The sequence below is a fragment of the Natronorubrum thiooxidans genome (assembly GCF_900156475.1).
Classification (GTDB): domain Archaea; phylum Halobacteriota; class Halobacteria; order Halobacteriales; family Natrialbaceae; genus Natronorubrum; species Natronorubrum thiooxidans.
In genome coordinates this window covers 172,231-225,006 of sequence record NZ_FTNR01000007.1, presented here as the reverse complement: position 1 = coordinate 225,006, position 52,776 = coordinate 172,231, and the positions used below count along the sequence as shown (strand labels likewise).

Sequence of the window (52,776 nt, the reverse complement as noted above, 5' to 3'; positions counted from 1 at the left end):
TGGTCTTCGTGTATTTCACTGTCTGCTTGCTGCTGGTGTTTGGACACATCTTCAGCAAGCAGACGTTCTAACTAACCGGCTTTGTGAAGTACTGAGACTTGTCTGCTCGTACAGAAGGAGTAATCCGACACCCATGAGGATGATCCCACCCTGAACAAGCATCTTCTGAGACACGTACTTGTGCCAATCAGTCGTGAACAGCGACACGAGAAGCGTTGCGACGGAAAACGGGAGCATCGCAACCCCCGCCTCGAAGGCGGTGTAGCCGATTCCTGACTGGAGGTAGACCGGGACGACGAAAATGAAGCCAGCCATGACGATCGAACGGACGCTGAACGTGAGCACACCCGACGTGAAGTGGCTGTTCGTCAGCATGTCACTCGGAACGAGGGGCGATCCGCCGGCGCGTTCAACGCGTGCTTCGTACTGGATGAACGCAGCGAACGCAACCAACCCGAGTCCGATGAACCAGATCGCCGGAGACGTGCCGACCGGATTAAAATGGATGTCGCCGACAAAGAATGGCTGGCGTGCGAGCAACCATCCATACTTCCCGCCAAGCAAGAACCCGGTGACGAGCGTTGTTGCACCGGCGATCGAGAGGAGCGTCCCACCGATATCTAACGTGCCACGCGTTTCCGTCAGCCGGCCCGGTCTCACGTACCGCACGAAAAAGAGGGTGACAACCACGACGAGTGCTTCAAGTCCAAATCCCCACCGCCAACTGGCGTACGTCGTGAGTGCTCCGCCAAGAATCGGTCCGACTGCCGCCCCGGCGGCGTTCACACCGGCCAGCAACCCGAGCGCTTTCGCTCGATCGCGCCCTTCGTAACTGAACATCAACACGGTAAACGTCAAAGGAATCAACACGGCGGCTGCTGCGCCCTCGATGAGCGCCCAGCCGATGTAAAGCATCGCGGCGTTCGTGCTGATCGCCGCCAGCAGCGTCCCGACGGCGTATACGATGAGTGTAACTGTCATCAGGCGTCGGATACCATAGATGGTTGGCAACTTTCCACCCGGGAGAATCAGCGCAGCCATCACCAGCGAGTAGAACGCGATCGCGCCCTGAACAGTGGTGACCGTGGTGTCGAGATCCTCGACGATCGCTGGAATCGCCACGTTCATCAGCGTTGAGTCGATGACCGCAATGAACATCGCCAGACTCACGGCGATTGCCGGCCCCCAGTATTCTATCCTCGTTTGTCGGTCCTCAGATGCGGGAGTGTTCCCGTTGGAAGCTGGTTCATCTGCGGCCATAGGAGTTCCATGTGTCTGAGCGTCAAATAACCGGTACGTCGCTGAATACATCAGTGTCGCAGAAACCGTTAATCGGTTTCTGTGACGCTTCCAGCGCCTATGAGATTCGTCGGAGTGACACTCTCGCTCACTACTAAAAAGGTATTTTCAGTCCTCGATGGCATTTCGAATGGTGATTATCAGTAAAGAAACTCATTGCACTGGCGTTCGATAACGAGACCGGCGCACTCGAGGTGTGAGACAAACTCTTCGAGATGCAAAAACAGGAGTTGATCACGATGGGCGACGCCACCGTCGTGGTCCGAAACGAGGCGGAAAAAACGGACGTCAAACAGGCCCAGAGTCTCGTCGGATCGGGAGTCCTTGGTGGTGCGTTCTGGGGCCTGCTCATTGGACTCATTTTCCTCGCCCCCGTCTTGGGAATGGCCGTCGGTGCGGTGTCCGGTGCGCTGGGCGGAAAATTCTCCGATATCGGTGTCGACGGTTCGTTTATCAAAGAAGTCGGCGAGACGATTGGACCGGGTGAATCAGCACTGTTCATGCTCGTATCCGACGCCCAACCCGACCGCGTCGTCGAGAAACTCGAACCATACAACCCCGAACTCCTCGAGACGAACCTCTCGCCGGAGGACGAAGCAAAACCCCGCGAGCACTTCGCTGCAGACGAAGTGACCGCGTGAACGGTCACCTCGGGTGAGAAGCCAACCAGTGAAACGCTGGTAGTTCGTTCGACCCTCCAACTCGAGCTATGCCATGCGGTTTCTTTCTGGAGTCGAAATTCCGAAACACAGATTTAGGGTGCTGGGCCAGTACCGTACGAGTAGATGATTCACGGCGTCGATACCGGACCGAACGGCAGGGTGATCGAACCGTGACCGACTCCGAGACGGACGTCGCCGTCGTCGACGCGGTCGACGCCTATCTGCAGCGAAAGGCCGTCGGCGATCCCGACGGCAGTGGGGCGGGAACGTACGCATCCAATGCCGAATCGATTTTGCGACGCTGGGCCGACTGGCTCGAGGCCGAACACGACGTGCGCTCGCTGTTCGCCCTCGACGTCGAGTACATGCGCGCGTACGCTGTTGAGTTACGCGCCCGGGTCGACCGCGGCGAGTACACGGCCTCGACTGCTGGCACGTACTATGCAGTCGTCCGCGCCTTTCTCTCGTGGTGTGTTCGTGGCGGCATTCTCGAGTCGAACCCGGCTGCGACCGACGATGCGACGGTCACGCTGCCACCGACAGACGACCGACCGGACAGCGAGTGCTGGACGGCGAGACAACGCCGACAGCTCGAGGCCTACGTCCGGGAGCGGACACTCGAAGCGTCGACAGCACCCGAGGACCACGACGAGCGGTGTAATCGCCTCCGCGAGTACGCGCTGGTCGCGTTGCTTGCCCACTCGAGCGTTCGGGGCTCCGAACTGTTCAGCGTCCCGGACGACGACCGGCGCAGCGGGGCGACGTGGGAGGACGTCGACTTCTATACGGGGACGATTCGCGTGCTGGGCAAATCCCAGCGTCTCGAGGACGTGCCGCTTCCCGGACCGGCCCGGACACCGCTGCGGCGGTATCGGGTCGTCTTCGACCCGCCGGCCAACGACTGGCCGCTGTTTCCGACTCGCCATGCGCCCTCGATCGCTCGGCGGGTCAAGACCGTGTTGGCAGAGCGAGGCTACGACGACGCCGAAATCGACGCGCTGCGGGCGGATGCAACGGCGAGCGAACTCGCCCGCGAGCACGCGATCGCGCCACCGGCGATCACCACCGAAGGCGCTCGGTCGGTGCTGAAACGGCTCTGTGGGGAAGCGAACATCGATGTCGACGGTAACTACCTGACGCCACGCGGTGTCCGTGGCGATCACGACGGCGACAGCTACCGGCGCGAGGCAACTGCATCGAAACCGGCCTTGCGCGCGTCAGTGCTCGAGCGAACGCTCGCCGTCCCCGAATCGATGCCGGTCATCGACGTCGACTCGAGCGGACACGACGAGCGGTCGGAAAACAGCTGATATTGTCAGACAAGTGCGTGGCGAATCGTCGATCGGCCGTCTCTCGACGAGTATCAGTATCGAACGCCCGATATGGGCGGGAATCGATTTTCGACAGCAACGTCGAGAGAACTGCATTCGGGTGCACTCTCCCCAATCTCGAGAAGGCGTGGAGCTTAGCTTAACCGAGGCGCTAAGCCCCCTTCCTCAACGAGCGCCGAAGGCGCGAGTAGGGAGGGGATACAGCGTCCCCAGAAATCGGAGATTTCTGGTGTGCGAACGAGACGCGGAGCGTCTCGTCAACGCCGCACAGTTCTCAAACGTGTTGGGTAGCCGACTCACAGGCCCACGCAGTCGGTAGCTTTTCGCGTTAGGATGTCGTACTAACTACCGAACCCAATGCAGTACGACCTCGATTCAGGTTCGCATTCGGTCTACTCGCTCCACTATCACCTGATACTCACGACGAAGTATCGGCGAGGAGTGCTAATCGAAGAACGAACCAACTTCATTCGAGGTATCATCGAAGGGTTCGCGGACAACTACGGCGTCGAACTCATCAATCTCGACGGCGAGGACGACCACATACATGTCCTGTTCCGAGCGAAGCAGACCACAGACCTTGTGAAGTTCATCAACACCGTGAAGGGTGCGACCGCTCGTCGTATCCGCAACGAGTACGAGGATAAACTCAAGAACGAACTGTGGGGCGACTCGTTTTGGAACAGTTCCTACTGCCTCCTTTCGACGGGACAGGTGTCGCTCGACGTTCTGAAACAATACGTCGAAGAACAACGAGAGTCTTGATGTACTACTCCTACAAGTATCGCCTCAAGCCGTCCGACGCTCACCGCGAGGAGTTGGACCGCCACCGCGATATTTGTAGGCAAACGTACAACCACTTCCGCTACCGACTCGGCGAGTATCGCGAGGAGAACGGCGAACTGCCGTCCATGACCTCGCTTCGGTCGGAACTACCCGACCTCAAGAAGTGGTGGAACGACCTCACGGACGTGTACTCGAAAGTCCTTCAGACCGTCGTAGAACGGTTATTCGACAATCTCAAAGGCCTCTCCGCTCTCAAGCGGAAGGGGTACGGCGTCGGGATGCTCAAGTGGAAACCGCCACGGGAGTTCCGTAGTTTCACGTACAGTCAATCCGGCTTCAAGCTCGACAAGAAGGGCGGTCGGACGCTACTGCGCCTCTCGAAACTCGGTGACATACCGATACGGCTCCACCGCGAGATACCCGACGACGCGAAGCTCAAGCAAGTCACGCTCAAGAAGGAGCCGACCGGCGAATGGTACGCTACATTCGGCGTCGAACTCGACCGTGAGCCGCCGACGAAACCCGAGAATCCCGAGCAGTGTGTCGGTATTGACGTTGGGATTCTCAAGTACGCTCACGATACAGACGGTTACGCTGTCGGGTCACTCGACCTTTCCAACGAACGCGAGCGGCTTGAACGCGAGCAACGGAAGCTCTCGCGGAAGGAATACGGGTCGAACAACTACGAGCGTCAACGTCGGCGAGTGGCGAAGTGCCACGCCGACCTGAAGCGAAAGCGTCGGGATTTCCTTCACAAGCTCTCGGCGTACTACGCGCGAGAATACGACCTCGTAGCGGTCGAAGACTTGAACGTGAGGGGGATGCTCGAATCCCCGTCGAACAGTCGAAACACGGCGTCCGCCGCGTGGCGAACGTTCCTCTCGCTACTCGAATACAAGTGTGAGCGGAACGGGACGCACTTCGTCGCCGTCGAACCGGCGGGAACGACGAAGGAATGCGCGTCGTGCGGTGTCTCGACTGATAAGCCGTTATGGGTCCGTGAACACTCCTGTCCCGCCTGTGGTTTCACGGCGGACAGGGACGCGAACGCTGCACGGAACATTCTTTCTCGCGGTATCACGAAAGTAGGAGTGGGACGCTCCGAATCAACGTCCTCAGAATCGCCGTGCGATTCTGATGGGCTGCGAAGAACGCCTGTGGAGACTGCGCTCCCTGTGGATACATCCGTATCTGCAAAGCGCGTCGTAGAAGCAGGAAGCCCTACCCTCAAGCGCGAGCCGTCAGGCGAGCGGTAGGGTAGGGTAGTTCACTTGAGCAACAGCCAGAGAACGACTGTCAGCAGGATCGTCAGCAACAGGACGGTCGTGCCGATGCTCGTCCGAAGATGGATGGTCGACGGACGACCGCCGTCTGTTTGCCGGCGTTCTTCAACGTCGACCATCGGGAGCCGGCGAGCGGCGGCGTCAACGGCGAGGACGGGATTATTACCGATCCAGTAACAGCGTGTGACGAAGCCGACAACGGCAGCGTCGACAGCGGCGTACGTCTCGGTAACGGCCAGCATCGTCCAGCGACTGACGGCGTAGGTTGCGGGATAGACGACCATTGCCGGATCACCGAGATCGAGTTTCGAGAGCGGCTTGCGGACGACGACGAACATGACGGCAGCGACCCCAGTCAGAATCCCGGCCGTCTCGAGGTGGCTTAGACTGTAGGGATGGAGGTGACTCTCGCCGCCGGAATATTCGAACTCGAGGCCGTGGATCGTCGGTGCGAGGTCGGCAAGGCCCTGCCACCAGACGCCAAAGAGGAGACAGGCACCGCCGAGGCCGAGCATTGCAATCGTCTGGCCAGGCTTTGCGTCTGCGACGTCGATGTCGCTCTCACCGTGGAAGAACACGTAGTAGCCGAGTTTGATGAACGAGAGCAGCGTTCCGATCGCGCCGAGCCAGAGGAGCCAGTACAGCGCCTGATACTCGGGCTGGCCGTAGTAGCTCGGATTGGCGGCGTCGAAGATCATTCCCTTGCTCACGTAGCCGTTAAAGCCCGGAATTGCCGTGATCGAAAGCGCACCGAGGCCGAACCCAATAGCAGTCAGGGGCATCTCGCGCCAGAGGCCGCCCAATTTATAGAGGTCCTCCTCCCCGGTGCGGTAGATCACGACGCCGACGGCCATGAACAGCAGGCTCTTGAACAGGATGTTGTTGAACAGGTGGCTCATCGCGCCGGCGACCGCGAGGTTGGATCCGATCCCAATCGCGGCGACGATGTAGCCGAGTTGGGCCTGGATGTGATAGGACAGCAGCGCCCGCATATCGTGTTGCAGGAGAGCGAACGTCGCGCCGTAGACGGCCATTAGGCCACCCATGTACGCGACGTAGATCGAGAGTTCGTGGGTACCCTCGACCGGGAACGCCCGATAGAGGACGAACGCACTCGTCTTGGTCGTATAAACCGAGAGGAACACCGAGGCCGCAAAGTGCGGTCGCGGGTAGGTATCCGGCAGCCAGGTATGGAAGCCGATGAAGGCAACGTTGACACCCATCCCCAGCACCGCGAGTAGCGCCGGGATTCCGCTGGCAATTCCGGTATCACTGTAGATGAACGTGCCGACTTCGACGTAGTGGACGGCGACCGCCATCATCACGAGCACCCCGCCGGTACCGTGGAAGATCGCATATCGGAAGCCAGCTCGAACCGCCTCGCCGCCGTAGTGCCAGACCACGAGCGTGCTCGTCACCGCCATCAGCTCCCACATAAACAGGAGCACGAGCCAGTCGCCGGCGAAGGCCGCTCCGATCGAGGAGGCGACGTAGACGAGCGCGAACGCGACCAACGTTTGGCTCGCCTCGCTCGAGTAGGCGTAAATAACGCTACAGACTCCGAGGAATCCAAGTCCGAGACCGACCATTCGGGAGAAATCATCGACGTAGTACGGAACGACGTCGAACCCGAGGAATGTCCCGGCTAGGTGCTGGCCCTCCGGTGCAACCAGCGAAATCGCCAGCACCGCCGCGAGACTGAGTGCGCCGACAGCGAAGCCGGCGAGTCGCGGGAGGACGAGTACGAGCAGTGCCGCTGTAAAGACGATCAGCGGCGGATACGCCATTGCCAGTATATCGAGTTCCATTATTCTGTCACCTCCGTCATGAGTTCGTCGAACGGAACGGTACTCAACTCCTCGAACGGCATTCCGAAGACGTCCTCCACAATCTGGATCGCCAGCTCGAGGAAGACCGCGTAGTCGGGACCGATCCCGAGGACGACTGCACCGGTCGCGATTACGGCGATTGGGGCGAGCATCAGCCACGTACTTTCGGTGAACGGCGAGTGGCGTTGCCAACCGGCGGCCGGTGGACCACCGGTAAGGTGGTCGTCGTGATCGCCGTGGTGGTTGACACTGCTAACGCGGTCGCCTTGGTCGTCGGTTGCGACATCGTCGGGTCCCGTGTGGTCGCTTGGATACTTGTCGACGGCGTACTCGAATTCTTCGTCCACCACCGTGTCTTCCGTCTCTGTCGTGTCGGTTGGCTCGGTCCCGTTTGCTCGCTCTCCGCCATCCGTGGCGACGTGGTCATCGTCCGACCCGTCACCGTAAGATTGCACCACTCCCCCACGCGGGAACTCGAGCAACGGTTTGGCGTCGTGTCGGTCCTCGCTTTCGAAGAAGGCGGTGTAGACGACCGGCCAGAGGTAGCCGATGTTGAGCACGGCGGAGAGCAACAATGCGGCGGCGAACAGCCAGTAGCTGCCGCCGACGTCGCCGGCACCGATCAACATATAGAATTTGCTGACGAAACCGGCAATCGGTGGCAGGCCGGCCATCCCGGCTGCACCGATAGTAAAGGCGGTCATCGTCAGTGGCATCCGCTTACCGATGCCAGCCATCTCGCTGATATAGTCGGTGTGGGTCTCGACGTGAATCGCGCCAGCACAGAAGAACAGCGTGAGCTTCGCGAACGCGTGTGCGGGAATGTGGAATAACGCCCCGACGATCGCGTAGGGGTGGAGCATCGAAAGCCCGAGCACGATGTAAGAAAGCTGTGCCGTCGTCGAGTAGGCGAGCCGGCGCTTGAGGTGATCTTTCCGCATCGCGATGATGCTCGCCGCGGTCAACGTGAACGCGGCGACGATTGCGACCGGGATGTTCAATCCGATCTCACCGATTCCCGGCACGTCTAAGGGGAGGTCGCGGATCAGTCCGGGCCCGTAGACCTCGAGGATGACCCGTGCGACGCCGAAGGCACCGGACTTGACGACTGCCACCGCGTGGAGCAATCCGGACACCGGCGTCGGCGCGACCATCGCGTCGGCGAGCCAGGAGTGAAGCGGCATCAGCGCGGCCTTGACGCCGAAGCCGGCGATCAGCAGGAAGAATGCGGCCTGTGCGTAGACTGGTTCGGCCTGTGCGGCCGCGGCGAGTGCCTCCATGCCGCCCGCTTCGAAGGCCAGCGTCGGCCCGCCCTCGACCAGACTGGTCAGCCAGTAGACCATCGCTGTGCCGGCAAGCAGGAAGACGCCGCCGCCGAAGAACGTGTAGGTGAGGTACTTCCGGCCGGCGATGCGGGCCTCATCGTCCTCGTTGTGCGCGACCAGCGGATAGGTGACCAGCGAGAGCAGTTCGTAGAAGACGAAGATCGTCACCAGATTCGCCGCGAAAGCGATCCCGACGGCGGTCGAGAGGCTGGCTGCGAACGACGCAAAAAAGCGGGTCTGGGCGTGTTCGTCGAGCCCGCGCATGTAACCCGTGGCGTAGAACGACGTGAAGATCCACAGGAAACTCGCGAGCAGGGCGAAGAAGATCCCCAGCGGATCGGCCCGCAAGGCGAAGTCAATGCCCTCGAGGAACTGGATCCCAGTGCTCTCGTAGAGGCTCCACTCGAAGACGGTCCCGCCGATGACCGCGGGGAGCATGCTGACGATGATTCCGAACTTCGCGAGGGCGGCCACGACGGACCAGCCCTCTCGGAGGTTCGGACGGCGATGCGACGCGATGATGAGGACGATGGCGACCGCCGACACCAACACGGCAGCAAGCGGTCGGATATCTGCAACCATTAGTTAATCACCTCGGTGAGAAACGGCTCAAGCAGTTCGGCGATCGCCCCGCCCGCGAAACCGAGCGCGACAGCGCCGAGCGCAACGACGACGACGATGGCTATCATCCCGACCGAGACGGGGTTTCGAGCGGCTCCGCCACGGAGCCCCGCGGCTGCACGCCCGTCGTCGATCTCGACTTCGGAGTCCGGTGTGCTGTCGTCGTCACGATCGGCGTCGCCGCCGTCCGTCGCCACCGGCCCTCGTGCGTGTGGCCGTTCGACCACGGTCGCCGGCGTGAAGTACATTTTCTCGAGCAGGCGAGCCGCGTAGGCCAGCGTGAGCATGGTGCTCAGGAAAATCACGGCGGCGACGGGCCAGAGCTGGGACTCGACGGCACCGAGGGCGATGTACCACTTGCCGACGAAGCCGATGCTCGGCGGGATGCCGACGAGCGAGAACAGGAGGACAGCCATCGAGCCGGCCACGATCGGCCGGTCGGTGGCTAAGCCGGCGTACTCGTCGACAGTTCGAGCCCCGTAGCTGGCTGCGACGAGGGCTGCACCGAGGAAGAGGCCGGTTTTCAACAGCCCGTGGCCGACGAGGTGGATCACGGCGCCGGTGAGCGCCGTCTCGGAGTTGCCGGCGATAACGACTCCGTAAGCCGCTATTACCAGCCCGAACTGCGAAACTGACGAGTACGCGAGCATGCGTTTGACTTCAGTTTGGATCACGGCCAGAACCGTGCCTGCCAGCACGCTCACACAGCCGATGGTGAGGACGATTGCAGCCGCGTTCGGCATGGCGGCGAGATAGTCGACCTCGAAGACGGTGACGATCAGCCGTCCGAACGCGTACGCGGAGGCGGTCGAGACGAGCGCCGCGATCAGCGGTGTCACGCCGTCGGGTGCCTGCTGGTAGGCGCTCGGCTGCCACGTGTGTAGTGGCCACTGTGCGACCTTGACGGCGAAGCCGACGACGATGAACGCGAAGCCGGTCTGGATCAGCACGGGGCGTTCGGCTGCCGGAATCGCCGTCGAGAGTTCGACCATGTTGAGCGTCCCTGTCGCCATGAAGACGAATGCAACGCCGAGCAGGTACATCGACGCGGCGACAGTCCCCAAGATCAGGTACTTCAGCGCGGCGACCGCCGACTCGGGGCCGTCGCCACTTGCAACGAGTGCGTAGGTCGCGATGCTCGTAATCTCGAGGAAGACGAATAGGTTGAACACGTCGCCGGTCAGCGAGATACCGAGCAGACCGCCAACTAACAGCAAGTAGGCGGTGTAGAATGTGTTCCCTCGTGGACCACCACGCCGCGTATACGCGAGGACGCCGGCAGCGACACCGGTTATGAGGAGGACGATCAGCGTCGAGAACTCGTCGGCGACGAGTTGAATCCCGTACGTTCGGGGATACCCACCCAGCGTGTGAATCACCTCACCGCTGGTGTAGACGACGCTTGCGAGGGCGAGTGCGGCGGCGAACAGTCCGGTCGACGTGATCGTGGCGACGGACCAGCCCGTTCGGTCGTACCGCAGTCCGAGCGCGATCGGGAGCGTCGCCGCGAGGATGGGGGCGACGATCAGCAGCGGCGGAATCAGATCGATGTTACTCATCGGCACGCACCTCCCGAAGGGTATCCTCGCGGAGCGTCCCGTACTCCGAGTAGATCCGAATCACGAGTGCGAGTCCGACCGCCGTCAGCGCGATGCCGACGACGATGGCGGTCAGCACGATGACCTGTGGGAGCGGACTCGCAACCAGGAGCTCTCCGGGGTTCGATTCGGGTGGGACGATCGGTGCCGACCCGCCTTCGACATAAGCCATCGAGACGAAAAACAGGAAAATCGACGTCTGAAAGAGGCTCACGCCGATCAGCTTCTTGACGAGGTTCTGACTGGCGATTATCATGTAGAGCCCGATACCCAGCAGTACGAACATCAACACGTACGTGTAGCGGCTCGTCAAGAGTTCAATCATCGTCGTCCACCTCTCGATCTGTTGGGCGCTGACGGCCGCTGTGACCACCGGTCCCGCTCGGGCGTTCCGGCGTAAATCCGGCTGCCATCGCGAAGAAGAGGGTGATGATGACCCCCGACACGATCAGCGCGATGCCGCCGATTTCGACGGCCTCGAGTCCCCACTTCGGTTTGATGTGGAACACTTCTTTGAGCTGATAGAACTCGAGGAAGTCCCCGCCGAGGACGATCATCGCGAGTCCGATTACGCCGAAGATGACGACGCCGCCGGTGACGAGACCGACGAGCAACGAGTTTCGAAGCCACCGTCGGGTCGGTTCGATCCCGAACGCGAAGGCGATCATGAGGACCGTAACGCCGACGATCGTTCCGCCCTGGAACCCGCCGCCCGGGGCGTCGCCCCCGTGGAAGGTCATGAACAGCCCATAGGTGAGCGTAAACGGTGCGATGATCTTTACGGCAGTCATGATCACTTGACTTTCAGTGTACGTATCGTCATAAGAGTCAGACATTTAGGCGAACACCTCGCGTTTCAAGACGAGCAGCGTCGAGATGCCGGCGGCGAAGACGACGACCGCCTCGCCGAAGGTGTCGAAGCCACGATAGGCAGCGAGGACGGCTGTGACCGCGTTTTCGACGCCTGTATCGTTGTACGTCTGCTGGATGTAATGTTGGGTCACCTCTGGGTGCTGCCAGACTGGCGTCTCCGTGATGCCGACTGCATACATCTCGGGAAGGACCGTGGTACACAGCAGTACCACGAACGCACCGACGACGACGACTGCCGGCATGTGAATTCGCTCGCTGAGTTGGTCAGCAGAGGGGCGTGCCGTCCGTGCGATCGTCAACAGCAACAAGAGGGTGGTGACGCCGGCCCCAATTGCGGCTTCGGTCATGGCGACGTCGGGTGCCAGCAGGAACGTATAGAGAATCGCCATCCCGAGACTGTAGGCTCCGAAGACGACGATCACTGACAGGATGTCGCGAAACAGCGCCGTGGCGACTGCTGTCGCGAGGATGAACACCACGAGCGTGAGGGCGAACAGATTCACTGTGAGTCACCGTCCTCGTCGGAGTCGTTGGTCCACGGCTCGATACCGCTTTCTGCGGCAGAGCGGGCGATCGCGTGTGCGGCCGTTGGGTTCGTGATAAACACGAAAAACAGCAGCAGGACAGTGTAGACTGCCGCGTGCTGCCAGCCAAACGCCACTGCAACGCCGGCAAGTGCGAAGCCCGCACCGAGCGTGTCCGTCTGGGAGGCAGTGTGGGCCCGCGCGTAGATGTCCGGAAGACGGATGACGCCGACCGTCGAGACGAACGTGAAGAACACGCCCAGCCCGAGAAGGACGACGATCACCCAAAAGCGGATCGTCTCAATCACAGTACACCACCTCGTTCGACGGTGAACTTCGAGATGGCGATTGCCATCAGGAAGTTCAGCAGGGCGTAGATCAGTGCCACATCGAGGAACCACGACTGATCGAGGCCCGCCGCGAGCAGGGCAAGGATCACGACCGTGTTCGTCCCGAGGACGTTCACCGCGAGCAGGCGGTCCTGCGTCGTCGGCCCGGCGACTGCACGATAAAAGACCATGATCGCGAGGACAACGAACAGTGTACCTGCTCCGAGGAAGACCTCCTCGATGGTTATACCACTCGGAATCACTGGTCGTCACCCCCGATGATCTCTGTGTCACCGCGCTCGCGCGGCGTCGGAATCGCCGCCGACTCACGACCGTAGAAGACGAACCTGATGGCTCGCTCGAGGCCGCCATCGAAGAGATCATCACGTGCAGACGGGATCAGCGTATGAACGATCAGTCGCTGATCGTCGGCCCGGACCGTCAGTGTGCCGGGCGTGAGTGTGATGCTGTTGGCTAATGCGAGCAGCGGGAGCCCACCCCTGACGCGGGTGTTGATCCGTGTCATGGTGGGTTCGATAGGCATCGACGGTCGCAGGATAACGGCTGACACTGCGATATTGGCCTTGACGATCTCCCAGATGAGATAGGGAATATAGAGCCCGAACCGGATCGCTCGGATCGGTGATTGGACACGATCGAGCGGGAACGTGAACGTAACGTGCGCGAGTGACAGCGAGACGATGCCGGCGACTGCCGCACCGGTGACGAGATCGAACCAGTACGTCGGATCTCCGAGGACGAGATAGAATCCGTAGGAGATCCAGAACATCGCGAACAACCGATCGAAGCGTTCGCTCACGTCACCGACCAACCGCTGGTGACGGGCCGGTCTCTCGACCGGTGCCTCGTCGTAGGCCAACCCGACCGCGTCGAGTTCGAGTTCGACGGACTGGAGTATCTGAGCCGTCGACCCGGGTTGGTACTCCGGGTCGAGCACGATCAGGTCGATATCGTGTTCCTGTGCGTAGTCGTTGAACGTCTCGGCGAAGTCACGAGGTCCGAAGAGATACTCGTCTGTTCCGAGCAGCGTGGTTTTGATCGTTACTGACGCGCTGCCAGCATCCTCTTGCACCCAGTTTTCGGCCTTCGAGAGCAACTCTTCGGCTTCCGCTGTGCGTTGTCGACTCTCAGGCAAGCTCGCCTCGTGGGGTAACGCGACAACGAGATGGATGGCGAGTTCGCCGGCGTCCTCAAGGCCAGAGCGGACCGCGTAGCCGACCGTCTGCCGGACGGTCACTGTATCCGACAGCGGCACGAGTAGTCGGTCAGCCGCCACGGCGATCTCCCCTTCTTCGTGACCGTCGGTGGACATTCATGGACTCGTTGATAGTCGACTCAAGCGTGACCCATAGGAAAACAATTTCGTTATCCGGCAGTTGGCTCGGTTACTCGCCATATACCCACTAATACTGTGCTTCTCTATAGATACGCCAACCGAGCCGGAGCACTCGTAACTGGACATCAGATTTCAGCGGGCTATTGCGGGGGGACTGTCTGTGTGATCACGAGACAGTATGCCGTGAACCACAACCTTTACAAATACACTTTCGGTAACAACAATTAAATTTCATGGCGATAAACGATCGCGTTTCGATTTGGTCCGTCTTCCGGCCAGGTAACAGATGAAACGCCGAACCGACCATCAACGGGACCGACTCGAGGCACAGGTGTTCGTCTGCACGACCGACCGCAACGGTGAGTACGCTTGCTGTGCCGACGCCGGCGGAAAGGAAACCGTCGAGGCGATCAAATCGTGGCTCCGCGACCGTAACGCGTTCTGGTCGCCGATTTCGGTGACGGAGACCCAGTGTCTGGGGCTCTGTAGCGAGGGTGGCACTGCGCTTGCGATTCAGCCGCGCAACGAGTGGTACTCCGACGTCCAGCCCGAGGACGTGCCGGACCTCCTCGAGGCCGAGTTCGGTCCGAATGCCGACCGTGTCGGCGACACGTACGAGCAGCGAGCCACTGAGTGAGACACTCGAGGATGTAGGCAGATTCGAGCGGGCTCGTAGCGAGTCCGGCTCGATAATCGAGACACCGTCTGCGACAGAACGTTTTTCTTCTGACCTGACGACACCTACCCGATGGCCCGACTCCTGTGCGATGCGGTTGCACTCACCGAGAGCCAACAGCTCGTCCGCTCGAGTATCGGCGATATCTGTTCGGATTTCGACCACGAGTACTGGCGGCAACGAGCTGCAGACGGAGAATACCCACACGAGTTCGTCGATGCGCTCGCAGACCACGGCTGGATGGGAATTCTCGTTCCCGAAGCGTACGGCGGCGCGGGGATGGGAACCCAGGAAACCGTCGTCATGATGGAAGAAATCGCTGCCAACGGCGGCGGCTTCAGCGCTGCACAGGCCGTCCACGGCGGCGTCTACAACTCCGTGCCGATCGTCGAATACGCGAGCGATGAACTGAAGCAGGACCTGCTTCCCCACGTCGCAAACGGCGAGCGGTCGATTCAGGCGTTTGGGCTGACAGAGCCAAACGCCGGCTCGAACTCGACGGCGATCGAGACGCGAGCGGAGAAAAGCGAGGCGTATCGCGCCGCGGAACGAAGCGACGCGGCCGCGGCAAAAGACGGCGACGAGTACGTCATCAACGGCCAGAAGATCTGGACCTCCCGCGTCGACGTCTCGGATTACGTCGTCGTCGTTGCGCGGACGACACCGCAGGCCGAGGTCGAGAAACGAACCCACGGCATCTCGATGTTTCTCGTCGACCTCGAGGATGCCCACAATCAGGGAGCCCTCGAGATGGAGTCGATCCCCAAATCGGCGAGCGAGTTCGTTCACTCGTTCGAACTCTGGTTCGACGACCTCCGCGTGCCCGCGGAGAATCTCATTGGTGTCGAGGGCGAGGGCTTCTATCAGGTGCTCGACGGGCTGAACGAGGAGCGACTCGTCATCGCCGCCGAGTGTATCGGGTTAGGTCGGCTGGCACTCGAGCGTGCAGTCGAGTACGCCACCGACCGGGAGGTCTTCGACCGCGCCATCGGCTCGAACCAGGCGATTCAGCACCCGCTAGCGGAAGCCTACGCTCGCCTGCAGGCCGCAAAACAGCTAACCTACAACGCTGCGGACCGCGCCGCCTCGGACGAGGACGTCGATCTCGGGGCGTACGCGAACGCGGCGAAGTTCCTCGCTGCGGACGCGGCTTACGAAGCGGCCGACGCGGCGGTCCAGACTCACGGCGGGTTCGGCGTCGCGAGGGAGTACGACGTCGAACGCTACTTCCGGGAAGCACGCCTGACGCGGCTGGTGCCGATCACCCAGCAGCTGGCGCTGAACTATCTCGGCGAGAACGTGCTTGGACTCCCGCGCTCGTACTGACGACTCACCAACTACTGTCACCAGAACCACCCCACGAATCATGTCCGATACAGACGAAACCACCGATACAGACGCTACTGACGACGAACCGACCGAAAAGCGACTCGTCTCCGGCTGGCACGGCCGCTACTACGAGGATTTCGAGGTCGGTGACATTTACAAACATCCGTTCGGGCGCACCGTCACTGAGACGGACAACGTCTGGATGACGAACGTGACGATGAATCTCAATCCGATGCACTTCAACGAGGCCTACGCGGCCGAGACGGAGTTCGGCGAACGCCTCGTCGACGGCACATTCGTCATCGCGCTCGCAGTCGGGATGAGCGTCATCGATATCTCGGTCAACGCCACGGCCAATCTCGGCTACGACGATATCCGCCACCACAATCCCGTCTTCCACGGCGATACGATCTTCGCCGAAAGCGAGGTCCTGCACAAACGCGAACTCGAGTCCCGGGATCACGTCGGCATCGTCGAAACCGAACTCCGGGCGTACAACCAACACGGCGATCTCGTGTTGAGCCTCGAGCGAACGCCGATGGTCCTCAAACGCAGCCACGCCGACCCGTCGGCCGCCGAGCCGCCGGGTTGGCCCGAGGGAATCGGCACACAGCCGGAGGACCTGTAACTGTGCTCGCACTCGAGGATATCACGGTCGTCAGTCTCGAGAGCGGGATCAGCGCGCCGCTGTGTACCCGGCTGCTTGGCGATTTCGGCGCGGAAGTAATCAAGGTCGAACGCCCCGGCGTCGGCGACGTTAATCGCCACTGGGATTCGGTCGTCGACGGCGACTCCTCGGCGCACGTCTGGGTCGACCGCAACAAACTGAGTGTCGAGTTGAACCTCAAGAGCGACGAGGGGACCGCCATCTTTCACGAACTCGTTGACGAGGCCGACGTCGTCGTCCAGAACTACTCGCCGGGCGTCGTCGACCGCCTCGGTGTCGGCTACGATGATGTCGTCGAGACCAGCGAGGATATCATTTATCTGAACATCTCCGGATACGGCCGGGACGGTCCCTACAGCGACCGCAAGGCCTACGATATGGTCATGCAGGGTGAAACCGGACTCATCCTGATGAACGGCTCGCCGGATGCCCCGGCCAAGATCCCGCTGAGCGTCTGTGATATCAACGCCGCGACCTACGGCACGATCTCGACGCTGCTCGCGCTCTTCCATCGCGAACGCACCGGCGAGGGCCAGGAACTCGACGTTACGATGTTCGGTGGGATGCTCTCGTGGCTCGGCTACTTCCCTCAGAAGTTCTGGCACAACGACGAACTTCCCGAGCGGATCGGGATGCGCCACCACCTCCTGACCCCTTACGGCCCCCACGAGACGGCCGACGACCAATATATCAACTTCGCCATCCTCAGCGAGGCCCACTGGGAACTGCTCTGTGAGGCCGTCCTCGAGCGACCCGACCTGCTCGAAGACGAGCGCTTCGCAACTAACGAGGACCGCGTCGAAAACCGCGACGCCCTCGAGCCGACGGTCGAGTCGCTCATCGCTGACCAGCCCCGGGACTACTGGGCCGATCGACTCGACGAGGCCGGCATTCCGTGGGGTGACGTCAACCACCTCGACGACGTCCTCGAGCATCCACAGACTGACCATCTCGACCTGGTCAAAGACCTCGAGACCGAGGACGGTCCAATTCCCTACATCGACACTCCGATTGACTCGGATACGCTCGAGTTCGCGGCCGAACCGATGCCCAACCTCGGTGAGGATACGGACGATGTGTTAGCGGCGCTTGGCTACTCGAGTGGGGAGATCGAGCAGTTACGGGCCGACGACGTGGTCTGAGCGGGGTTGATCATCGTTTGTGAAACTGGAGGGCATTGGTTTCACATAGCAGTGTTCCTGAGTTATCCAGAGAGAGCTGACTCCGCCGTAACGATGCGGCTATTCGATCGACTGAGGTGTTTTCGGTTCGGTATCGAGCTCCGCCCCGGCGTGCTCGTCGCTGATCGTTTCGAGTGGTTTGTTCTCTTCCGTGTCGAGCCAGATTCCCATTCCGAGTGCGATCAGTCCGAGCAACGTGGCCACGAACGAACCGACCGCACCACCGAAGCCACCTTTCCCACGGAGGCTCCGCGCGATCGAGCCACCGAGTCCAGCACACCCACCAACGAGGCCGGCGATGCCGGTGCCATAGAAGACGACGGCTGGATGGAACTCCTGGACCACATAGCGGGTTTTCAGTCGCCAGAGGAAGCTCCGAAGCAACAACAACGACACGAACTGGATGAACGGAACGTAGCGGATACTGCTCTCCTCGTTGCCGTATATTGCCGTCATCGGAACGTCTGCGACACGGCGCTCGTGGACGTTGAGATGCGTGAGGATGTGATTGAGAAAGCCATACCGATCAGTGATCGCCTCGAGATCGAGTTGCTCGATCGTCTCACGGGAAATCGCGGTGTAGCCGTTCTGGGGATCACCGATCGTCCAGTACCCCGACGCGAACTTCGAGAGACCGGTCAGCATCGCGTTGCCGAGAAACCGGAACGAGGACATGCCGTCGCGGTCGTCCGGATTGAGCAGTCGGTTGCCTTTGGCGTAGTCGGCCTCGCCCTCGACAACGGGGTCGATGATTCGATCCAGGATCTCGGGGTCCATCTGGCCATCGCCGTTCAACACGGCGACGACATCCATCTCGTCTGCAACAGCGTGTCTGTAGCCCGTCTTGACCGCAGCGCCGTACCCACGATTTTCCTCGTGACGGATCGGGACGACGCGCCTCGCGTCACCGCCGTCGGTGACGGTGAGTTCGGGTTCGAGATCAGCACGCTCGTTGATCCGTGAGCCAACCCGCTGGATCACGTCCCAACTGTCGTCCGGTGAGGCGTCATCGACGGCGTAGATCCGGTCGACGAAGTCCGGAACGGTCTCGATGACGCGCCCGACGAACGCATCCTCGTTGTAGGCCGTGACGACGACGCCGATTCGCTTTCCTTTATACATCGTCTCCTCCATCGGGGGTGCCGGGACCGGGGCCGGAATCGGTCGGTCGATCAGCCGCGCCACCGTCCGCCGTCAGCGACTGGTCGTCCGTCGAAGCGGTGTCGTCACCGTCGTTCTCGGCCGTCGGCGCTCGACCGCTTGCCGTGCCACCGAGCGTGTACGCTCGATGTGGCGTCTCCGCGAGATCGACCGCGTCTCGACCGTCGACGACAACCATCGGCTCGAGGTTGGCCCACGCGATTCGATCGAACGCCTGGTGTGGGGTCACGATTACGGCCGCATCGAACGCCTCGTCGGCGAGGTCGTCGACGTCGACCGCTCGAGCGCCATACTCGGCCGGATCGACGAGTGGGTCGACACCGGCAACCGAAGCATCGCGGGCGGTCAACACGTCGATAACGTCGATCGCCGGCGAGGCTCGCGTCTCCTCGACACCCGGTCGATACGTCACCCCGAGGACGACGACCGACGCGTCGGCGAGGTCGGTCCCGGTCGCTGCGAGTTCACGCTCGAGGCGATCGACGACGACCGACGGCATCTCGTCGTTGACCTGTCGGGCGGTCCGTATCAGGGCCAGCGGCTCGTTCATCCGGGACAACAGGAAGTGCGGGTAGTAGGGAATACAGTGGCCGCCGACGCCCGGCCCGGGATCGTGAAGCTGACACATCGGCAAGTCGTTGGCGGTCTGGATGGCTTCGCGGACCGAAATCTCGAGTTCGTCGGCGAGCCGACCGAGTTCGTTTGCCAGCGCGATGTTGACGTCGCGGTAGACCCCTTCGAACACTTTGACGGCTTCCGCCGTCGTCGCGTCCGAGACTGGATGGACTTCGTTGTCCGAGAGTTCGTCGTAGACGACCGTCGCGGCCCGCGTGCTCTCCGCGTCGATCCCGCCGACGACCTTCGGGTACTGACCGCGAATGTCCCGCAGCGCCGTCCCCGAGGACGTTCGCTCCGGGCAAAAGGCGAGTCCGAACTCGTCGGCCTCGAGGCCGCTTTTTTCGACCAGATGTGGCTCGAGGACGTCGCGACAGGACCCCGGCGGCAGCGTCGATTCGGCGATGACCAGATCGCCGGGCGAGAGGCCGGCCGCGATGTCGTCGATCACCGACTCGACCGTCGTGAGGGTCGGCTCGCCATCGTCGTCGATCAGCGTCGGGACGATGATTACGTGCACTCGCGCGTCGGCTGCCGCGGCGGAGCCGTCGGTCGTCGCCTCGAGCCGACCGCGCTCGACCTGCTCGGCGACGAGTGCCTCGAGTCCCGGCTCGCCGACGACGTGGCTCGTTCCGCTGTTGATCGTCGCAACGACATCGGGGTCGATGTCGACGCCGGTGACGTTCCCCGTCGTTTCGGCGTAGACGCCCGCGAGGGGGAGCCCCATCTTTCCGAGTCCGTAGACGGCAATCGGGATGTGTCCGGACGTGAGCAGGTGGCGCTGGCGCGCCGGTGACGCCGTCGAACCGTAGAGTCCCGTGGCCGATCCGTCGTCCGTGGTGTCGGGACTCATCGCGCTTTCACCTCGGGCTTTTCTTTCTCCTCGGCGATGATCGAATCGATTAGCTGGACCGTCTCGAGGGCCTTAATTCCGTCTTCGGCAGTCACGACCGGCCCCGAGCCGGTTCGAACGGCCTCGATGAACGCCTCGAGTTCGTGGCGAAGCGGCTCGCCGTTGTCGACCCGAGGTCGTTCGACGACGCTCTCGTGGCGATAGCGACGCGTCCCGTCGTCCGTGAGATACTCCGGGTACGAGTCCCGGTGAATCAGGACGGACTGCTGTAAGTAGTCGACTTCGACAAGACAGTCGCGAGCGGTGACGGTGAGCTTGCGGACTTTCTTCTGCGTGACTCGGCTCGCGGTCAGCGAGGCGACCACGTCGTCGTACTGGATCGTCGCCGTGGCGTACTGGCCGTCGTCGGTCCCCATTGCAGTGACCGAGTCCAGCTGTGCATCGAGCATGGAGTCGACGATGTCGACGTCGTGAACCATCAGATCGAAGACGACGTTTCCCGGTGCTGTTCGATCGATCGGCGGACCCAGTCGTTCGGCCTCGAGGCTGATCACCTCGAGGTCGTCGATCAGTTCAGTGACCGTCCGAACGGCGGGGTTGAACCGCTCGATATGCCCGACTTGCAGGACGAGACCGTTCTTTCGGGCCAGATCTGCCAAGCGGCGGCCCTGGTCGACCGTTTCGGCGATCGGTTTCTCGACGAGGGTGTGGACGCCGGCCTCCAGACAGTTCGAGACGACCTCGTAGTGTGCCCGTGTCGGAACGGCGACGGTGACGACATCACAGCGATCGAGGAGTGTCTCGAACGTGACCGGCTCGGTATCGTACTCGTCGGCAACCTGACGTGCAACGTCGTCGTCGTGGTCAGTGACACCAGCGAGGTCGACAGTTGGTACGTCTCTGTACACGCGCGCGTGGTTCTCACCCATGGATCCGACGCCGATGACGCCGGCCTGGATCGTGCGTGAGGAGGGTGTTCGGTTCATTAGGAGTGGAAGTGGTCTTGCACTGCTTCGACGACGACCCGCCGGTCGTGCTCCGAGAGGTTCGGATGAACGGGAAGGGAGAGAACGGTCTCAGCAGCCCGTTCCGCGTTCGGCAGCGTTGCTGCTGCCGTGCTTACGGTCTCGTACGCCGGCTGGTGGTGGATCGGCGTCTCGTAGTAGATGCCAGTATCGACGTCGTGATCGTCGAGTGTCGCTGCAAGCGCATCTCGCTCAGCAGTGCAGACGGTATACTGGTGATACACGTGTCGATAGCCGGCGGGTTCCGTCGGCGTCTGGAGTGGAAGCGCGTCCAACTGGTCGTCGTAGTACGCCGCGTGCTCTCGACGTGTCCGGTTGAACTCGGGCAGTCGATCGAGTTGGGCGCGGCCGATCGCGGCGGCGAGGCTCGTCAGCCGGTAGTTGTGACCGAGATCAACATGTTCGTAGCTCCCGCCGTCGCCGACGTCGCGACCGTGATTAACGAAACTCGCAGCGCGGTCGGCAACGTCGTCCCGATCGGTCGTGATCATCCCACCCTCGCCGGTGGTCATGTTCTTCGTCGGGTAAAACGAGAAGCACGCGGCATCGCCGAGTGCGCCGACACGGTCCCCGTCGACGACTGCGCCGTGGGCCTGGCACGCGTCCTCGACGACGAACAGCTCGTGGTCGTCGGCGATCGAACGGAGCGCGTTCATGTCGGCTGCCAGCCCGTAGAGATGGACCGGGACCAGCCCAACGATATCGTCACGCTCGCCGAGGACCCGTTCGACGTCAGCCGGGTCGAGGGTGTATGTCTCGGGATCGATGTCCGCAAAGACCGGTGTGCCACCGGCGAGCCTGATCGCGTTCGCACTCGCGACGAACGAAAACGGCGAGGTGATGACCGCATCTCCGTCCTCGAGGCCGACGGCCTCGAGTGCAGCGTGTAGCGCGGTCGTCCCGTTCGACGTCGCGACGGCCCGGTCGGCCCCGCAGTAGGCAGCGAACGATTTTTCGAAGGCTCTCACTTCGGGTCCATCCGCGAGCATCCCGCTCTCGAGGACCGATTGTACTCGCTGCAGGGCGTCTGTACCGAGTTCGGGATCTGCGATCGAGACGCCGGTATCGGCCGGTTCGGTCTCCGTCGTCCCGTGTTCAGTTTCGACGTCCGTTCCGGTATCGATATTCGTATCAGTCATGCGATCTGGTTTGCACCCTCGAGTGGTTCCGGCAGCGTCTGGACTGTCGCTGGCGTTCCAACGGCGAGCGTATCGGGAGGGACGTCTTCGGTTACGACCGAGCCGGCTGCGACGAAGGCGTTCGCGCCGATGGTAACCCCGGGCAACAGCGTCGCGTTCGCGCCGATCGATGCACCGTCCTCGATCGTCGGCCCCTTGAGGCCGTTGTCCGTTCTGATGGGGTACTCGTCGTTCGTCAGGACCGCTCCCGGCCCGACGAAGACGTTGCTCCCGATCGTCGTCTCAGTCGGAACATACACGTTCGTTTGCAGACTGACATCGTCGCCGATCGTCGTTTGGCCGTCAATAACCGCCTTGGTCCCGACGAGGACGTCGTCACCGATCGTCGTCCCTTCTCTGACCAGGACGTCGTGGCCAGTGGTGAACTCGTCGCCGATCGTCACATCGCCGTAGACGATCGAACCCGACCTGATCGTCGCGCCGTCACCGATTCGTGTTGGCTCGTCGAACTCGCCGTGCCCGACTGTCGCCTCGTCGTCGACGAGACAGTCCTCACCGTGGACGAATCGACTCATCGCACCACACCTCCATGGACGTCACTCGAGTCTCTGACAGGTCTTCGAAATCGTATGTATCCTTTAGACATCATTGATGCACGATACCCGTGTGGGCAATCATGCAGACACAACCGGTAACACGGCTTTGTTATCCCTGTCCTGACGGCGCTGTAGTCGCGAACTACGCCGGTGTCGGCACGAGGCGAGTGAAACAGCCGTAAAACCGTGTTTTACCCCTGTGTTCGGATGGTCTCGATAGTTATTCACGGAGAAATATTGGATTGGGCGTCAGTCATGAACGCTAACTGGTACAATCCCCTTTCGATCGGGTAGCCGAGTGATAGTAAAGTGTCACAGTCTGGCATTCGATGACGTGAGCTATCCGACCACACCCAGAACCCGGAAACGGGTGCCAATTCGGGACCGCGAGGACAGCGATGTCTGAACACGAACTGACACAGGCCGAACTGTTCGACGTATTCAGCAACGCTCGGCGACGACGGACGGTTCAGTATCTCAAACGACAGGGGAGAAGTTGTACGCTTTCCCCACTCGTCGAACAGGTCGCCGCCTGGGAGAACGACACCGACCCGGAGGAGGTAACACGCACACAGCGTCGGCGGGTGTATATTTCGCTGTATCAGACCCATCTCCCGATGCTCGAGGAACACGGCATCGTCGACTGGGACCCCGACGATCATACGATCGAACTCCTTCCCGGCGACGAAATCTTCGAACCGTACCTCGATCATCGACTCGAGGACGACCGTCCATGGCACCGACTCTATCTGTCGGTCACGTCAGTTGGCATGATCGCCCTCGTGTTATCGTGGCTTTCGGTCGGACCCTTGACGGCGGCCGTCGCACCAGTGATCGCGCTGGCGCTGTGTCTTCTCGTCCTGGCCGTCTCGGTCGCACAGCACGTTTCACGGCGGCCAAGGTTCGCCGCCAGCATTTCCTTCTGAGTCGCTCATGTCTCGAGCCGTCACTGTTGGTATGACCCGCCAATCGGAAGCAGTACACCCGATCTCGATGTTGTCTCTCAGCCGATCGTTCTCTACCGCGACTCGCTACTGACGACTCGAACCGTTCAAGCGAGGTGGACTGTGAGCAGCGCCAATCGTAACAACTGAATCGAGAGAGATACCCACGCCGAGCCGTCGCGAGCTGTGTGCGCAGTGACAATTAGTAACTACGGAGACGTCGACAGCAGTGTTCGCCTCGAGCCGGCTACGGATGATCGCAGACGAGAACAACGATGTATTCGAATCGGCAGCGTCGATTTTCGATGACAGCTCCCGGTCAAGAGTAGCGAGCGACGCGATAGCCGTGTTACGGAGGCCGAACCGCTATTCTTCGATCGTTACCCAAAAGTAGGTGTCCTCAGCCGCGTTTTCATTCGTCGGCTCGGCTGGTGGCTCACCGTGGAACAGCAACACGCTGATTCGGACGGTCTCTCCCTCCTCGGCCGTCGGTGCGACACTTCTCTCGCTGGTTTCCGTCGTCTCATCGGCGAGTGTCGTCTCGAGTTCCCCGAGTTGGGTTCGTTCAACGACATCACCGTCCTCGAGGAGTTGTTCCTGGATGACGACCGTATACTCGGTCTCCTCACCTTCCTGGTTCTCGACAGAGACGGTTACCGGAACCGATTCACCAGGTTCGATCTCGGATTCGATCTCGCCGGCAACCAGGTCGCCGTCCTCGTTTTCACCGTACAGTGCCAACTCGGAGAACCCACCCGCCGACATCGGGGCGAGAAACCCGATAAGGAGCGCCCCTGTCGCCAGCCCGATCGCAAGGACGAGTACGAGTGACGATGCCGTCATGACGGCGGTATCGTCCCTTCGAAGGCGCGCGATTAGCGCAACCGGGGAGAACATAAACCGATCCGATTTGGGCGTTCTCAGTCGGCGAACAACACCGATTTGGGCCAACGCAACGGTGATGAGGGCGAGTGCTGCGGCGGTCGAGACAGTGTTGAATCCCCACTCGGTAAACGGCAATGCGATCGCGACTATGGGCACGATCGTCAACGAGAGCGCAAACGACAATCCAAGCCGTTCGGGGAGATCAATCCCACGGGGCCGTGTTTCGACCGGCGTCGATGTCGCTTCCTGTGTGCCCCGTTCGGTTGCCGGAAACAGCACGGAGATGAGTGCGTATCCGGGTAAAAAGAGCGCAAGCGGAACAGTTACCAGCAGCCGCAACTCGCTTCCGTCCGGAAAAGACGTAACGATCCCATAGGCCAGCAGTGCCCCGACTGACACGGCTGCGAGATCCGCCGGATACTCCCGGATGGCCCCAAACCGTGTCAGGGTACTCGTTCCATGACTCATCGCTTGGATACCAGGCGCTGCTGGTCAGTCGTCGGCCTCCCGAACGGCGACACGAATATCATTCTCGAATCATTACTTCCGTATGTCGTCTATTGCTTTGTTATGACTGTATTACCACCGTATAGGCTCGAATATGCAGTGATAGTTATCAATATATCTCAAGTATATTTTATTTTGAATGCCGATCGTCTCGCGATCAATGCAATGATGCGACTGCTCCCGTTTCGATCGGAGCACTGCTCACCTGGCTCTCTCCCTAGAAATCGACGTACTGTTGTTCCCATTCTCGGCGCTCGTCGATCCGATTTCGACCAGCATCCGTGATCGCATAGTAGTTCGTTCGCCGATCGAGCTGTCCTTTTTCGACCAGTTCCTTATTGACAAGCGTATCGAGATTCGGATACAGTCGCCCGTGGTTGATTTCCGAACTATAGTACTTTTCGACCTCGTCTTTGACAGTCTGTCCTGACGGTTGATCAGCACCTGCGATCACGTACAGGAGGTCGCGTTGGAAGCCGGTCAGATCGTGCATTGCTCAATCACAGTGACCATTCCAGTGAGTAGATATTTGTTATCCGTACCATACAACACCGTCAGAACTGCTTTCAAAACATATTCCACGAACTAAATCGATTATTCCCACGACCATCTCCAAGCGAGGTACGTTAATAGTCGTGACAATATCTAAATCGTGTACCCGTTGTCTACAGACTGGTCCTCACCGTGCCAGCAGCCCGTTACCGCCGATGAGACCATTGATATCGCTTACTCGTCGCTCCGCGATACCGAGACGTCGATCCCCTCCGAACCGATCCGAACCTGTAGCATCTCGATCGTCGCCTCGTAGGCCGTCGTATGTGATCCATCGTCGTCGAACCGGACACACTCCGCCAACAGATCGCTCTCGAGAAGGTTATTGATTCGTCGGTACACCGTTGCCGACGAACTATCCGTTCGGTTCGTGAGTTCCTTTGCCGTCTTTGGCCCGTCGCTCGTGGCGACGAGAATCGTTCGCGCACATTCGTCCCCGAGCACGTCGAGTTGCGCGGACGGCTCAGGCGTTGATTCCGATCGCGTGTTACTCGCTTGCATGAGAATCGTTGCTCGTTTGCGGTAGTGGATCGCGATTCGCTCTCGGACGAGAGGGACCGGTACGGCTCAACTCGGGAAACGACCTCACCCTATTGCGGGCACCACCAGTATGTTCCAGCACAACGATCGGTAAGCGATAGTGGTATTTTATAACGATGTACCTTATCCAGCGAAATAAGATCGTTCTTCGACGAAACTCCATATTTCTATCGGGAAATGACTGCTTTCGAGAGAGGCCTCCCCGGTCAATATCGTATTTGGAACTCAAATACAGGCCAATACAGCTAAATTCGACACAGTATCAGCAGTGTCGAATCCCACTCAATTGGAGGTTCAGCGCGTCTATCCCGAACTATCGACCGGAAACTACGTATTTCGCGCTTCCCAGCCCCTCTCTCTGAGTAAACAGTCTACGTCCTTTATTCGCGTTTGCCCCCCTCGGTAGGACGATGCACGGATGGCTGTGGCAGTGCTGACGGCGACTGCAACCCGATCTCGGCACGTTCCCAGCGACGACCCACACTACAAGACGTCCGCCACAGCTCGTCCGCGTACCACCCCCACAATCATGAAGTCTACACAACAAGACTGGAAACCCATGGAATCGTCGACAGCAGGTGCCCGCTGTCGAAACTGCGGTACACACGTCACCCAACAGTTCGCCCGCGTCTTCGGCGACAACGGCGATGTCGTCCATGGCTGCCCGGCCTGTACGACCTATCGCGAAATGCAGTCCGGCAATCATCTGCCGGGCAAGCGATAATATCGATAACGCATTATTTCCGGGATCGCTGCGGATGGTTACATTGCTCCGGTGAACAATCGACAGTGTAGAACAGTCAGCGCCAACAGTCCCGCCTGTTGGATAGTATTACAGCCTGCTCGTTCGGCCACAACAGACTCGAGCCGGCCAGCTCGGACAGGTGATCGTATTCCGGCCCTACTCGAATTCCCGCAGTCTCGCTTGCAGTAGCAGCCTCTCAAGCAAGGGTTAGTCTGCAAAAGTTAAAGTTAGTGGTCTACGAAGCGCTATTATGCATGGTAGCTGGTGGTGGACGCCCCGTCAATAACTCTCGTTGTTCCTGATCGATGTCTGTCCAAACCAATCGGACCGAGTCACTTGCTGAAAGTGAAGTGTTTCACATCCTCGGTAACGACAGACGGCGAGCTATCGTTCAGTTGCTTGCAGACGAGGCCGGTCAGGTCGACGTCTCGGATATCGCCTCCGAAATCGCCGCCACCGAATCCGACACTACCCCTGTTCCGAACAACCTCTACAAGAGTGTCTACGTCTCCCTGCAACAGACCCATCTCCCACAGCTGCAAGAAGACGCCGTGATCGAGTATGATTCCGATGCAAAGACGATCCAACCGGGGCCGCACTTCGTCGACGTCTTACAGTATATCGACGGCCACCAGGGGCAACAATCGTCCGTCCTCAAACTCCACCTGGCGCTCTGTGTACTTGGCCTCGCAGTGATCGCCCTCACCGGACTGGGCGTCCCCCTGCTATCGGACATCGATCCCGTCCTCTCGAGTGTACTCGTGTTACTGGCCGTTGCCGCGAGCAGTCTCTATCGACTGCTGGGCTGAACACCGTACGCCACGGGTGCCGTACGAATTCTCAGCCGAGGGAGCTATTATGGCCCACCGGCCGTGTCCCAGTCCGTCTAACCGACGGTCGTTTCACTCGTAACAGACAGTCGTGTACTGCTCGAGTCCTCAAAAAACAGATGTCCAGTGGACTGATTTCGGCGGTCCGAGTCGCTACCGCGTGCCAACAGCGCCAATCACTGGCTCAGCGTCTCCGGAGTCAACGGACTCATCCGTGTCGTCAGTTGCTCCTGTGTCTTCAGTGTCTTCGGACTCCGTATCGACTGGCTGCTCGTCGGAGTCTTCGGACTCCGCGTCGGTCTGGTGGTCATCCATGAACTCCTCGAGGACTTCGTCGAGGTTTTCGACGAACACGTAGATACTGACGTCTTCGATGACGATTTCGCCGTCTTCGCCGACCATATCGGTCAGTTCACCGTTCGACTCCGTTTCAGAGTCTTCCTCGGCGTGTTCGTCGTCAGTGGAGTCTTCCTCGGCGTGTTCGTCGTCAGTGGAGTCTTCCTCGGCGTGTTCGTCGTCAGTGGAGTCATCCACAGCGGGGTCGTCGGCATCTTCATCGAGCTCGTCTTCCATTCCCACTTCATGCGGATCATCGACCGGGACGATCGTTAGCTCGTTAATGACGATATTGAGTTCGACGTTCTCGAGCGTGACGGTATCGTCTTCGGTCACGTCGTCGCTTTCGTCGACGCCGGTATCGTCTTCGGTCACATCGTCGCTGTCGTCGACACCGGTATCATTTTCGGTCACGTCGTCGCTGTCGTCGACACCGGTATCGCTATCGGTGTCGTCTTCAGCACCGTCATCAGTCGTATCGACCCCAGTATCGGCACCCTCATCCACCGGCATATCATCCGAGAGGTCACCGATGTATACGTAGACGGTCATCCGTTCGATGACGACATCGATCACGTCGTCCTCGGCAGCAGTGTCCTCTTCAGCTGGCACGTCCTCGTCAGCCGGCATGTCCTCGTCCTCTTCAGCCGGCATGTCCTCGTCCTCTTCAGCCGGCATGTCCTCTTCAGCCGGCATGTCCTCGTCAGCCGGCATGTCCTCGTCCTCTTCAGCTGGCACGTCCTCGTCAGCCGGCACGTCTTCGTCAGCCGGCACGTCTTCGTCAGCCGGCACGTCTTCGTCAGCCGGCACGTCTTCGTCAGCGTCACCGACAGTGACGACAGCATCGTCAGTCACTGGTTCGTCGTCAGCCGTCAGGTACGGACCGTCAACCTCTCCGTCGGTCTCGACAAAGTCGTTCTCTTCGTTGTTGTTCGTATCGCGATGTGGCATCGCGATTAGCGTCTCGTCCTCCTCGAGCGGCTCATCGAGCGTCACTTCGACGTTCTCGTGTGTGCCTGGCTCGAGATACTCGGAGCTCCCGATGACGCTCTCGATTACGTCCCCGACGAGCAGGCTGCTGTCGTGGATCGCAACGAACCCACCGCTCGCCATGGTGACTTCGTCGACGACGACCGTCTCGCCATCAGTTGTCTGATCGGAGAACGTCACGTGCGCGTCCTGTCCTTCATCAGGAGCTGTTTCAGCGGGTGAGTCCTCGTCTTCATCGGCCGATACGTCGTCCGGTTCGTCATCCGGAGCTGTCGCTTCGTCGGATGCGTCGTACTCACCATCGTCAGCAGTCGTGTCCTCGTCGACGGCCGGAGCCGGTGTCGCACCGGCGACCATCGCCCCGCTCGAGCACACGAGCATTAACGCGGTAAGTACCACAAGTAGCTGATTGCGTGCAGTCATGTCTATGCCCTAAAGGCAATGGCTACTCGCGAGTTTACCAGATAAACAGACACAACGCTTCCGGCGTCTAATCAAATCCTACGTCATCTGGCGCTGTTTTGGGCGATCTTTATGGTTCAGAAAGCAATGATTGCTGATACGTTTGCATCACCATCATTCGCTTTTCGGCTGTTCGGGCGTGCGTGAGGCCGTCGGTTCGTGTCCCGGCAAACAGACCAAGTTTTCTCGTCCGAGACGAAATTTCGTGATCTGCCCCTCGTCCTCGAGTTCAGCAAGTAGCCGGCTGACTTTGGCTTTCGACCAGTCGACCGAGTCGACGATCTTCGACTGTTTCATCCGGCCACCGTTTTCACGAACGAGTTGCTTGACTTTCTCGCGGTCGGTCAGGAACTCCTCGGGTCGTGGTTTCGGATCGGCCACGAGTGCGTTGTGACTGGCGAATCGGTTGCGAGCTATGAGAACACCGCTGAGAAGCGCAAGTGCCAGAATGCCAACGAGGGCGGCGAGATGCGGACCCCATTCGATCTGAAGCGGATAGACGTGACTGGATCTGACGACCATCGCAGCGCTCTCGCCCACGGAACCGATGCCACCGCTCGCTGTACCGGCAGAAACGAGTATCGTAGCGGACGTTCGAATAGCGATATTCATGTGGGCTCGGTGGGACTACGTTCGCTCACACTGCTCTGTATCGTCGACATCACTCGTGAAAATGTTTTTTATCAATCATTTATTCGTATTCTTCTGCATTTCATCGTAATTGATGGGTCACGGAGCTTGATTTTGAGTTCGATTCGTTGGCGTTGTTCAGTGAGGTGCTACAGGGGTGTCGGTACTGCAACACGTGAGATCGGTTGGTGTCGCTCTTGCACACTGGTCGCCATCATGCCGTGGTCGCGGCTGGCCGACTGCCTTGACACCAATGATGGCTCAGTGTGACTTCGAAACGGCGTACTTTAGATGGATGAATAAACTCAGTTGGACGTTCGTGATGGCTAGCGCGGATTCTTTCCGATTTATTCGGTAAACAAACATTTCGATGACTATCTCTGCATCCAACGTCGCCTGCACAGAATCAGTTCAGAGACTTCGTACAGTCACTTCGATGACAACTCACAATCCGATCGCGTGGCGGTCCTAAACGCCTGGAACACCGATGGCATCAAATCCAGTGGCCCCGACGAGTGCAAGGACATAGAGGACGACCAGGACACCAAGCCATGCAACGATCGTAATCGCAGCGGCGTCGACCCAGCCACCAGGATATCGTGCGTTGATTACCGCAAGATAAGCGATGAACACGAGCAGAGGTCCGAGCAGTGGGATCCAGCCGAGGAAGAACCCAACGATACTCCAGACGATCGCCCCCAACAGCGCCGTGACGATCGCGTACGTGTAGTTTTCGGCGTCGACAATGACTTTGGCACCAGTATAAATGCCGACAGCACCGATTAGCAGGCTAACGACGAAGACGATGAGGTTATCGATCATGTACCGCGTTGAGGCCGTGGCTACCGTTAGTTATCTTTCACCTACACTCACAGAAACAACTGTCACTAGTCCTGTCGTAGTGGGTTTCGAGACCGTTGGAGGGCCTCGAACCAACACTATCAGATAGCAGTCAGAGAACCGAACCGAGACACGGTCCTACGTTGATTCGACGGAGTCAGCAGTCCCACGTTTCGGTGCCAGTCGCGTCCCCTCGACGAGCGAGCGGATCCCACACTCGAGACTTACCTGTGGCTCGAACCCAAGGGTTCGCTTCGCTCTGGAGATGTCCGCACCACTGTGTCTGATGTCTCCCGGGCGGGACGCCCGATGAACGATCGATGAAGACGAATCGGTTGCCTCTCGAATGAGTTCGGCTAACTCCCTGATCGACGTTCTGGTTCCCGTCCCGATGTTGTACGCTTTACCGACATTATCAGTTGTCGCAGCCTGCAGGTTCGCCCGAACGATATCACTCACGTGGACGAAATCACGTGTCTGCTCGCCGTCACCCTCGACCGTAATCGGCTCGCCCGCCCGCGCCTGCTCGAGAAACGTCGAGATGACACCACTGTAAGGGCCCTGCTGACGTGGACCGTAAGCGTTGAAATACCGCAAGGCAACTGTCGGCAGATCGTAGAGGTCCTCGTACAGTCGGGTGTACTGATCGAGTGCGAGTTTCTGGATTCCGTAGGGCGACGTTGGATCAGTCTGCGCCGTCTCCGGAACCGGCAGGTCGGACGGATGGCCGTAGATCGCTGCACTCGAGGCGACGACGACCCGTGCATCCTCCTGGCGGGCCTGCTCTAAGACGAGCAGGCTCGCATCGAGATTCGTTTCGTTGCTGCCACGCGGCGCGTCGACGCTTCGGGAAACACTGACGACTGCAGCATGGTGGAAAATAATGTCTACACCTCGGGCGGCCTGTTGGAGTGCGATCGGATCGCGGATGTCTCCCTCGACAATGGTCACGTCGTCGGGGAGGTGTGAACGGTCACCCGACGAGAAGTTATCGAGTACCCGAACCTCGTTGTGTGGCGTCAGGGCGTCCACGAGATGACTGCCGATAAAGCCCGCACCACCAGTCACGAGCACGGTTTCGTCGCGAATCGCTTGCGAGTCCATTTACTCGAGTCACCACCTCAACGCCGTTTAGTATAGCACTCGTACCGCGGGAATACCGCGTTCCTAGCTCGAGTATGAACGGGCTACTGCCGCGAGTCTGGCGATAGAACTGGCGCGATGAGGCCGACTGCCGTGCTATCGGACAACAGAAGGTATTATGCACGACGGTTGGCAACTCCCGGCAATGACCGTCGACCTCGTCGTCCACAACTGCACCGTCGTTACCCCCGCCGGGCGAACCCCCGATTCGGGTATCGCCGTCGAGGATGGAACCATCGTGGCCGTCGGGAAAAGCGACCGACTGCCCGATGCAGACCGTCTCCTCGATGGTGAGGGGAACGTCTTAGTCCCCGGAATTGTCGACTGCCACATCCACAACCGCGAGCCCGGACTCGAGTACAAAGAAGATTGGGAGTCGGCCACGCGTGCGGCCGCCGCCGGCGGCGTGACGACCGTCGTCGGGATGCCGAACACCGACCCGGTAATTGACCGCCCGGAGCACCTCGAGTTGAAGTTCGACCGTGGCGAGGCGTCGGCACACGTCGATTTCCAAAGTTACGTCGTCGTCACGTCCGAAAACCTCGAGCTGATTCCGGATCTTGACGAGGCCGGCGCGCTGGGCTACAAGATCTTCCTCGGCTCGACGGTCGGGGACGTGCCGCCACCGAACGACGGCGAAATCCTCGAGGCGATGGAGCAAATCCGCGAGACGGGCAAACGACTCGGCTTCCACGAGGAAAACGGCGAGATCATCGACCACTACACCGAGCAGTTCAAAACGGCTGGGAAGAACGACCCGATCGATCACTCCCACTCGCGGCCCGTCATCGCCGAGCAAGAAGCCGTCGAGCGGATGCTCACCTTCGCCGAGGAAACCGGCGTCAAGGTTCACATGTTCCACGTCTCCTCGGGCTCGGCCGCCGAAGCCGTCGCCCGCGGGAAAGACCGGGGTATCGACGTCACCGCCGAGACCTGCCCGCACTACCTGTGGTTCACTGAGGAGGTCATGCGCGAAAAAGGCAATCCGGCGCGGATTCAGCCCCCGATCCGGGACGCCGAGGAGCAGGCAAAACTCTGGGACGTCGGCATCGACGAGGGCGCGATCGACAGCATCGCGACCGACCACGCACCCCACACCCCCGAAGAAAAGAAAGTCGACGACCCCTTCGGGAATACCTGGGACGCGATCTCGGGCTTCGTCGGCCTCGAGACCGAAGTCCCAGCGCTGCTGACCTTCGTCGATCAGGGTCGACTCACGCTCGAGGAGTGGGTCCGTCGCCACTCGACCCGGCCCGCCCAAATCTGGGGACTGTACCCCAAGAAGGGATCGCTGCAGGTCGGCACCGACGCCGACGTCGCGATTGTCGATCCCGACCTCGAGTGGACGCTCGAGGACAGCGACGAGCTTCACTCGAAAAACTGCGTGACGCCGTTCGTCGGCGAATCGTTCACCGGAAAGGCGGTGTCCACCGTCGTCCGTGGCGAGGTAGTGTACGAAGATGGTGACGTGGTCGGCGAGTCGGGGTACGGGACTCGGGTCGACGTAGACGACGTATAACTGAGCTGATTGATTTTCAATCACTGTCTTCAGTGGCGATGGCGAGCAGCGACGGCACTCGAGCGGTCGCGTTCGACATCGGTAGCCCGTCATTGACACGCGCGAGGACAGTCAGGAAATCCGTAACGAGTTGACTACCGTTTGTCGAGTTCCTCGAGGCTCCGTCTAGCGGTCTGCATGGCTGTGTATATATACACCCCTCCATCCGGTTGCTTCTGGTATCTCACTCGGAGCGAGCGTCCGGCGGCTCGCTACGCGGCGATCCCGTATCACGGCAGCTCGACTCCGACGTGGGGGATGATAACCATGACAGACGAAACAAGTTCAGTCTCGAGGCGAAACGTGCTCGCAGGACTCGGAACCATCGGTGTCGGTGGGGCACTCGTAGGCGCAGGCACAGGTGCGTTCTTCAGTGATAAGGAGACGTTCAAAGATAACAGGCTCGTTGCAGGCGCACTCGACCTCAAAGTCGACTGGCAAGAACACTACAGCGACTGGAGCAAAGACGAGCTCGAGGGACTCGAATACGATCCGGTGATGGAAGAGCCTGAAAACTCGGAGAAGTACGTCGGCTTCCCCACGCAGGCTGAAGAGTATCTCCTCTGGGTTCACGAGAAGGACGTCGCCCAGTTCATGAATAACACGGCTATCGAGGCGTTCCCGGATATTCTCGAGGAAGGAGATAAGTATGATGCGATACAGGCAGATTTCGATGATGATCGGGCTTGTGAACTCCTCGCATCAGTTGAAGATTATGAGCGTAAGGAATATTCAGCTCTGACTTCTCCACTGCGAACGCAGGGAACGTTCGGCGGCGACCCGGATGAGAACGGTTCGAATATTGATTATCCGAACCCGCAGATGACCGAGCCTGGCGATCCGCTGATCGACATCGAAGACGTCAAACCGGGAGATTTCGGTGAACTAACGCTTAGTTTCCACCTGTGTGACAATCCCGGCTACGTGTGGCTGACCGGAGAACTCTTAGACGCCTCGGAGAACGGACTAACTGAGCCCGAAGCCGAGGATCCCGACGAGCAAGACGGCGTTGTTGAACTCCTTGACGAAATCCTGGTCCAGTTCTGGATGGACAACTATGAGGGAGAGTGGAGAGAGAATATAGATGCTGAACGTGGAGACAATATCTATCAGGATCAAGAGAAACTGCTCTTCCCCGAACCACTCACGCTACGGGAAGCACTCACGCTTCTGGAGACAGAAGACGACGGAATCGGTATTCCACTTAATCCAGGTAATAACAACGAAAATAACGGTTCGACCCTTACGCCAGGAACCTGTGACACGAGTGGTTACGACGATAGGAGCACTAGCCTGGAAGACTTCCCCGGTGATACACCACAGGATCGGAGGAAACAAACAAACCCGTTCTGTACGGATTACGGTCTAACTGAAGCGATCAAAATCGAAGCCGACTTCGACCCCAATAACCCTGAGGCACCTCTTCTTCCCGAACCGGGGAACTGTGCAACATATACGACGGCATACGGTGATATCTCAGTATGTCTCGATGAGGATGGGAACGTCACGAGTTGGGAAACCGATGCTTCGCCTGACGGTTCGTTTGCGGGTGACGAGGATGGATTCTGTGTGGACAAAGTTCTCGTTAAGGGCGGGACTCCCTCTGAAGGGAGTGCAAACGTCTATCACTATGACGACCCCGGCAGCAGTGGCGATAACCGACCAGAAGAGGATCCGCTAACAACTCCCACAGAACAGGATATCAGTAACGTGAGTTTCTGTATCTCCCTTGAACCGTCCAATGGCAACGGCGATCGTGAGTGCTTCGTGAACTCCACGACCCAGTACGTCGGCTTCTCGTGGTGGCTGCCGGTCAATCACGCCAATGAGATCCAGACTGACTCCGTGTCGTTCGACATCGGCTTTTACACCGAGCAGTGCCGCCACAACGACGGCACCGGGATGCGAAAGAGTCCGAAAGGGGTCGAAGGGCATAAAACCAACGAGTAACCGTCACAACCTCGTTGCGGGGCCGAACTTGCGCCTCTCCAGCTCACACCGATAAGGATGTGACAAACGAACCGCTCTGGCGCGAGTCTCGAGACAACGACCACGATTATTCTTTTATTGTTCGTGTGTACGTCAGGTAATCCGTTCTTCGAAGAGCGCACAGCAACGGAGCGAGAATACACACCAACACACAAGTACGGTGTGGATACACAGTTTTCTCGAGGATCACACACTTCGCAGGCGATGCGACACAGTGGGAGCGGCTCGAATACACGACCGTGATCGGAATATCGGACTGGAATCAACCACTTGTACAGCCAGCACGCAGTAACGCCGACAGTGACTCGGTTGCTCCGATCGTTTGAGAACGATTGTACGAGATAGCTAACGACATCTCCAGAGCGATTTCTAAAGTGATAGTACTCGAATATTTAGTATCAAATGATACAAATCGGATCGATTTGGACACTCTTGAAGACGTACGAGAAATATCTCACAGGACGATTGGCGGTCGCTGCTCAAGCTCACGCCGCTCCTGTAACTCGATTCGCATTCGCGTTCGTCTTCCTCACGTTCGGTATACAGAAGTTCGCTGTCCCCGGGCCGTCGCCGGTCGACGAACCGATCATGGCCGTCGCGGAGGTAGGCCGATTTACGACCGTCGCACCGGCGTCGATGGCCCCCATTGCTGTCGGCATCTACGAGGTGGTACTCGGCGTGTGTTTCTTGCGCAACCGACTTGGGATGGCAACGTTGCTGTTCGTCCCCCACCACCTCATTACGTTTCTCACGCTCGCGATCGTCCCATCGATCGCGTTTGCACCACCAGTTCCGTTTGCGTACGATACGTTCGGTGCGTTCGTCCTGAAAAACGTCGTGTTCGTCGGTGCGTTCTTACTCTTGCTGGCACACCACGGATATCCGGACTCGAGCGAATCGTCGGTCTCGAACGGCGCGATCAAGAGCGGTTCTCACTGAGCCTGTTGAAACAGCACAACGGAAAGCCGTCGTGGAGACGTGAAAACTTACGTGTTGCGAACAACAGCTTCACTCACTGTCAGAGTCGGTCTCGTCCGGGTCACTGCTAGTGTCGCTGGTCTCGTCCTCGTTGCCATCGTTCGTCTCGTTCCCACTACCGTCGTCTGTCTCGTCCTCGCTGCTCGAGTCGCTCGTCTCGTCGATGCTTGCGGTAGTCGCTCCAGCTGTCCCAGCGGAATCCTCAAGAACGGATAGCGTTCCGTTCTCGCTGTTACCGTTGGCGGTAACTTCCCAGTCGATGTCATCCGCTGTCGTGGTGTTGAACTTGTGGCTCGTAGTCCACGTCTCACCGCCCTCGAGGACGCCCGACTCCGTTTCGACGGTCTCGTTGTCGACGACCACCTCGTACTCGGCCCAGATTGGCCCGTGACCGTCGTTCTGGACGGTGACCTCGAGCGTCGCCGGCTCCGGCTCGTCGCGGGTGACATTGGTCGGAGCGTCAGTAGTGACGGAGACGCGGTCCCACTCCTCGGCGGCGCTGACGGAGTTGTTCTCGAACGTACTCGCGTCGCTGAAGAGTGCTATCGTGGGTGTGAACGTGACCGCCGTCACGAGCAGTCCGAGAACCGCGATCCCGACGAGGAATGTGACACCGTGTTTCCCCATCATCGTTCCGCCTCCGAGTCGGTACCGTCGTCGAGTGTGTGGGCGTGCCCAGCCGTCTCGTTAGCGGCGGGCTCCAGCGCCGGCGTCTCGTTCGTCGTTCCCTCGAGTTCGGGCTGTCCATCGTTGGTCGCCCCACCGTCTGAGACGTAGCCAAACTCCCGAAGTAACTGCCAGCTACCCGATGCAACGAGCGCGAGTCCCGGCCCGATCACGAGAACGAACAGGCCGAGAGTCGAGCGAGCGAACAGGAGGAGATGTCCGAGGTACGGAATATGCCAGTGGAGTTCCCCCTGGGCGTACTCAGCCGGAACAAGTCCTTCGTCCGGGTTGTCGTTGGCATCACCCTTTAGCTCGAAGTATCGCTCGCCGTTTTCTTCGACAACGTCGACGACTCTGTGGGTAATGTAGCCCGACTGCTCATTGCTCCCGTCGTGGAACGTGACGATGTCTCCAGATTCGATCTCGTCCGGGGAGACGTCCTGTGTGACGATCACATCACCTGCCTCGATCGTTGGGCTCATGCTTCCAGACGTGACGATATACGCGTCGTTTCCGCCGACGAGGCCCGGCATGGCGATGATGCCGACGAGTACTAACAGAATCAACACTCCTCCGCCAACGAGAACGGTAGCCCCGGTTTTGACACTCGAGGGCACGGTCATGCGCCTTCACCTCCGGTACCGTTCGGCGGTTCTCCACTCATCCCGAGTCGCATCCGATTGTCGTGATAGACGTGAGCCACGGCTGAGAGGGTAAACAACGCCGTCACCAGAGATGTCCCGATCAACGGTGGAATCAGCGAAAACGGGAGGAGTCCAGCCCACATTCCCGCGATGAACCCGGTACAGAGGACGCCCAGCCCGACGTAGTACTTGCTCCACGGGATATCGTCGTGTGGGACGACATCGAGATACACCTCGAGTTCCGATGCGGCGTCGGTGAGGGCGACGATCCCACGGTCAGCGTCGAACGAGACGACACCCCCATCGTCCAGTTTCGGCAGGTGTGACTGCCGTAACGCGGTGTAAACACGCGTTCGTTGCTCGTAGGTAACCTCCGCTGTGGAAATGCCGTTCTCCCAGGCAGCGACGTGTGAGACGAGTTCACGGAGGGTGGCAACGCCGTCAGTTTGTTTGAGGTAGTGTAAGACGTACCGGCGTCGTCGACAGCTCAACAGCTCGAAGGCGACGTCTTGAGACAGCGCCGGTGTGCGGACTGTCGACGCAGTGTCCGTTCGTGAAACGCTCGTTGACATCATTGCCCCGAATATGGAACAAGCGCATTCGTTGCCGGGGTAGACATCCTCCAGCGCGAATAGACGGCGGTTGCAGTGGCTGTACAGGGACACCGGATCGACCGCACATTTCTGCCCATAGCGCGCCCATCACGTCAATTATGAATAGTTATGGGCGAGATAGAACGTCAGCGACTGTGATGTACTCGAATTTGATCACGGCTAAAGACGGTTTGGATACCACTACTTTCATTACAAACAGTACATTCGATAGCGAACCGACGTGGAAGCGTGGTACCACCTCTCGTTGAAATCTCGTCACCGATATTCAAATCCGACAGATTCCGCATACTCGAGTTTGTAACCGGAATTCCACAGACAGACTCGAGGCAATTTTCACTTCCTGAAGTCGCCAGTAGGATTATATTCAGCCCCGATCCTAACATATTTAGCGTGAGTCACAATCAATGACAGAAACGATCAAAGGCGACGTCGAACACGACGAGAACGCGCGAGCAGCACGACTTCGGTCGGTATACCTCTCCGTCACCGGTGAGTCAGGCCCCCTCGTCGAATCCCAACGGGAGGACTCGACAACTCGAGAGCTTCGGACGGAGCGCACCGACAAAGCCGTCGGTCCAGCGGAACTACACGGTCTCGACGACGCGATCGACGATCCCGGCCCGGCCGACTAACGGCCCGCGCTGGACGTCATTGCTGGAAATAACCCGCGGCGGTTACTCGAGGTCTGCGCCGACAGCGTCTTCGATCGACGCGAAGCCATCCCGCTCGAGCAACGCAACGAGTCCTTGATTGATCCGTTTGGCCGTCGAGGGACCCTCGTAGACGAATCCGGTGTAGAGTTCCACGAGCGACGCCCCAGCACGGATCTTCTCGTAGGCCGCACCAGCGGACTCGACGCCGCCGACGCCGATGATCGGCAGGTCGCCATCGGTGTACTCGGCGATCGTTCGGATGACCGCAGTCGATCGGTCCTCGACCGGTTTCCCGCTGAGACCGCCCCACTCCTCTCGGTTTGGAGACTCGAGGCCCTTGCGAGTCGTCGAGGTGTTCGTTGCGACGATCCCATCGAGGTCGAACTTCTGGACGATATCCACGAGGTCCAGAATCGAGTCGTCGGGCGAGTCGGGACCAACCTTCACCAGAATCGGTTTGTCGGCGTCGTTTTCGGCCTCGAGCATCTCGAAGATCGCTCGGAGATGCTCGGGCGAGCCCTCGTCGAACTCCTCGGGCGTGTTCGGACAGGAGACGTTGACAACGACGTAGTCGGCAAACGGCGAGAGTCGGTCGAAGACCCGCCGGTAGTCTTCGATCGCTTCGTCCTCGGTCGAGGAGTTCATTTTCCCGATGTTTACGCCAAGCGGAAATCCGGGCGTGCCGTCGGCCTCGAGTCGTGATTTTACGCGCTCCATCCCCTGGCCGTTAAAACCCATCCGATTGACCATCGCCTCGTCTTCGCGCAGGCGGAACAGCCGTGGTTGGTCGTTGCCCGGCTGCGAGTAGGGCGTGACGGTACCGATTTCGACGAAGCCAAAGCCAAGCGCCTCGAGTGCGTGGGTCACTTCGGCGTTTTTGTCGAAGCCGGCGGCGACGCCGACCGGGTTGGGAAACGTGGTGTCGAACAGCTCGACCTCGAGTGCGGGATGGTCGTACTGATAAGTCGTTGCAAGCGCTTTTCGTGTCGGCCACGTCGACTGTGCCGCCCGAAGCGTCCGCTTGCCGAGGTCGTGGGCCGTCTCGGCTGGAAGCGTGAACGCGAGCGGGCGAACCCGCGAATAGAGCGTCATTGGCAGCTATTCGGACCGGCGGCTAGGTAAACGTCTCGAAGCTGTCGAACGACTGGGGCATCCAGACGGGTGGTTACAGTTTCTCGAGGAGGCGACGCACGTCCGAAAGCGTTCGGAGCGCATCGAGGTCGGCACGCGCGCCGTCGATGTCGACGGCGTCGGGTGCATGCTCGGCACACAGCCGGAACTTCTCGTGGAGTTCGTCGTTGGAAAGCGGGTTGTCGTGCGTTCCCGGCGGCTTCGCCTGAAACTGTTCGTGGCGCTCTCCCGAGCGCGTCGTAATCTCGACCGTCGCGGCGTTCGAGTCGTATGGGAGGTCGTCGTCGACGGTCAGCGACACCCGTTCGCGGACTGACTGGACGGGCTGGTCGTCGATGCGCTCGTCGTCAAACGCCGCGAGATCGACGCGCTCGCGGGCGATGGCGCTCGCGATGAGATACGGCATCGAGAACTTCGCCTCGAGGCCCGTCGATGGATCGTCGTGGGCGAGTGCGTCGGCCGCACCCTGGGAAGCCGTTACAGCCACGTCGTCGATATCCTCGGCCGCGAGTCCGTGGGTGTCCGCGAGCTGGCTTGCGGCGTGGATCGCGGCGTGAGTGTAGTAACAGCAGGGGTACTTTTTCACGTCGATGCCGTCCTCGAGCAGCGACCACCGGGTACCCAACTCGGGGAGTCGCTCGAGATCCGGTTGGCCGTCACCGCGATAGGAATCGAAGAAGCCACGCTCGCCGTCGATCGCCGCAGCGTCCGCCAGTGCCCCCTCGGCGGCGAGCAGGGCTGCAGTCGTCCCCGATCGGGCGGCTTGCCCAGCGTGGATCGGTTTCGTCGTCGAGCCGAAGTTGCGTTTGAGTCCGGCCGGCATCGAGGCGGCGATCCCGAGTGCGTGTTCGACGCGCGCCTGCGGTAACTCGAGCAGTTTCGCGACGGCCACAGCGGCACCGAAGACGCCGACCGTCGACGTCGCGTGCCACCCGCCCTCGTAGTGGCCGGGACTGATCGGTCGCGAGAGATAACACTGGGTTTCGAAGCCGGCGACGAAGGCCGTCAAGACGTTCCGTCCCGATGCATGTTCCCGTTCGGCGACGGCGAGCAGCGGTGCGACCATCGGAACGCTCGGGTGACCGTCCATCGCCGCGAGCGCGACGTCGTCGAAATCGAGTGCGTGGCCGGCAGCCCCGTTGATGAAGACGGCATCTGAGAGCGGACGCGTCGCATCCTGGCCGAGTAGCGTCGTTTCGCCGGCCCCATCGTGGACTGCTGCCGTGGCGATCTCACCGGCGTCGGCAGCCGCCCCCGCGAGCGTCACGCCGACGGTGTCAAGAATCGCCCGTTCGGCGAGTCGAAGCGCCTCCTCGGGGATATCGTCGGCCGACAGCGACGTAATGAACGTCGCAAGTTCGGTGGCAGCTCGTCCCGTGTCTGCATCTGTCATGCTCGACCTATCTGCGCGCATCAACATATACTGTCGGACGGAGGGCGATACCGGCCGATGAGCTCAGCGTTCCTCGAACAGTGCCATGATCGCACCGCCGCCGCCGACGCTCATACCCACGAGACCGCGCGAGACGTCGGGATCGTCCCGTAGCTGATAGCCGAGACTGGCGGCGAGCATCCCACCCGAGGCACCGATCGGGTGGCCGAACGCGATTGCGCCGCCACAGGGATTCATTGTCTCGCGTGGGATCTCGAGGCGATCCATGACGTACACCGACTGGGCGGCGAAGGCTTCGTTGATCCAGAACGCGTCGATATCGTCGACTGCGAGGTTGTTGTCCTCGAGCAGTTCGGCGACGACGTCACCGACGGCTTCGTTGAACTCGTCCGGATTGCGGTAGACGAGGTCGTAGTCGACGAGCGTCGCCATCGGCTCGAGACCGCGTTCGAGAGCTGTGTCGCTGTCGGCCAGTAACACCACGCCCGCGCCGTCGCTGAGCTTCGAGGCGTTTCCGGGCGTGATCGTGCCGCCATCGCGAAACGGCGTCGGCAACTCGGCCAGCTCCGACAGCGTCGAGTCGGGTCGCGGGCCCTCGTCTTGCTCGACGCTGCCCGATCGCGTCTCGACGGGGACGATCTCGGCGTCGAACTCGCCGGATTCGATCGCCTCAGCCGCCAGTTGATGACTCTTCATCGCGTACTCGTCCTGTGCCTCTCGAGAGACATCTTCGCGGTCGACCAGTCGCTCGGTAATCTCGCCCATGTGGAGGTCGAGATTGACGTCCCACAGGGAGTCCAACAGCATGGAGTCCTTGAGTTCGACGTCGCCGTGGCGTCGCCCCTTTCGATACCCGGGTAGAATCCACGGCGCGTTCGACATCGACTCGAACCCGCCGGCGATCGCGAGGCCTGCGCGACCGGCCGCGATCCGGTCCGCTGCGAGCGTGATCGCGCGCAGTCCCGAGCCGGAGGCTTCGTTGACCGTCGTCGCCTGTGTCTCGTTCGGCAACTCCGATTTGATGACCGCTTGTCGTCCGGGCACCTGTCCGATCCCGGCCTGAATCGCGTTACCGAGACCCACCCAGTCGATTTCGGTTTCGTCGATGGCAACGCGCTCGAGTAAGCCATCGATAGCCGTGCAGCCGAGGTCGACGGCCTCGACGTCCGAAAGCGAGCCGAGTAACGTTCCGTGTGGCGTGCGTGCACCATCGACGAGGACGATGTCGCTGTCGGGTTCAGTTCTGGACATGGTGGCCCGTCCACGTGAGTCCGCATTAATGTTGTTCCAGGGACATACCTGGTTAGAGATGGGTTGCTCGAGTCTCGAGTGTCGAGCAACGGGAAAGACAGGGTCGATGTCCAGCTTTGTCACCCGCCCTGTTGGCGATCGACTCACCGCGACCAACAGTATCATGTACTGTGCTGCCCTTCCACCGCACGAACCCGTCGCGTTCCACGGGGATGACAGCTATGGACGAACATACGCCAACAGACGACCACGACGAGCCGGACGTCAGTGCAGAGTGGATGGCCCCCGTCGACGGCGACATTCTCGAACTGATGTGTTCGGAGGAGGTCTTTACGCCCGACCACATCAGCGACGAAGACGTCTGTCGCGCCCCCGACGCAGCCTACCGCTGTCGGCAACTCGTCAAGTACGGCTTATTAAAAAAGTATGCGCCAGGAATGTACGATATTTCGGATCTCGGCGAGCAGTATCTCGCCGGTGAGGTCGACCCGAGCGATCTCGAGCCAGACGACGAGTGAGACGGACTGCTGTCAGTCAGTGCCGGTGCACACGGCCCGCTCTGCGGGTGGGCCGGTGATATCGGTACAACAGACCGTCTGAGCTGACGGCGATTAGTCGTGATCGACGACGTCTGGAACGTTTTTGTCGAGAAAACCGACGACGTCGTCTGTCCCGAGGAATCCCTCGGCACGTCGTGCGATTTCGACTCCGTCTTTGTACAGCAGGAGCGTCGGTACCGAGTCGACCTCGAGTCGCTTGAGAAGCTCGATATCGTTGCCCGGATTTATCATGCCGATAGGGACGCCAGTTACCCGGGCGACGTTTCCTAACACCGACTCCATCGCCTGGCACTTCGAACACCCGCTGGTATACAACTCGACGAGTGCGATGTCGTGGGCGTCGACGAACGCCTCGAGTTCGGTCCCGTCCTCGAGAGACGTCGGTTTCGGTGTGGTCGCCATACGATCCGTACCCGTTCTACCCTGAAACCGATATCGTCCGTTATTGGTGACAGTACTCGACCTCGATGAACGAATCCTGTTCCGGTTGATTCGAATGAACTCGGTTGAACCGTCCCACCGCTCGAGAACGTAGGTCGATAGAGCGATGATCGGTCTAGGCACGTGCTACTCCGCTGGAGTAGGCGGCTTTCAGCGGGGATGAGTACTGTTCCAGCAGTAATACGTTGTATATTCGAGTGGATCAAGTACAAGGATAGACAGTGGCTTTAGGCGTCGGCTCCTTGATGTAGCAATGACTCGTTCCGCAACTACAGAGGAGCAGCGAACGCCGATACGCCGAAAATCGACCCTGTTTTGTTGGGACTGTGACCACGAGAGTCCTGTCGAGGGCGACTGGGATCGTCGGACGACGGAGCAACATCTCGAGTACGTCTGTCCCGTCTGTGAGACGACGATCGCAACCCGTCCGCTCCCCGACGAATCCACACACGAGCGGTCGACACCGCCGCCAGCATGGCAACGAACGCTTCGGACGACGATGGCGGTCTGGCAGGCAAACGTCTCTCTCGGTGTCTCGAGTGTGACAGCCGTCGCCGCCTGCCAGCTCCCGTACGCGAAATAATAGGCGACAGCCGCCACTGTCGTTGCTGGACACGACCGCGCTTTGGAATTTCAGCTCTCACTGTGGAATCACACGCTGCTTGTCATGCCCTCGAGCCAGTGGTTCCACGATTATCCAATTCGAACTGCTGATTTGCTGTTGATACCATTCGTATGTCTTCATACATCTTATTCTACGCTACATTCGTCTATTTTTTCTCTATTCTGCGTATATTCGCCCACAACAGCAGAGCTTTAGTAGTAGAATCCAATGTCTTACTCGAGCAAAAGATGACAAGCGGAAATATGACGTCTGCGGAAAAAGCCGTACTGGACGAAATCGAGGAGAAAGACATCGACTTTCTCAGGCTGCAGTTTACCGACATCCTGGGAACGGTCAAGAACGTCTCGGTGCCGGCCCGACAGGCCGAGAAGGCGTTCACCGACGGGATTTACTTCGACGGCTCGTCGATCGAAGGCTTCGTGCGTATCCAGGAGTCGGACATGCGACTCGTCCCCGACCCGGAGACGTTCGCCGTGCTCCCGTGGAGACAGAGCGAGGAGGGCGCATCGGCCCGGATGATCTGTGACGTCTACAACACTTCCACGGGCGAGCCGTTCGAGGGTGATCCACGCTACGTGCTCAAGCAGGCACTCGAGCGCGCCGACGAGATGGGATACGACGTCAACTTTGCCCCCGAGCCGGAGTTCTTCATGTTCGAGGAGGACGAAGACGGTCGTGCGACGACCGAGACCGCCGACTACGGCGGCTACTTCGACCTCGCACCCAAAGACCTCGCGAGCGACGTGCGCCGTGACATCATCTACGGGTTAGAGGACATGGGCTTCGAGATCGAAGCCAGTCACCACGAGGTCGCCCGTGGCCAGTACGAGATCAACTTCGAGTACGACGACGCGCTCGCGACGGCCGACAACGTCGGGACGTTCCGCACCGTTGTTCGGGCGATCGCCGCCCAGCACGGCTACCACGCGACGTTCATGCCGAAACCGATCCCGAAAATCAACGGCTCGGGGATGCACACCCACATGTCGCTGATGGACGAAAGCGGCGAGAACGCCTTCCACGACGAGGACGACGAGTTCGATCTGTCGGATACCGCCCACTCGTTCCTTGCCGGTATCTTAGAGCACGCACCAGCGATCACGGCCGTCGCGAACCCGACGGTCAACAGCTACAAGCGCCTCGTGCCGGGCTACGAAGCACCCGTCTACGTGGCCTGGTCCGATCGCAACCGCTCGGCGCTCGTCCGTAAGCCAGCCGCCCGCGTGCCCGCGGCCTCGCGTATCGAACTGCGCTCGCCCGACCCCTCGTGTAACCCGTACCTCGCCTTCGCCGTCATGATTCACGCCGGCCTCGACGGCATCGAACAGGACCTCGAGGCCCCCGATCCGGTCCGGGAGAACATCTACGACTTCGACGAAGCGAAACGCGAGGACTACGGCATCGAGACGCTGCCATCGAACCTCGGCGCAGCCGTCGACGCCCTCGAGGAAGACGAGGCGATCTACAGTGCGCTCGGTGACCACATCGCCTCGAAGTTCGTCGAGGCCAAACGCCAGGAGTTCGAGGAGTACCTCATCGACGTCTCCGAGTGGGAACTCGACCGCTACCTCGAGACGTTCTAAGGCCCCGTAACGAATTCCGCAGGATTTTCCCGCCCTTTTTGACGCTGTGTGAGCGCGGTCGAACGACTGTCGAAAGCGATGCAAAGCGGTGTCCCGGCTGACTCCAGTGACTCACGATGCACAACCAACGCCATTGACACCGCACGCGGTGACGTCTCTCTCGAGTGTTATGCACCCCACCCAACGGTATCTGATCAATTCGACACGACGTACTCGTCGCCATCCCGAGCGACGATTCCGGCACTCGAGAGCGTGTTCAGGACGCTCAAAATCGAGAGTTTCTGCATGGCCAGTGTTGCTCCCAACTCTTCGACCGTCGCGCCATCAGTCGCCTCGAGATAGATGTAGACGAGTTTCGCCTGGGCCGAGTCGAGGGTGTCTGGAACGGGGTCGAACTGTGACGCGGGTCGCTGTTTCTGTGTGCTCAGTGTCATCACCAGCATGGACCTCGTTCCTGTATATAAATGCACACGTCGATTGTGTATATATGCCATGGGGGGATCTAGAACTGTCTGTCGGTACCGATTCTCATGATTGTCGAATCCAGAACGTTGGTGGCTCGAGTCGCATCGACCAGCGTCGGGACCGAGACCGTCGAGTGTTTGAGGCTCCCCACACGAACGTTGCGTACGAGTCATGACGAGTCAGAATCGGCCCACGCCACCAGCGACACTCGAGCAACAGATCGCCGACTCGCTCGCGGCACTCGAGGACAGCGACGCCGAACAGCTTCGTGCCGCGGCCAGCTATCTCGAGGCGCTCGCGGCGTGGACGGAGTCGGCGAGCGACGGCGAACCGGAATCGGACGCGACTGCGGATGCCAGCGTGGGAGAGGCGACCGACGCCACTGGCGACGTCGAGCATCCGGCGGACGTCCCGGAGCGAGCGAGCGTCACGGTCAAGGAAATCGCCGGGACGACCTATCACTACTACCAGTGGCGCGACGGCGACCGAATCGAATCGAAAACGGTGCAACAGTAGCGTCGAGCGCGACTGACTGCTTCCGATCGGTCGTGTTGTGTCAGCAACACTTAAATCGACGTATGAAAAACATCCACGTATGATCGCTGTCATTTACGGGCTCTTCTCGCTCGTGCTCGTCCTCGGGGGTGGCATCGTCATCTACGATGCCCAGTTGTACACCGAGGCGCAACGCGCTCGAGCGCCGCGGCTCTCGCGGGCGTATCTCGGCTCCGGCGTCCTGCTGGTCCTTGTCGGAGCGATCGGACTCCTGTGGATCGCGAGCGGGCGTGCGGTCTGGACACTGAACGCCGTCCTGGTTGTGGTCGCCGCGCTCCCGTCGCTCGTCCAACACCTGCTCCACCGTCGACTGGAACTCGACCGGAGTCCACTGGAGAACCGGATCAGAAGTGCTACTGGACGGACGACACCGAACTCCGAATAAGCTTTTGAGGCCGCCTCGAGTCGCACCGCGCACGGTCGACGACTCGTCTGGTCGCCGTCGCAGTCGTCTGCGGCGGCACGTTTTCTCGTTCGGTTCACCCCACCGCGATTCCAACCTATCGACTCACACCGACTCATAGGGGCCGAGCCGTGTCCCGTCTAACAGGTAGGCCTCGGCAGACGCCAATCCTGCCGGCAGAAACGGCGAGAGAAACGATTGTCCCGGGAGATTCATCCATGTCCCCCCGACGAGGTCGTTGAACGCCGGCACGACGACCACTCGAGGCGACGAGTCACCGCCCTGCTCGAGCCACGAAATCTCCTCGTACTCGGGTCGGTCGCGAAACGGCGTCGGATCGAAGCGACCGCGCAGCCACGTTCGCTCGATGCGACGCCCGCCGATGTCGTCCTCGAGTCGAACACAGGGGTGTTCGTGTCCGAGACAGATCACGTCACACTCGAGGACCGACGGTGCGGGCCACGTATGGCCGTGGCAGATGCCGACGTCGTTATCGCCGAGTGCGATGCCGTCGCCGGGGACGACCGTTACGGATCCGGTGGATCCGGTCTCGTGCTCGAAGTCGTCGTCGGCAGTGAGCCACGTTTCGATCAGGCCGTCGTGGTTGCCCTTGACGACCGTCACGTCCAGTGTCGACGGGAACGAGTCGAACAGGACCTCGAGTTCGCCACGTTCGGCGCCGCCTGGCTCGCCGATCGAGTGCATGAGATCGCCACAGACGACGAGTCGGTTGGGATCAGTTCGCTCGAGCAGCGAGCAGAGTCGCTCCCGGCGCTCGGGGGCGTGGCTGGGGACGTCGACGCCGCGGTCGTCTCGCAGCCCAGCCTCGTAGCCGGCGTGATAGTCCGCAATGAGCAGGGCACGTTCGGTTCCGACGGTCGCCGTCGCGGCCGGTTCGCCGGGAACGGGTTCGATGCGTGGCCCATCGGAACGGAACGGATCGGACATCGGGCGGCGTTAGATCGCTTTCAGCCGCTCGTCGCCGGGTTCGTAACACTCCCCGCCCATCAGTGCGTCCTGAATGGCGTCTTCGATCTCGGCTTCGGAAACGTCGGTGTCGTCGGCGACCGTTTCGACGAGTGTCGTTCGATCGGCTCCGTCGCCGTCATCGAGTTCCTGCATCGTTTCGATGACGGACGACTGTAGGTCGATGTCGTCCGCAGGCGCGTCGTCGGTATCGTCGGCGTCCGAGTCAGCAGACTCGTCGGCGGCGTCGTCAGTCTCGACCGCCACCGGTTCGGCTTCGAGGTCGGCGGGCTCGTCTTCGTCGGGTTCTGCCTCGAGTCCCGACTCCGGTGGTGAACCGAGGTCGTCGTCGACACCCTCGGTCGAAGCGGTGTCGGTGACTGACTCGCTTGCAGCGGCGGGTTGGTCGGCTGCGTCGTCGGATTCCGGCACGTCGATGTCGGCTGTGCCGGGCTCGTCGACTTCGCTCCCGGTCGTGAACTCGGTCCCGAACTCCGCCTCGAGTTCTTCGCGTTCTTCCTCGTCCATTTCGTACATGCCGCCGTCGTCGGCGTCGAAGTCACCGAGTGCTTCGTCCTCGCTCTCCTCACCACCAGTGCTGGCGGTCTCGTCCTCGTTGGTGCCAGTACTGACGGTCTCGTCGGGATCTGTGGACTCGTCGAACGCCGTCGTCGGCTCGTCGAGGGTGTCGTCGCCAGTCGTCACGCTGTCTTCTGGTTCGGATTCGGGCACTTCGGTGTCGCCCGATTCAGTACCGCTGTCGGGAGACGACTCCGACGAGACACTCGAGTCCATACTCGTCGCCGTTCCAGCGGCTGCGGCGGTGCTGACCGGCTCGCTTTCGACATCGTCGGCCGTGTCAGCTTCGGTGGTGACTGCCGGTTCGGGACGCTCGAGATCGATATCTGTAAGATTTGCAAGCGACTCGAACGTCGCGGACTCGTATTCGGGATTCGACTCGTCAGGTGCAAGCGAGAGACCGCTGACCTGATCGCGGTCGCCGGCCACGACCTCGACGGCCTCGAGGGCGCAGTCGCGCAGGGCCGCGAGATACGCTGGCGTCGTCCCGTAGTGATCCTGTGCCAGCGGGATGCCGGCTGCGAGTCCGGATTCGACGCCGGCCGTACGGAGGGTGTCCGTCAGGGCGTCACCGGTGGTCTCGAACTCGCCAGCCCGGGCGTAGGTTCCGATGCGGTCGATGGTCTGCTCGGCCGCATTGACGACCCAGCGATCGCGGGTATCGGCGTCGACCGTTGCGATGCTCTCTGGGCGGATCGAGGTGTAGACCTGGTCCGAATCGTCGGGCTGGAAGGTTCGTGCCTTGCCGGTCACCGCGACGAACGCGGGCGGCTCGAGCTGTTCTAAGGCCGCCAGTTCGTCGGGCTGATACTGGCCGGCGTAGACGACGAACGCACCCGTCGGGTCGACGACGCGGGCGCGGACCATTTCGTCGTTGACTGCGGTGACTTCGGTAAGCGTGCCGACGACGAAGAGCCGGTTAATTCGTGCCCCAGTTGGCGAGACGACGTAGTTGGGCGCACGTTCCTCGTCGCTTTCGGCGTAGGACAGCGATGCATCGTCGTACTCGGCGGCAAAGAGCCGGTACGCGATTTCACGTCCTGGGATTTCCTCATCGCCAGTGTCGGATGCGCTCATGGGTGCACCTCCTCAAGGAAGGCACCTGCACGGACGGTCGGATCGTCCTCGCTTTCCGCGAAGGACTCGGCGTCGAGGTTGGCTCCGTACTCGTCGACCGAGAGATGTCCGCGGACGCGGTATTCGCGACCGACAATATGTTCGCGGATCGTATCAGCGACGACCTCCTGGTCCATGGCCTCACGAGCCTGATCGAGGGCGTCCTCGAGCGTTCCGTCGTAGACCTGTTCGGTCAGTTCGTCATCCAGAACGACGGTGACGGCCCCCGTGCCGTCGTCGAGGATCGCTTTGACGCGCAGATCGTCGATCCCGTCGACGTCGCCGTGGGTTCGACACTGTCCTTTCTGGATAACGCGGTAACACTCCGGACAGCGCTGGATCAGTCCGGATCCCTCCCGGACTGCGAGGACGTTGCCGACGACTTCGACGTCGTAGACGCCGCCAGTGTTGACGGCCGTGCCGACATCCATCGTTGTCGTGTCGGCCCCGACATCGATCTCGCGCTCGAGTGTGCTGACGGTCGAGAACTCCGAGACGTTGATCTCGGGAACGCCACGGAACTCCTGAACGTAGGCGTTTTCGATGCAAACCGCGCCGCCGTCTTCGATTTCCGGGGCGGGGTCCCAGTTGGTAAAGGGGAGCCGGCCGCTCTCGTCGCCGAGGACGCCGCTCAAAATCTCGGTCTCGCCGTCGCGGCCGTCGATCGTTCGGCGTTCACAGTCGACGACCGAGACCTCGACGTTCACTGCGCGGTCGCCCGTCTGGAGGTCGGCGAGTTGGGCGTCGCCACCGGTCTCGTAGGGGACCTCGAGCGAGTCTGCCTCGAACGACAGCGAGGTGCTCTCGCCGAGATTAAGTTCGGGTTCGCCATCCCATTCGCGAACGCCTGCGTTGCCAGCCGTGATCGTCTCGCCCGCCGAGAGGCCAAAGTCCTCCCAGGCGGTGTAGTCGATGACGCCGCTCTCGTCGGCGAGGCGGCCCTCAACGATGACGTGGTCGTCGCCTTGATACCGGATCGATCGCTTCCCCGTCGTCAGTACGACGCCCGTCACGGTGACGTTGCTGTCGTCGGTCGTGATCTCGGCAATCTCCTTGCTCGAGGGCGCGCTGCTCCCCCCACTCGAGCCGTCGCCGTACTTTCGTCGAAGGCTCTGTTTGGCCTCGTCGATCGGCACGCTGTACTCCACCAGATTCTGCAGGTCGGCTTTGACCTCCTCTTTGTCAATACCGAGGTCGGAGGCGAGATCCTCAGCATGGTTATCGAGTTCCATCACTCGGTTTTCGTGAGGGGGCGTAAAAAACGTTCCCGCAGTAGAGTGAAAGTGGATCGAACGCAACTGCAGCGACTGCATCGGTCGGACAGCAGTGCTGACCGAACGAACGGACTGATCCGACGGCAGTAGGTTCATTTCAGTGCCGGCGAGAATGAGCGTATGGAACGTGTCGGTGCAGCACTCGGCGGGCTTGCGTTCGTCATCGCGATTTTTGGCGGCATCGTGATCATCAGAGTTCTTACGCGTGCCCTGTACGCCGCGATCTGGTTCGCTGAAACTGTCGCGACGTTCGCGTTCGCGTTGCTCGTCGGCTATCTCGTCTACCGAATGCTGCTCGGCTCGAGCGACGACCCTCGTCGGATCAGGTGATGGAGTGACAATCAACCTGAATTGTTTTGGTACGTGGGAAACGACTGGTACCTGTGCCTACCCTCGTTGATGTCGTCTGGATCGCGTTTCTTGCGGGTGCGGCGACGGGTCTCGGTGCACTGCCGATCTTCGTGACGGATCGAATCAGTCATCGATTCTACGACGCCTCGGTCGGGCTCGCTGCCGGCATCATGTTCGGGGCGGCCGTCTTCGCGCTCGTGGTTCCGGGCCTCGAACTCGGCTCGCTGTTGGAGGTCGTCGTCGGCTTGCTCCTCGGTGCCGTCTTCTTGCTCGTCGGGAACTGGGCTATTCCCCACATCCATCTGGTCGTTTCCGGCGAAGGGGACGAGACGTATCCGCTATCGGCTCGCTCCGAAGGGGTCGTCGAAACTCGTCCAGAACGCGACGCTGCGCCTACGGCCGACGAAAGCGAGGGGAACGGTCGTCGGGCGCTGCTCGTCGGCAGCGCCGTCACCATTCACAACGTTCCGGAGGGGCTGGCGATTGGTATCGCCTTCGCGGGTGGCTTCGAAGGTGTC

Annotated in this window: 54 protein-coding genes and 1 pseudogene (1 of these 55 only partly in view); 22 read left to right on the top strand and 33 right to left on the bottom strand. The window is 60.4% G+C overall.

Features of this window, described 5'->3' with window-relative positions; all coding sequences use genetic code 11:
- Nucleotides 1-72 precede the first annotated feature (72 nt).
- Nucleotides 73-1,158 (bottom strand): annotated as a pseudogene (locus BW940_RS11730) (MFS transporter); the annotation flags it as partial.
- Nucleotides 1,159-1,514: 356 nt separating this feature from the next.
- Here BW940_RS11730 and BW940_RS11725 point away from each other — a divergent pair.
- The 4 genes from BW940_RS11725 (at nt 1,515) to BW940_RS11710 (ending at nt 5,334) form a co-directional block, all read left to right on the top strand.
- Nucleotides 1,515-1,940, top strand: a complete 426-nt coding sequence (locus BW940_RS11725) for a DUF1269 domain-containing protein (RefSeq protein WP_173834885.1) — start codon at nt 1,515-1,517, stop codon at nt 1,938-1,940.
- 191 nt (nt 1,941-2,131) lie between these two features.
- Nucleotides 2,132-3,271 carry a tyrosine-type recombinase/integrase gene (locus BW940_RS11720; RefSeq protein ID WP_076609388.1) on the top strand — a complete coding sequence of 380 codons (1,140 nt, stop codon included), beginning with the start codon at nt 2,132-2,134 and terminating at the stop codon, nt 3,269-3,271.
- Between the two features lie 378 nt (nt 3,272-3,649).
- Nucleotides 3,650-4,057 carry an IS200/IS605 family transposase gene (gene tnpA / locus BW940_RS11715; protein ID WP_076609387.1) on the top strand — a complete coding sequence of 136 codons (408 nt, stop codon included), beginning with the start codon at nt 3,650-3,652 and terminating at the stop codon, nt 4,055-4,057.
- A complete protein-coding gene (locus BW940_RS11710; protein ID WP_076609386.1) occupies nt 4,057-5,334 on the top strand; it encodes an RNA-guided endonuclease InsQ/TnpB family protein in 1,278 nt (425 codons plus the stop codon). Before tnpA ends, BW940_RS11710 begins: the two co-directional genes overlap by 1 nt.
- A gap of 11 nt (nt 5,335-5,345) precedes the next feature.
- Here BW940_RS11710 and BW940_RS11705 read toward each other — a convergent pair whose 3' ends face one another.
- The 9 genes from BW940_RS11705 to BW940_RS11665 all read right to left on the bottom strand — a co-directional run bounded on the left by BW940_RS11705 (nt 5,346) and on the right by BW940_RS11665 (nt 13,793).
- Nucleotides 5,346-7,169 (bottom strand): Na(+)/H(+) antiporter subunit D, encoded by a 1,824-nt coding sequence (locus tag BW940_RS11705; RefSeq protein WP_076609385.1) that lies wholly within the window; start codon nt 7,167-7,169, stop codon nt 5,346-5,348.
- Nucleotides 7,169-9,097 carry a proton-conducting transporter transmembrane domain-containing protein gene (locus BW940_RS11700; protein ID WP_076609384.1) on the bottom strand — a complete coding sequence of 643 codons (1,929 nt, stop codon included), beginning with the start codon at nt 9,095-9,097 and terminating at the stop codon, nt 7,169-7,171. Before BW940_RS11700 ends, BW940_RS11705 begins: the two co-directional genes overlap by 1 nt.
- Nucleotides 9,097-10,695, bottom strand: coding sequence for a proton-conducting transporter transmembrane domain-containing protein (locus BW940_RS11695; protein WP_076609383.1), 1,599 nt, complete (start codon nt 10,693-10,695; stop codon nt 9,097-9,099). The genes BW940_RS11700 and BW940_RS11695 overlap by 1 nt, the downstream gene beginning before the upstream one ends.
- The gene (locus tag BW940_RS11690; RefSeq protein ID WP_076609382.1) at nt 10,688-11,059 is read right to left on the bottom strand and encodes a cation:proton antiporter subunit C; all 372 of its coding nucleotides are present in this window, start codon (nt 11,057-11,059) and stop codon (nt 10,688-10,690) included. Before BW940_RS11690 ends, BW940_RS11695 begins: the two co-directional genes overlap by 8 nt.
- Nucleotides 11,052-11,570 (bottom strand): MnhB domain-containing protein, encoded by a 519-nt coding sequence (locus BW940_RS11685; RefSeq protein ID WP_076609381.1) that lies wholly within the window; start codon nt 11,568-11,570, stop codon nt 11,052-11,054. The genes BW940_RS11690 and BW940_RS11685 overlap by 8 nt, the downstream gene beginning before the upstream one ends.
- Nucleotides 11,571-12,110: a DUF4040 domain-containing protein gene (locus BW940_RS11680; RefSeq protein ID WP_076609380.1), complete on the bottom strand. Its 540-nt coding sequence runs from the start codon at nt 12,108-12,110 to the stop codon at nt 11,571-11,573.
- Nucleotides 12,107-12,439 (bottom strand): monovalent cation/H(+) antiporter subunit G, encoded by a 333-nt coding sequence (gene mnhG / locus BW940_RS11675; protein WP_076609379.1) that lies wholly within the window; start codon nt 12,437-12,439, stop codon nt 12,107-12,109. The genes BW940_RS11680 and mnhG overlap by 4 nt, the downstream gene beginning before the upstream one ends.
- The gene (locus BW940_RS11670; protein WP_394329400.1) at nt 12,436-12,651 is read right to left on the bottom strand and encodes a cation:proton antiporter; all 216 of its coding nucleotides are present in this window, start codon (nt 12,649-12,651) and stop codon (nt 12,436-12,438) included. Before BW940_RS11670 ends, mnhG begins: the two co-directional genes overlap by 4 nt.
- Before the next feature lie 68 nt (nt 12,652-12,719).
- On the bottom strand, nt 12,720-13,793 hold the full coding sequence (locus tag BW940_RS11665) for a monovalent cation/H+ antiporter subunit E (RefSeq protein WP_173834884.1): 1,074 nt from the start codon (nt 13,791-13,793) through the stop codon (nt 12,720-12,722).
- 310 nt (nt 13,794-14,103) lie between these two features.
- Here BW940_RS11665 and BW940_RS11660 point away from each other — a divergent pair, with 310 nt between their 5' ends.
- The 4 genes from BW940_RS11660 (at nt 14,104) to BW940_RS11645 (ending at nt 17,631) form a co-directional block, all read left to right on the top strand.
- Nucleotides 14,104-14,454: a (2Fe-2S) ferredoxin domain-containing protein gene (locus BW940_RS11660; RefSeq protein WP_076609377.1), complete on the top strand. Its 351-nt coding sequence runs from the start codon at nt 14,104-14,106 to the stop codon at nt 14,452-14,454.
- Between the two features lie 111 nt (nt 14,455-14,565).
- Nucleotides 14,566-15,819: an acyl-CoA dehydrogenase family protein gene (locus tag BW940_RS11655; protein WP_076609376.1), complete on the top strand. Its 1,254-nt coding sequence runs from the start codon at nt 14,566-14,568 to the stop codon at nt 15,817-15,819.
- 40 nt (nt 15,820-15,859) lie between these two features.
- Nucleotides 15,860-16,450 (top strand): MaoC family dehydratase, encoded by a 591-nt coding sequence (locus BW940_RS11650; protein ID WP_076609375.1) that lies wholly within the window; start codon nt 15,860-15,862, stop codon nt 16,448-16,450.
- A 2-nt stretch (nt 16,451-16,452) separates the two neighbouring features.
- A complete protein-coding gene (locus BW940_RS11645) occupies nt 16,453-17,631 on the top strand; it encodes a CaiB/BaiF CoA transferase family protein (RefSeq protein ID WP_076609374.1) in 1,179 nt (392 codons plus the stop codon).
- Between the two features lie 99 nt (nt 17,632-17,730).
- On the opposite strand, the gene BW940_RS11640 is transcribed toward BW940_RS11645, so the two are convergent.
- Genes BW940_RS11640 through BW940_RS11620 form a run of 5 tightly spaced genes read right to left on the bottom strand, consistent with a single transcriptional unit; the run spans nt 17,731 to nt 23,038 of the window.
- Nucleotides 17,731-18,792: a glycosyltransferase family 2 protein gene (locus BW940_RS11640; protein ID WP_076609406.1), complete on the bottom strand. Its 1,062-nt coding sequence runs from the start codon at nt 18,790-18,792 to the stop codon at nt 17,731-17,733.
- On the bottom strand, nt 18,785-20,299 hold the full coding sequence (locus BW940_RS11635; RefSeq protein WP_076609373.1) for a nucleotide sugar dehydrogenase: 1,515 nt from the start codon (nt 20,297-20,299) through the stop codon (nt 18,785-18,787). The genes BW940_RS11640 and BW940_RS11635 overlap by 8 nt, the downstream gene beginning before the upstream one ends.
- Entirely contained in the window at nt 20,296-21,285 is a 990-nt protein-coding gene (locus BW940_RS11630) for a Gfo/Idh/MocA family protein (protein WP_076609372.1), read from the bottom strand. Before BW940_RS11630 ends, BW940_RS11635 begins: the two co-directional genes overlap by 4 nt.
- Nucleotides 21,285-22,463 (bottom strand): DegT/DnrJ/EryC1/StrS family aminotransferase, encoded by a 1,179-nt coding sequence (locus tag BW940_RS11625; protein WP_076609371.1) that lies wholly within the window; start codon nt 22,461-22,463, stop codon nt 21,285-21,287. The genes BW940_RS11630 and BW940_RS11625 overlap by 1 nt, the downstream gene beginning before the upstream one ends.
- Nucleotides 22,460-23,038, bottom strand: coding sequence for an acyltransferase (locus BW940_RS11620; RefSeq protein WP_076609370.1), 579 nt, complete (start codon nt 23,036-23,038; stop codon nt 22,460-22,462). The genes BW940_RS11625 and BW940_RS11620 overlap by 4 nt, the downstream gene beginning before the upstream one ends.
- Before the next feature lie 419 nt (nt 23,039-23,457).
- On the opposite strand from BW940_RS11620, the gene BW940_RS11615 reads away from it, so the two are divergent.
- The gene (locus BW940_RS11615) at nt 23,458-23,985 is read left to right on the top strand and encodes a DUF7344 domain-containing protein (RefSeq protein ID WP_076609369.1); all 528 of its coding nucleotides are present in this window, start codon (nt 23,458-23,460) and stop codon (nt 23,983-23,985) included.
- 384 nt (nt 23,986-24,369) lie between these two features.
- On the opposite strand, the gene BW940_RS11610 is transcribed toward BW940_RS11615, so the two are convergent.
- From BW940_RS11610 to BW940_RS11600, 3 genes are all read right to left on the bottom strand, one after another.
- A complete protein-coding gene (locus BW940_RS11610) occupies nt 24,370-25,356 on the bottom strand; it encodes a DUF1616 domain-containing protein (RefSeq protein ID WP_076609368.1) in 987 nt (328 codons plus the stop codon).
- Between the two features lie 256 nt (nt 25,357-25,612).
- Nucleotides 25,613-25,888, bottom strand: coding sequence for a PadR family transcriptional regulator (locus BW940_RS11605; protein WP_076609367.1), 276 nt, complete (start codon nt 25,886-25,888; stop codon nt 25,613-25,615).
- Between the two features lie 233 nt (nt 25,889-26,121).
- Nucleotides 26,122-26,454: a winged helix-turn-helix domain-containing protein gene (locus tag BW940_RS11600; protein ID WP_143823891.1), complete on the bottom strand. Its 333-nt coding sequence runs from the start codon at nt 26,452-26,454 to the stop codon at nt 26,122-26,124.
- 592 nt (nt 26,455-27,046) lie between these two features.
- Between BW940_RS11600 and BW940_RS21815 the strand changes: the two genes are divergently transcribed.
- Both BW940_RS21815 and BW940_RS11595 read left to right on the top strand, forming a co-directional pair.
- Complete coding sequence (locus tag BW940_RS21815; protein WP_173834883.1) at nt 27,047-27,211, top strand: DUF7563 family protein; 165 nt, start codon at nt 27,047-27,049, stop codon at nt 27,209-27,211.
- 326 nt (nt 27,212-27,537) lie between these two features.
- The gene (locus tag BW940_RS11595; RefSeq protein ID WP_076609365.1) at nt 27,538-28,041 is read left to right on the top strand and encodes a DUF7344 domain-containing protein; all 504 of its coding nucleotides are present in this window, start codon (nt 27,538-27,540) and stop codon (nt 28,039-28,041) included.
- Nucleotides 28,042-28,215: 174 nt separating this feature from the next.
- Here the strand turns inward: BW940_RS11595 and BW940_RS11590 are convergent, their stop codons facing one another.
- From BW940_RS11590 to BW940_RS11575, 4 genes are all read right to left on the bottom strand, one after another.
- Nucleotides 28,216-29,769 carry a DUF7282 domain-containing protein gene (locus BW940_RS11590; RefSeq protein ID WP_235847798.1) on the bottom strand — a complete coding sequence of 518 codons (1,554 nt, stop codon included), beginning with the start codon at nt 29,767-29,769 and terminating at the stop codon, nt 28,216-28,218.
- Between the two features lie 195 nt (nt 29,770-29,964).
- Nucleotides 29,965-30,372, bottom strand: coding sequence for a helix-turn-helix transcriptional regulator (locus tag BW940_RS11585; RefSeq protein WP_235847799.1), 408 nt, complete (start codon nt 30,370-30,372; stop codon nt 29,965-29,967).
- A 576-nt stretch (nt 30,373-30,948) separates the two neighbouring features.
- The gene (locus BW940_RS11580; RefSeq protein WP_076609362.1) at nt 30,949-31,302 is read right to left on the bottom strand and encodes a hypothetical protein; all 354 of its coding nucleotides are present in this window, start codon (nt 31,300-31,302) and stop codon (nt 30,949-30,951) included.
- 156 nt (nt 31,303-31,458) lie between these two features.
- Entirely contained in the window at nt 31,459-32,424 is a 966-nt protein-coding gene (locus BW940_RS11575; protein ID WP_076609361.1) for an NAD-dependent epimerase/dehydratase family protein, read from the bottom strand.
- A gap of 184 nt (nt 32,425-32,608) precedes the next feature.
- On the opposite strand from BW940_RS11575, the gene allB reads away from it, so the two are divergent.
- The 3 genes from allB to BW940_RS11560 all read left to right on the top strand — a co-directional run bounded on the left by allB (nt 32,609) and on the right by BW940_RS11560 (nt 36,949).
- Nucleotides 32,609-33,982 (top strand): allantoinase AllB, encoded by a 1,374-nt coding sequence (gene allB / locus BW940_RS11570; RefSeq protein WP_076609360.1) that lies wholly within the window; start codon nt 32,609-32,611, stop codon nt 33,980-33,982.
- Between the two features lie 306 nt (nt 33,983-34,288).
- A complete protein-coding gene (locus BW940_RS11565; RefSeq protein ID WP_076609359.1) occupies nt 34,289-35,971 on the top strand; it encodes a hypothetical protein in 1,683 nt (560 codons plus the stop codon).
- A 627-nt stretch (nt 35,972-36,598) separates the two neighbouring features.
- The gene (locus tag BW940_RS11560; RefSeq protein ID WP_143823888.1) at nt 36,599-36,949 is read left to right on the top strand and encodes a hypothetical protein; all 351 of its coding nucleotides are present in this window, start codon (nt 36,599-36,601) and stop codon (nt 36,947-36,949) included.
- 69 nt (nt 36,950-37,018) lie between these two features.
- On the opposite strand, the gene BW940_RS11555 is transcribed toward BW940_RS11560, so the two are convergent.
- From BW940_RS11555 to BW940_RS11545, 3 genes are read right to left on the bottom strand one after another with little or no spacing between them, the layout of a single operon-like run.
- Nucleotides 37,019-37,618, bottom strand: coding sequence for a hypothetical protein (locus BW940_RS11555; protein WP_143823887.1), 600 nt, complete (start codon nt 37,616-37,618; stop codon nt 37,019-37,021).
- Nucleotides 37,615-38,277 (bottom strand): signal peptidase I, encoded by a 663-nt coding sequence (locus BW940_RS11550; protein WP_076609356.1) that lies wholly within the window; start codon nt 38,275-38,277, stop codon nt 37,615-37,617. The genes BW940_RS11555 and BW940_RS11550 overlap by 4 nt, the downstream gene beginning before the upstream one ends.
- Entirely contained in the window at nt 38,274-38,870 is a 597-nt protein-coding gene (locus BW940_RS11545) for a DUF7344 domain-containing protein (protein WP_076609405.1), read from the bottom strand. Before BW940_RS11545 ends, BW940_RS11550 begins: the two co-directional genes overlap by 4 nt.
- A gap of 446 nt (nt 38,871-39,316) precedes the next feature.
- On the opposite strand from BW940_RS11545, the gene BW940_RS11540 reads away from it, so the two are divergent.
- Nucleotides 39,317-39,544 (top strand): hypothetical protein, encoded by a 228-nt coding sequence (locus BW940_RS11540; protein ID WP_076609355.1) that lies wholly within the window; start codon nt 39,317-39,319, stop codon nt 39,542-39,544.
- A 42-nt stretch (nt 39,545-39,586) separates the two neighbouring features.
- On the opposite strand, the gene BW940_RS11535 is transcribed toward BW940_RS11540, so the two are convergent.
- The 3 genes from BW940_RS11535 to BW940_RS11525 form a co-directional block, all read right to left on the bottom strand.
- On the bottom strand, nt 39,587-40,657 hold the full coding sequence (locus BW940_RS11535) for a quinone-dependent dihydroorotate dehydrogenase (RefSeq protein WP_076609354.1): 1,071 nt from the start codon (nt 40,655-40,657) through the stop codon (nt 39,587-39,589).
- Nucleotides 40,658-40,730: 73 nt separating this feature from the next.
- Complete coding sequence (locus BW940_RS11530; protein WP_076609353.1) at nt 40,731-42,089, bottom strand: MmgE/PrpD family protein; 1,359 nt, start codon at nt 42,087-42,089, stop codon at nt 40,731-40,733.
- A gap of 63 nt (nt 42,090-42,152) precedes the next feature.
- Entirely contained in the window at nt 42,153-43,340 is a 1,188-nt protein-coding gene (locus tag BW940_RS11525; protein ID WP_076609352.1) for a thiolase family protein, read from the bottom strand.
- 221 nt (nt 43,341-43,561) lie between these two features.
- Between BW940_RS11525 and BW940_RS11520 the strand changes: the two genes are divergently transcribed.
- Nucleotides 43,562-43,858 (top strand): hypothetical protein, encoded by a 297-nt coding sequence (locus tag BW940_RS11520; protein ID WP_076609351.1) that lies wholly within the window; start codon nt 43,562-43,564, stop codon nt 43,856-43,858.
- A gap of 93 nt (nt 43,859-43,951) precedes the next feature.
- Here the strand turns inward: BW940_RS11520 and BW940_RS11515 are convergent, their stop codons facing one another.
- Nucleotides 43,952-44,302 (bottom strand): thioredoxin family protein, encoded by a 351-nt coding sequence (locus BW940_RS11515; protein WP_076609350.1) that lies wholly within the window; start codon nt 44,300-44,302, stop codon nt 43,952-43,954.
- Nucleotides 44,303-44,594: 292 nt separating this feature from the next.
- On the opposite strand from BW940_RS11515, the gene BW940_RS11510 reads away from it, so the two are divergent.
- Nucleotides 44,595-44,924 carry a hypothetical protein gene (locus BW940_RS11510; RefSeq protein WP_076609349.1) on the top strand — a complete coding sequence of 110 codons (330 nt, stop codon included), beginning with the start codon at nt 44,595-44,597 and terminating at the stop codon, nt 44,922-44,924.
- Between the two features lie 269 nt (nt 44,925-45,193).
- The gene (glnA, locus tag BW940_RS11505) at nt 45,194-46,549 is read left to right on the top strand and encodes a type I glutamate--ammonia ligase (protein ID WP_076609348.1); all 1,356 of its coding nucleotides are present in this window, start codon (nt 45,194-45,196) and stop codon (nt 46,547-46,549) included.
- A gap of 194 nt (nt 46,550-46,743) precedes the next feature.
- Here glnA and BW940_RS11500 read toward each other — a convergent pair whose 3' ends face one another.
- On the bottom strand, nt 46,744-46,983 hold the full coding sequence (locus tag BW940_RS11500) for a MarR family transcriptional regulator (protein ID WP_235847797.1): 240 nt from the start codon (nt 46,981-46,983) through the stop codon (nt 46,744-46,746).
- Between the two features lie 202 nt (nt 46,984-47,185).
- On the opposite strand from BW940_RS11500, the gene BW940_RS11495 reads away from it, so the two are divergent.
- Nucleotides 47,186-47,530 carry a hypothetical protein gene (locus tag BW940_RS11495; protein ID WP_076609347.1) on the top strand — a complete coding sequence of 115 codons (345 nt, stop codon included), beginning with the start codon at nt 47,186-47,188 and terminating at the stop codon, nt 47,528-47,530.
- Nucleotides 47,531-47,609: 79 nt separating this feature from the next.
- Nucleotides 47,610-47,954, top strand: a complete 345-nt coding sequence (locus BW940_RS11490) for a hypothetical protein (RefSeq protein WP_076609346.1) — start codon at nt 47,610-47,612, stop codon at nt 47,952-47,954.
- 123 nt (nt 47,955-48,077) lie between these two features.
- Here BW940_RS11490 and BW940_RS11485 read toward each other — a convergent pair whose 3' ends face one another.
- Genes BW940_RS11485 through BW940_RS11475 form a run of 3 tightly spaced genes read right to left on the bottom strand, consistent with a single transcriptional unit; the run spans nt 48,078 to nt 51,865 of the window.
- Entirely contained in the window at nt 48,078-48,920 is an 843-nt protein-coding gene (locus BW940_RS11485) for a metallophosphoesterase (RefSeq protein WP_076609345.1), read from the bottom strand.
- Nucleotides 48,921-48,929: 9 nt separating this feature from the next.
- Nucleotides 48,930-50,594 carry an RPA family protein gene (locus tag BW940_RS11480; protein ID WP_076609344.1) on the bottom strand — a complete coding sequence of 555 codons (1,665 nt, stop codon included), beginning with the start codon at nt 50,592-50,594 and terminating at the stop codon, nt 48,930-48,932.
- A complete protein-coding gene (locus BW940_RS11475; RefSeq protein ID WP_076609343.1) occupies nt 50,591-51,865 on the bottom strand; it encodes a Single-stranded DNA binding protein in 1,275 nt (424 codons plus the stop codon). The genes BW940_RS11480 and BW940_RS11475 overlap by 4 nt, the downstream gene beginning before the upstream one ends.
- Nucleotides 51,866-52,027: 162 nt before the next feature.
- Here BW940_RS11475 and BW940_RS11470 point away from each other — a divergent pair, with 162 nt between their 5' ends.
- Nucleotides 52,028-52,237, top strand: coding sequence for a hypothetical protein (locus tag BW940_RS11470; RefSeq protein ID WP_076609342.1), 210 nt, complete (start codon nt 52,028-52,030; stop codon nt 52,235-52,237).
- Between the two features lie 53 nt (nt 52,238-52,290).
- Nucleotides 52,291-52,776, top strand: partial view of a ZIP family metal transporter gene (locus BW940_RS11465; RefSeq protein ID WP_076609341.1) — the 5' portion only. It continues 348 nt past the right edge of the window; the window shows 486 of its 834 coding nt (coding positions 1-486); its start codon is at nt 52,291-52,293; its stop codon lies beyond the right edge, outside the window.

What these genes read in the sequence shown, in the direction of transcription:
- BW940_RS11725 (WP_173834885.1), top strand. Translation starts at nt 1,515, where the DNA reads ATGCAAAAACAGGAGTTGATCACGATGGGCGACGCCACCGTCGTGGTC.
- tnpA (WP_076609387.1), top strand. Translation starts at nt 3,650, where the DNA reads ATGCAGTACGACCTCGATTCAGGTTCGCATTCGGTCTACTCGCTCCAC.
- BW940_RS11710 (WP_076609386.1), top strand. Translation starts at nt 4,057, where the DNA reads ATGTACTACTCCTACAAGTATCGCCTCAAGCCGTCCGACGCTCACCGC.
- BW940_RS11705 (WP_076609385.1), bottom strand. Translation starts at nt 7,169, where the DNA reads ATGGAACTCGATATACTGGCAATGGCGTATCCGCCGCTGATCGTCTTT.
- BW940_RS11700 (WP_076609384.1), bottom strand. Translation starts at nt 9,097, where the DNA reads ATGGTTGCAGATATCCGACCGCTTGCTGCCGTGTTGGTGTCGGCGGTC.
- BW940_RS11695 (WP_076609383.1), bottom strand. Translation starts at nt 10,695, where the DNA reads ATGAGTAACATCGATCTGATTCCGCCGCTGCTGATCGTCGCCCCCATC.
- BW940_RS11690 (WP_076609382.1), bottom strand. Translation starts at nt 11,059, where the DNA reads ATGATTGAACTCTTGACGAGCCGCTACACGTACGTGTTGATGTTCGTA.
- BW940_RS11685 (WP_076609381.1), bottom strand. Translation starts at nt 11,570, where the DNA reads ATGTCTGACTCTTATGACGATACGTACACTGAAAGTCAAGTGATCATG.
- BW940_RS11670 (WP_394329400.1), bottom strand. Translation starts at nt 12,651, where the DNA reads ATGGTCTTTTATCGTGCAGTCGCCGGGCCGACGACGCAGGACCGCCTG.
- BW940_RS11665 (WP_173834884.1), bottom strand. Translation starts at nt 13,793, where the DNA reads ATGTCCACCGACGGTCACGAAGAAGGGGAGATCGCCGTGGCGGCTGAC.
- BW940_RS11660 (WP_076609377.1), top strand. Translation starts at nt 14,104, where the DNA reads ATGAAACGCCGAACCGACCATCAACGGGACCGACTCGAGGCACAGGTG.
- BW940_RS11655 (WP_076609376.1), top strand. Translation starts at nt 14,566, where the DNA reads ATGGCCCGACTCCTGTGCGATGCGGTTGCACTCACCGAGAGCCAACAG.
- BW940_RS11650 (WP_076609375.1), top strand. Translation starts at nt 15,860, where the DNA reads ATGTCCGATACAGACGAAACCACCGATACAGACGCTACTGACGACGAA.
- BW940_RS11640 (WP_076609406.1), bottom strand. Translation starts at nt 18,792, where the DNA reads ATGTATAAAGGAAAGCGAATCGGCGTCGTCGTCACGGCCTACAACGAG.
- BW940_RS11635 (WP_076609373.1), bottom strand. Translation starts at nt 20,299, where the DNA reads ATGAGTCCCGACACCACGGACGACGGATCGGCCACGGGACTCTACGGT.
- BW940_RS11630 (WP_076609372.1), bottom strand. Translation starts at nt 21,285, where the DNA reads ATGAACCGAACACCCTCCTCACGCACGATCCAGGCCGGCGTCATCGGC.
- BW940_RS11625 (WP_076609371.1), bottom strand. Translation starts at nt 22,463, where the DNA reads ATGACTGATACGAATATCGATACCGGAACGGACGTCGAAACTGAACAC.
- BW940_RS11620 (WP_076609370.1), bottom strand. Translation starts at nt 23,038, where the DNA reads ATGAGTCGATTCGTCCACGGTGAGGACTGTCTCGTCGACGACGAGGCG.
- BW940_RS11615 (WP_076609369.1), top strand. Translation starts at nt 23,458, where the DNA reads ATGTCTGAACACGAACTGACACAGGCCGAACTGTTCGACGTATTCAGC.
- BW940_RS11610 (WP_076609368.1), bottom strand. Translation starts at nt 25,356, where the DNA reads ATGAGTCATGGAACGAGTACCCTGACACGGTTTGGGGCCATCCGGGAG.
- BW940_RS11605 (WP_076609367.1), bottom strand. Translation starts at nt 25,888, where the DNA reads ATGCACGATCTGACCGGCTTCCAACGCGACCTCCTGTACGTGATCGCA.
- BW940_RS21815 (WP_173834883.1), top strand. Translation starts at nt 27,047, where the DNA reads ATGGAATCGTCGACAGCAGGTGCCCGCTGTCGAAACTGCGGTACACAC.
- BW940_RS11595 (WP_076609365.1), top strand. Translation starts at nt 27,538, where the DNA reads ATGTCTGTCCAAACCAATCGGACCGAGTCACTTGCTGAAAGTGAAGTG.
- BW940_RS11590 (WP_235847798.1), bottom strand. Translation starts at nt 29,769, where the DNA reads ATGCTCGTGTGCTCGAGCGGGGCGATGGTCGCCGGTGCGACACCGGCT.
- BW940_RS11585 (WP_235847799.1), bottom strand. Translation starts at nt 30,372, where the DNA reads ATGGTCGTCAGATCCAGTCACGTCTATCCGCTTCAGATCGAATGGGGT.
- BW940_RS11580 (WP_076609362.1), bottom strand. Translation starts at nt 31,302, where the DNA reads ATGATCGATAACCTCATCGTCTTCGTCGTTAGCCTGCTAATCGGTGCT.
- BW940_RS11575 (WP_076609361.1), bottom strand. Translation starts at nt 32,424, where the DNA reads ATGGACTCGCAAGCGATTCGCGACGAAACCGTGCTCGTGACTGGTGGT.
- allB (WP_076609360.1), top strand. Translation starts at nt 32,609, where the DNA reads ATGACCGTCGACCTCGTCGTCCACAACTGCACCGTCGTTACCCCCGCC.
- BW940_RS11565 (WP_076609359.1), top strand. Translation starts at nt 34,289, where the DNA reads ATGACAGACGAAACAAGTTCAGTCTCGAGGCGAAACGTGCTCGCAGGA.
- BW940_RS11560 (WP_143823888.1), top strand. Translation starts at nt 36,599, where the DNA reads ATGGCCGTCGCGGAGGTAGGCCGATTTACGACCGTCGCACCGGCGTCG.
- BW940_RS11555 (WP_143823887.1), bottom strand. Translation starts at nt 37,618, where the DNA reads ATGATGGGGAAACACGGTGTCACATTCCTCGTCGGGATCGCGGTTCTC.
- BW940_RS11550 (WP_076609356.1), bottom strand. Translation starts at nt 38,277, where the DNA reads ATGACCGTGCCCTCGAGTGTCAAAACCGGGGCTACCGTTCTCGTTGGC.
- BW940_RS11545 (WP_076609405.1), bottom strand. Translation starts at nt 38,870, where the DNA reads ATGTCAACGAGCGTTTCACGAACGGACACTGCGTCGACAGTCCGCACA.
- BW940_RS11540 (WP_076609355.1), top strand. Translation starts at nt 39,317, where the DNA reads ATGACAGAAACGATCAAAGGCGACGTCGAACACGACGAGAACGCGCGA.
- BW940_RS11535 (WP_076609354.1), bottom strand. Translation starts at nt 40,657, where the DNA reads ATGACGCTCTATTCGCGGGTTCGCCCGCTCGCGTTCACGCTTCCAGCC.
- BW940_RS11530 (WP_076609353.1), bottom strand. Translation starts at nt 42,089, where the DNA reads ATGACAGATGCAGACACGGGACGAGCTGCCACCGAACTTGCGACGTTC.
- BW940_RS11525 (WP_076609352.1), bottom strand. Translation starts at nt 43,340, where the DNA reads ATGTCCAGAACTGAACCCGACAGCGACATCGTCCTCGTCGATGGTGCA.
- BW940_RS11520 (WP_076609351.1), top strand. Translation starts at nt 43,562, where the DNA reads ATGGACGAACATACGCCAACAGACGACCACGACGAGCCGGACGTCAGT.
- BW940_RS11515 (WP_076609350.1), bottom strand. Translation starts at nt 44,302, where the DNA reads ATGGCGACCACACCGAAACCGACGTCTCTCGAGGACGGGACCGAACTC.
- BW940_RS11510 (WP_076609349.1), top strand. Translation starts at nt 44,595, where the DNA reads ATGACTCGTTCCGCAACTACAGAGGAGCAGCGAACGCCGATACGCCGA.
- glnA (WP_076609348.1), top strand. Translation starts at nt 45,194, where the DNA reads ATGACAAGCGGAAATATGACGTCTGCGGAAAAAGCCGTACTGGACGAA.
- BW940_RS11500 (WP_235847797.1), bottom strand. Translation starts at nt 46,983, where the DNA reads ATGACACTGAGCACACAGAAACAGCGACCCGCGTCACAGTTCGACCCC.
- BW940_RS11495 (WP_076609347.1), top strand. Translation starts at nt 47,186, where the DNA reads ATGACGAGTCAGAATCGGCCCACGCCACCAGCGACACTCGAGCAACAG.
- BW940_RS11490 (WP_076609346.1), top strand. Translation starts at nt 47,610, where the DNA reads ATGATCGCTGTCATTTACGGGCTCTTCTCGCTCGTGCTCGTCCTCGGG.
- BW940_RS11485 (WP_076609345.1), bottom strand. Translation starts at nt 48,920, where the DNA reads ATGTCCGATCCGTTCCGTTCCGATGGGCCACGCATCGAACCCGTTCCC.
- BW940_RS11480 (WP_076609344.1), bottom strand. Translation starts at nt 50,594, where the DNA reads ATGAGCGCATCCGACACTGGCGATGAGGAAATCCCAGGACGTGAAATC.
- BW940_RS11475 (WP_076609343.1), bottom strand. Translation starts at nt 51,865, where the DNA reads ATGGAACTCGATAACCATGCTGAGGATCTCGCCTCCGACCTCGGTATT.
- BW940_RS11470 (WP_076609342.1), top strand. Translation starts at nt 52,028, where the DNA reads ATGGAACGTGTCGGTGCAGCACTCGGCGGGCTTGCGTTCGTCATCGCG.